Source organism: Gordonia sp. NPDC003425 (assembly GCF_053588635.1).
The window spans coordinates 1-57,671 of the sequence record NZ_JBSFQI010000006.1; the positions used below are offsets into that span (position 1 = coordinate 1).

The 57,671-nt window shown below is 65.5% G+C and carries 49 protein-coding genes and 2 pseudogenes (1 of these 51 running past the window's edge); 28 read left to right on the forward strand and 23 right to left on the reverse strand.

Features of this window, described 5'->3' with window-relative positions; translation table 11 throughout:
- Positions 1 to 576: 576 nt before the first annotated feature.
- Complete coding sequence (locus tag ACWDTD_RS09045) at positions 577 to 1,332, reverse strand: YfbU family protein (protein ID WP_449746766.1); 756 nt, start codon at positions 1,330 to 1,332, stop codon at positions 577 to 579.
- 405 nt (positions 1,333 to 1,737) lie between these two features.
- Positions 1,738 to 2,490 (reverse strand): Smr/MutS family protein, encoded by a 753-nt coding sequence (locus tag ACWDTD_RS09050; RefSeq protein WP_449746767.1) that lies wholly within the window; start codon positions 2,488 to 2,490, stop codon positions 1,738 to 1,740.
- A gap of 872 nt (positions 2,491 to 3,362) precedes the next feature.
- Between ACWDTD_RS09050 and ACWDTD_RS09055 the strand changes: the two genes are divergently transcribed.
- The 3 genes and pseudogenes from ACWDTD_RS09055 (at position 3,363) to clpB (ending at position 11,839) form a co-directional block, all read left to right on the forward strand.
- Positions 3,363 to 6,575, forward strand: a complete 3,213-nt coding sequence (locus ACWDTD_RS09055) for a type ISP restriction/modification enzyme (RefSeq protein WP_449746768.1) — start codon at positions 3,363 to 3,365, stop codon at positions 6,573 to 6,575.
- Between the two features lie 970 nt (positions 6,576 to 7,545).
- A pseudogene (locus tag ACWDTD_RS09060) lies at positions 7,546 to 9,050 on the forward strand (IS1634 family transposase).
- Between the two features lie 236 nt (positions 9,051 to 9,286).
- On the forward strand, positions 9,287 to 11,839 hold the full coding sequence (gene clpB / locus ACWDTD_RS09065) for an ATP-dependent chaperone ClpB (protein WP_449746769.1): 2,553 nt from the start codon (positions 9,287 to 9,289) through the stop codon (positions 11,837 to 11,839).
- 87 nt (positions 11,840 to 11,926) lie between these two features.
- Here the strand turns inward: clpB and sigK are convergent, their stop codons facing one another.
- Together sigK and ACWDTD_RS09075 are read right to left on the reverse strand one after the other, a co-directional pair.
- Positions 11,927 to 12,490 carry an ECF RNA polymerase sigma factor SigK gene (gene sigK, locus ACWDTD_RS09070; RefSeq protein ID WP_449746770.1) on the reverse strand — a complete coding sequence of 188 codons (564 nt, stop codon included), beginning with the start codon at positions 12,488 to 12,490 and terminating at the stop codon, positions 11,927 to 11,929.
- Between the two features lie 165 nt (positions 12,491 to 12,655).
- The gene (locus tag ACWDTD_RS09075; RefSeq protein ID WP_449746771.1) at positions 12,656 to 14,293 is read right to left on the reverse strand and encodes a dihydroxyacetone kinase family protein; all 1,638 of its coding nucleotides are present in this window, start codon (positions 14,291 to 14,293) and stop codon (positions 12,656 to 12,658) included.
- Between the two features lie 32 nt (positions 14,294 to 14,325).
- Between ACWDTD_RS09075 and ACWDTD_RS09080 the strand changes: the two genes are divergently transcribed.
- Positions 14,326 to 15,324 (forward strand): zinc-binding alcohol dehydrogenase family protein, encoded by a 999-nt coding sequence (locus ACWDTD_RS09080; RefSeq protein WP_449746772.1) that lies wholly within the window; start codon positions 14,326 to 14,328, stop codon positions 15,322 to 15,324.
- 292 nt (positions 15,325 to 15,616) lie between these two features.
- Here ACWDTD_RS09080 and ACWDTD_RS09085 read toward each other — a convergent pair whose 3' ends face one another.
- Entirely contained in the window at positions 15,617 to 16,231 is a 615-nt protein-coding gene (locus tag ACWDTD_RS09085) for a DNA-3-methyladenine glycosylase I (RefSeq protein ID WP_449746773.1), read from the reverse strand.
- Between the two features lie 94 nt (positions 16,232 to 16,325).
- Between ACWDTD_RS09085 and ACWDTD_RS09090 the strand changes: the two genes are divergently transcribed.
- Positions 16,326 to 16,736 (forward strand): PPOX class F420-dependent oxidoreductase, encoded by a 411-nt coding sequence (locus ACWDTD_RS09090; protein ID WP_449746774.1) that lies wholly within the window; start codon positions 16,326 to 16,328, stop codon positions 16,734 to 16,736.
- On the opposite strand, the gene ACWDTD_RS09095 is transcribed toward ACWDTD_RS09090, so the two are convergent.
- Positions 16,733 to 17,257 carry a DUF6611 family protein gene (locus ACWDTD_RS09095; protein ID WP_449746775.1) on the reverse strand — a complete coding sequence of 175 codons (525 nt, stop codon included), beginning with the start codon at positions 17,255 to 17,257 and terminating at the stop codon, positions 16,733 to 16,735. The two genes, ACWDTD_RS09090 and ACWDTD_RS09095, sit on opposite strands and share 4 nt — an antisense overlap.
- 235 nt (positions 17,258 to 17,492) lie before the next feature.
- On the opposite strand from ACWDTD_RS09095, the gene ACWDTD_RS09100 reads away from it, so the two are divergent.
- The 8 genes from ACWDTD_RS09100 to ACWDTD_RS09135 all read left to right on the forward strand — a co-directional run bounded on the left by ACWDTD_RS09100 (position 17,493) and on the right by ACWDTD_RS09135 (position 28,794).
- Entirely contained in the window at positions 17,493 to 18,761 is a 1,269-nt protein-coding gene (locus ACWDTD_RS09100; protein ID WP_449746776.1) for a DUF222 domain-containing protein, read from the forward strand.
- 330 nt (positions 18,762 to 19,091) lie between these two features.
- The gene (kdpF, locus tag ACWDTD_RS09105) at positions 19,092 to 19,190 is read left to right on the forward strand and encodes a K(+)-transporting ATPase subunit F (RefSeq protein WP_449746777.1); all 99 of its coding nucleotides are present in this window, start codon (positions 19,092 to 19,094) and stop codon (positions 19,188 to 19,190) included.
- Positions 19,191 to 19,246: 56 nt separating this feature from the next.
- Positions 19,247 to 21,034, forward strand: coding sequence for a potassium-transporting ATPase subunit KdpA (gene kdpA / locus ACWDTD_RS09110; protein ID WP_449746993.1), 1,788 nt, complete (start codon positions 19,247 to 19,249; stop codon positions 21,032 to 21,034).
- Positions 21,031 to 23,169: a potassium-transporting ATPase subunit KdpB gene (gene kdpB, locus ACWDTD_RS09115; protein ID WP_449746778.1), complete on the forward strand. Its 2,139-nt coding sequence runs from the start codon at positions 21,031 to 21,033 to the stop codon at positions 23,167 to 23,169. The genes kdpA and kdpB overlap by 4 nt, the downstream gene beginning before the upstream one ends.
- A 4-nt stretch (positions 23,170 to 23,173) precedes the next feature.
- Complete coding sequence (locus ACWDTD_RS09120) at positions 23,174 to 23,797, forward strand: potassium-transporting ATPase subunit C (protein ID WP_449746779.1); 624 nt, start codon at positions 23,174 to 23,176, stop codon at positions 23,795 to 23,797.
- Positions 23,798 to 23,807: 10 nt separating this feature from the next.
- A complete protein-coding gene (locus ACWDTD_RS09125) occupies positions 23,808 to 26,384 on the forward strand; it encodes a DUF4118 domain-containing protein (protein WP_449746780.1) in 2,577 nt (858 codons plus the stop codon).
- Positions 26,381 to 27,076: a response regulator gene (locus ACWDTD_RS09130; RefSeq protein ID WP_449746781.1), complete on the forward strand. Its 696-nt coding sequence runs from the start codon at positions 26,381 to 26,383 to the stop codon at positions 27,074 to 27,076. Before ACWDTD_RS09125 ends, ACWDTD_RS09130 begins: the two co-directional genes overlap by 4 nt.
- Before the next feature lie 383 nt (positions 27,077 to 27,459).
- Positions 27,460 to 28,794, forward strand: coding sequence for an MFS transporter (locus ACWDTD_RS09135; protein WP_449746994.1), 1,335 nt, complete (start codon positions 27,460 to 27,462; stop codon positions 28,792 to 28,794).
- A 119-nt stretch (positions 28,795 to 28,913) separates the two neighbouring features.
- Here the strand turns inward: ACWDTD_RS09135 and ACWDTD_RS09140 are convergent, their stop codons facing one another.
- Genes ACWDTD_RS09140 through ACWDTD_RS09150 form a run of 3 tightly spaced genes read right to left on the reverse strand, consistent with a single transcriptional unit; the run spans position 28,914 to position 32,525 of the window.
- Positions 28,914 to 30,083 (reverse strand): M20 family metallopeptidase, encoded by a 1,170-nt coding sequence (locus ACWDTD_RS09140; RefSeq protein ID WP_449746782.1) that lies wholly within the window; start codon positions 30,081 to 30,083, stop codon positions 28,914 to 28,916.
- Positions 30,080 to 31,324, reverse strand: a complete 1,245-nt coding sequence (locus ACWDTD_RS09145; RefSeq protein ID WP_449746783.1) for an aminotransferase-like domain-containing protein — start codon at positions 31,322 to 31,324, stop codon at positions 30,080 to 30,082. The genes ACWDTD_RS09140 and ACWDTD_RS09145 overlap by 4 nt, the downstream gene beginning before the upstream one ends.
- A 7-nt stretch (positions 31,325 to 31,331) precedes the next feature.
- Entirely contained in the window at positions 31,332 to 32,525 is a 1,194-nt protein-coding gene (locus ACWDTD_RS09150) for a M24 family metallopeptidase (protein ID WP_449746784.1), read from the reverse strand.
- Between the two features lie 240 nt (positions 32,526 to 32,765).
- Here ACWDTD_RS09150 and ACWDTD_RS09155 point away from each other — a divergent pair, with 240 nt between their 5' ends.
- The 5 genes from ACWDTD_RS09155 (at position 32,766) to ACWDTD_RS09175 (ending at position 36,336) form a co-directional block, all read left to right on the forward strand.
- Complete coding sequence (locus ACWDTD_RS09155) at positions 32,766 to 33,785, forward strand: D-2-hydroxyacid dehydrogenase (RefSeq protein ID WP_449746785.1); 1,020 nt, start codon at positions 32,766 to 32,768, stop codon at positions 33,783 to 33,785.
- 25 nt (positions 33,786 to 33,810) lie between these two features.
- Positions 33,811 to 34,677, forward strand: a complete 867-nt coding sequence (locus ACWDTD_RS09160; protein ID WP_449746786.1) for a hypothetical protein — start codon at positions 33,811 to 33,813, stop codon at positions 34,675 to 34,677.
- Positions 34,678 to 34,716: 39 nt separating this feature from the next.
- Positions 34,717 to 35,298 carry an orotate phosphoribosyltransferase gene (gene pyrE, locus ACWDTD_RS09165; RefSeq protein WP_449746787.1) on the forward strand — a complete coding sequence of 194 codons (582 nt, stop codon included), beginning with the start codon at positions 34,717 to 34,719 and terminating at the stop codon, positions 35,296 to 35,298.
- 3 nt (positions 35,299 to 35,301) lie between these two features.
- Positions 35,302 to 35,982: a TrmH family RNA methyltransferase gene (locus ACWDTD_RS09170; RefSeq protein ID WP_449746788.1), complete on the forward strand. Its 681-nt coding sequence runs from the start codon at positions 35,302 to 35,304 to the stop codon at positions 35,980 to 35,982.
- Positions 35,983 to 36,108: 126 nt separating this feature from the next.
- Positions 36,109 to 36,336: a zinc ribbon domain-containing protein gene (locus tag ACWDTD_RS09175; protein ID WP_449746789.1), complete on the forward strand. Its 228-nt coding sequence runs from the start codon at positions 36,109 to 36,111 to the stop codon at positions 36,334 to 36,336.
- A gap of 69 nt (positions 36,337 to 36,405) precedes the next feature.
- On the opposite strand, the gene ACWDTD_RS09180 is transcribed toward ACWDTD_RS09175, so the two are convergent.
- From ACWDTD_RS09180 to ACWDTD_RS09195, 4 genes and pseudogenes are all read right to left on the reverse strand, one after another.
- Positions 36,406 to 37,233: a maleylpyruvate isomerase family mycothiol-dependent enzyme gene (locus ACWDTD_RS09180; RefSeq protein ID WP_449746790.1), complete on the reverse strand. Its 828-nt coding sequence runs from the start codon at positions 37,231 to 37,233 to the stop codon at positions 36,406 to 36,408.
- Positions 37,136 to 37,953: pseudogene (locus ACWDTD_RS09185) on the reverse strand (fumarylacetoacetate hydrolase family protein). The gene ACWDTD_RS09180 and the pseudogene ACWDTD_RS09185 overlap by 98 nt, the downstream one beginning before the upstream one ends.
- A gap of 3 nt (positions 37,954 to 37,956) precedes the next feature.
- Entirely contained in the window at positions 37,957 to 38,994 is a 1,038-nt protein-coding gene (locus tag ACWDTD_RS09190; protein ID WP_449746995.1) for a cupin domain-containing protein, read from the reverse strand.
- A gap of 159 nt (positions 38,995 to 39,153) precedes the next feature.
- Entirely contained in the window at positions 39,154 to 40,005 is an 852-nt protein-coding gene (locus ACWDTD_RS09195) for an IclR family transcriptional regulator (RefSeq protein WP_449746996.1), read from the reverse strand.
- 13 nt (positions 40,006 to 40,018) lie between these two features.
- Here ACWDTD_RS09195 and ACWDTD_RS09200 point away from each other — a divergent pair, with 13 nt between their 5' ends.
- Together ACWDTD_RS09200 and ACWDTD_RS09205 are read left to right on the forward strand one after the other, a co-directional pair.
- Positions 40,019 to 41,278 (forward strand): MFS transporter, encoded by a 1,260-nt coding sequence (locus ACWDTD_RS09200; protein WP_449746791.1) that lies wholly within the window; start codon positions 40,019 to 40,021, stop codon positions 41,276 to 41,278.
- A gap of 49 nt (positions 41,279 to 41,327) precedes the next feature.
- Positions 41,328 to 42,545: an FAD-dependent monooxygenase gene (locus tag ACWDTD_RS09205; protein ID WP_449746997.1), complete on the forward strand. Its 1,218-nt coding sequence runs from the start codon at positions 41,328 to 41,330 to the stop codon at positions 42,543 to 42,545.
- 22 nt (positions 42,546 to 42,567) lie between these two features.
- Here the strand turns inward: ACWDTD_RS09205 and ACWDTD_RS09210 are convergent, their stop codons facing one another.
- Together ACWDTD_RS09210 and ACWDTD_RS09215 are read right to left on the reverse strand one after the other, a co-directional pair.
- On the reverse strand, positions 42,568 to 43,257 hold the full coding sequence (locus ACWDTD_RS09210) for a DedA family protein (RefSeq protein WP_449746792.1): 690 nt from the start codon (positions 43,255 to 43,257) through the stop codon (positions 42,568 to 42,570).
- Between the two features lie 76 nt (positions 43,258 to 43,333).
- Positions 43,334 to 44,041, reverse strand: a complete 708-nt coding sequence (locus ACWDTD_RS09215) for a VTT domain-containing protein (RefSeq protein ID WP_449746793.1) — start codon at positions 44,039 to 44,041, stop codon at positions 43,334 to 43,336.
- A gap of 155 nt (positions 44,042 to 44,196) precedes the next feature.
- Here ACWDTD_RS09215 and fbaA point away from each other — a divergent pair, with 155 nt between their 5' ends.
- Complete coding sequence (gene fbaA, locus ACWDTD_RS09220) at positions 44,197 to 45,231, forward strand: class II fructose-bisphosphate aldolase (RefSeq protein WP_449746794.1); 1,035 nt, start codon at positions 44,197 to 44,199, stop codon at positions 45,229 to 45,231.
- Between the two features lie 55 nt (positions 45,232 to 45,286).
- Here the strand turns inward: fbaA and ACWDTD_RS09225 are convergent, their stop codons facing one another.
- The gene (locus ACWDTD_RS09225) at positions 45,287 to 45,694 is read right to left on the reverse strand and encodes a hypothetical protein (RefSeq protein WP_449746795.1); all 408 of its coding nucleotides are present in this window, start codon (positions 45,692 to 45,694) and stop codon (positions 45,287 to 45,289) included.
- Positions 45,691 to 47,607: an Rv0361 family membrane protein gene (locus ACWDTD_RS09230; RefSeq protein WP_449746796.1), complete on the reverse strand. Its 1,917-nt coding sequence runs from the start codon at positions 47,605 to 47,607 to the stop codon at positions 45,691 to 45,693. Before ACWDTD_RS09230 ends, ACWDTD_RS09225 begins: the two co-directional genes overlap by 4 nt.
- A gap of 13 nt (positions 47,608 to 47,620) precedes the next feature.
- Here ACWDTD_RS09230 and ACWDTD_RS09235 point away from each other — a divergent pair, with 13 nt between their 5' ends.
- The 5 genes from ACWDTD_RS09235 (at position 47,621) to ACWDTD_RS09255 (ending at position 51,680) form a co-directional block, all read left to right on the forward strand.
- Positions 47,621 to 47,929 (forward strand): hypothetical protein, encoded by a 309-nt coding sequence (locus ACWDTD_RS09235; RefSeq protein WP_449746797.1) that lies wholly within the window; start codon positions 47,621 to 47,623, stop codon positions 47,927 to 47,929.
- A 231-nt stretch (positions 47,930 to 48,160) separates the two neighbouring features.
- Positions 48,161 to 48,610 (forward strand): DUF3151 domain-containing protein, encoded by a 450-nt coding sequence (locus ACWDTD_RS09240; protein WP_449746798.1) that lies wholly within the window; start codon positions 48,161 to 48,163, stop codon positions 48,608 to 48,610.
- A complete protein-coding gene (locus ACWDTD_RS09245; protein WP_449746799.1) occupies positions 48,607 to 49,722 on the forward strand; it encodes an FUSC family protein in 1,116 nt (371 codons plus the stop codon). The genes ACWDTD_RS09240 and ACWDTD_RS09245 overlap by 4 nt, the downstream gene beginning before the upstream one ends.
- Positions 49,723 to 49,904: 182 nt before the next feature.
- Positions 49,905 to 50,819, forward strand: coding sequence for a cation diffusion facilitator family transporter (locus ACWDTD_RS09250; protein WP_449746800.1), 915 nt, complete (start codon positions 49,905 to 49,907; stop codon positions 50,817 to 50,819).
- Positions 50,820 to 50,879: 60 nt separating this feature from the next.
- Positions 50,880 to 51,680: a polysaccharide deacetylase family protein gene (locus tag ACWDTD_RS09255; RefSeq protein ID WP_449746801.1), complete on the forward strand. Its 801-nt coding sequence runs from the start codon at positions 50,880 to 50,882 to the stop codon at positions 51,678 to 51,680.
- Between the two features lie 15 nt (positions 51,681 to 51,695).
- On the opposite strand, the gene ACWDTD_RS09260 is transcribed toward ACWDTD_RS09255, so the two are convergent.
- Complete coding sequence (locus tag ACWDTD_RS09260; protein WP_449746802.1) at positions 51,696 to 52,550, reverse strand: site-2 protease family protein; 855 nt, start codon at positions 52,548 to 52,550, stop codon at positions 51,696 to 51,698.
- Entirely contained in the window at positions 52,547 to 53,206 is a 660-nt protein-coding gene (locus ACWDTD_RS09265; RefSeq protein WP_449746803.1) for a hypothetical protein, read from the reverse strand. Before ACWDTD_RS09265 ends, ACWDTD_RS09260 begins: the two co-directional genes overlap by 4 nt.
- Positions 53,207 to 53,304: 98 nt before the next feature.
- On the opposite strand from ACWDTD_RS09265, the gene ACWDTD_RS09270 reads away from it, so the two are divergent.
- Entirely contained in the window at positions 53,305 to 54,591 is a 1,287-nt protein-coding gene (locus ACWDTD_RS09270) for an adenylosuccinate synthase (RefSeq protein WP_449746804.1), read from the forward strand.
- A 60-nt stretch (positions 54,592 to 54,651) separates the two neighbouring features.
- Here ACWDTD_RS09270 and ACWDTD_RS09275 read toward each other — a convergent pair whose 3' ends face one another.
- The gene (locus tag ACWDTD_RS09275; protein ID WP_449746805.1) at positions 54,652 to 54,819 is read right to left on the reverse strand and encodes a hypothetical protein; all 168 of its coding nucleotides are present in this window, start codon (positions 54,817 to 54,819) and stop codon (positions 54,652 to 54,654) included.
- Between ACWDTD_RS09275 and ACWDTD_RS09280 the strand changes: the two genes are divergently transcribed.
- Positions 54,812 to 56,155, forward strand: coding sequence for an NAD-dependent succinate-semialdehyde dehydrogenase (locus ACWDTD_RS09280; RefSeq protein WP_449746806.1), 1,344 nt, complete (start codon positions 54,812 to 54,814; stop codon positions 56,153 to 56,155). The two genes, ACWDTD_RS09275 and ACWDTD_RS09280, sit on opposite strands and share 8 nt — an antisense overlap.
- A gap of 31 nt (positions 56,156 to 56,186) precedes the next feature.
- Here the strand turns inward: ACWDTD_RS09280 and ACWDTD_RS09285 are convergent, their stop codons facing one another.
- The 3 genes in view from ACWDTD_RS09285 to ACWDTD_RS09295 are tightly spaced (at most 11 nt apart) and all read right to left on the reverse strand, a layout consistent with a single transcriptional unit that may run on beyond the window.
- Positions 56,187 to 56,570: a nuclear transport factor 2 family protein gene (locus ACWDTD_RS09285; protein ID WP_449746807.1), complete on the reverse strand. Its 384-nt coding sequence runs from the start codon at positions 56,568 to 56,570 to the stop codon at positions 56,187 to 56,189.
- A gap of 11 nt (positions 56,571 to 56,581) precedes the next feature.
- Entirely contained in the window at positions 56,582 to 57,568 is a 987-nt protein-coding gene (gene speB, locus ACWDTD_RS09290) for an agmatinase (RefSeq protein ID WP_449746808.1), read from the reverse strand.
- A 1-nt stretch (position 57,569) separates the two neighbouring features.
- Positions 57,570 to 57,671: the 3' portion of a purine-cytosine permease family protein gene (locus ACWDTD_RS09295; RefSeq protein ID WP_449746809.1), read on the reverse strand. 1,464 nt of this gene lie beyond the right edge of the window; 102 of the gene's 1,566 nt are visible here — the last part of the coding sequence; its start codon lies beyond the right edge, outside the window; it ends in the stop codon at positions 57,570 to 57,572.

Genomic DNA, 57,671 nt, shown 5'->3' on the forward strand with positions numbered 1-57,671 from the left:
CCAGCGCTGCAACGCTGACTTGATCAAGTGACTACCAGGATCATATTTACGGGAAGGCACGCCCTCCCTGATCCACAGGTCTTGATCATTCCTCGAAGCCCAAGGCTGGACGGTGAAAACAAACAGCGCCACGACTCTGCGGCTCGTTCCGCCGAACCGTAAGAACGTCGTTCACACGCTCAGTAAGCGCGGTCCTCGCACCACTCGTGAACAGTTACGAGAGTTCGTGACGAAGCTGCGGGCCGACGGATTGCGAGTCAATAGTGCGATCAGGTTCGCCCCTGATGCATCGCCGCTCTGAGTGAGGCATGCCTCCCTGCGAGCCTGTCCGTGACGGCCAATAGCCACACAGGGAGGCGACGCTCAAACTCGGGCTCTACCGAGAGCACCCATGCGGGCCGCCGCGCCTCAGCCGCGTCTGGTGCAGGACGTACGCTCGTCAGCATCGCGCGTCTGAGCCCCGCCACCTGGGCGGTAAGTAAACTTCCCGTCCTGCGCCTTCCCGACGAGCATAGTGTATCGACGCTAGCTCCTGATTCAGAATGCCGGTCACCTACCGCGGTGTCGGCTGGTCGTTCACCGGTTCGAAGGGTGAATCCGAGCTGCGGCAATCTGCTGGAGTTCGTCGCTGGACAACAGGTAGCCATCGCGGCGAAACCCTCGGCCGCGGCTGTCCATGATGCGACGGTGTTCGGCGAGCATTCGCATGTATGTGTCGAGCACCCGGTGGTGAGAGTTTCCGTCGTCGTTGCGGTCCAGTTGGTCCCGTAGCTCCTCCCATCGTCCATCGCTCATGAGATGCTCCACGTAGCGGGCCATGTGGCCTTCGAGCCCGTCGTTGTGATCGAAGCCCTCGAACTCCAACTCGTAGCTCAGTTCTTCACTAACGACGGTTCCCTCCTCGCCGAGCCGCTTGATGCTAAACGTGATCGCGCGAAACATGTCGAGGATGTCCAGAACGCGGCCGCAATCGCGTTTCGACAGTTCGGTGCTGAACCCGGCAACTTCCTGCCAGTATTCGCCGGCGAAGCCCGACTCGATCACTCGTGCCCGCTTTAGCTGGTAGTCCCTATCTCCATCATCGTCGTTGGCGCCTTCGGGTAGCACACGAGCAAGAATTCGATGGAGCATCGATAACACTTGGCGGTCTGCGATCCGCATAGTCTCTGGTGCCGGTTCGTCGCCGTGCTCCACCCTCCGCTCGTATACGGGGACTATTGCCTCCATGACCAGATCGCGGACGTATTCGCTGACCGTCACTCCGGCGGCGTCTGCTAGTTCCTTCAGCTGATCGCGGATCCGATCCTCTACGCGGATATTCAGGACAGCCATGCCAAGCCTTCCGTAGTTAGGTATGACAAAATCGTCGCACTGTCATACGACATTACACGTGACGATCACCCTAGCACCCAAACGGGGCGCTCTCCGAGCAGGTGTTGACCGCCGCCGCTGAGGATGGAGGAGCCTTGGGTGGGTGCCGGAGTGGATCGCTTCGCGGAGAAGGCATGTGTAGATGTGCGCTTTGGAAATGCCGAACTCGTGTGCGATTTCTGCGACGAGTACGCCTTCATCGGAATAGTGCGCTCTCAGCAGGTCGCCGGGGATTGACTTGAAGTCCCGCCCAGCCTTTCCGGCTCGGGATTCCTGCAAGCGCGCAAGCGTTTCCGAATCGTGGAGACAGCGCGTCCAGCGCCACCGACAACCTCGTTCGGGCGCAGGTTATGAGGTAGTCGCCGGTTACGTGCTGTTGAGACACCGCCTCAGGGGCTTCGTATCTTCGGTGAGGCCCGTCGCTGTCGCCTGGGCGTCAGCGAACGGGGCAAATCTCATGGGTCTGATTGCTGACCACGCACCATCGCTGCTGCGCCCCAGGGGGTTACCAGGTGCCACGTCCGGCTGCGAACCCGAATGTCCGGTAGAAAGGCTGTGTGTAACGAGCAATTGGCCACCGAGCTTGGCCACCGAGCGTGCTCTATCCAGTCGTAAGCGACCGCGAGATTGCTGCAATTTCGAATAAGAATTGGCGGTTTCCATGTTCGGTGTTACATATTTTGGCCCGTGTACTGGCCTTCGGCCATGGCGACGGCGATGTCCTCGCGTTGGCGTGCGAGGATGAGCAAAACACTCGAGCTCAGCCACCGCGCCGAGCATCGTCACGAGTAGCTGACTTACGGGCGAGTCCTCGTCGGTGAAGGTCAATCGAGGTGCTCGAGGCTCTCTGGGTGCGCCGGGAACCGGGTCGTGTTGCCCGTACATGTCGACGATCACCAGGGCTTGGTCGCCGATGACTGCGACCACCACGCCCGGGGCGTTCAGATCGATCACCCGCACCCGGTCGCCGACAAAATAAAACCTTGCCTCCGAGTTCTGGGACCCCGAATGCCACTCGGGCACATCCACGCCGGCATCCCACAGCTCACGTTCATGCCGCAGCAGATCGTGGGTCCGCTCCCAGAATCCGGGCGGTGCGTCGGGAATCGGATCGGCCATCTGCTGACCCTACGTCACCGTCGTCACGGTCTGTCTTTCCAGCTAGAGCGGGACTGCGCATCGGCCCAGAGCACGATGAGTTTCCTGAATAGCCTCGTGCGCACGAAGCGTTGCGATGTCTGACGACTCCAACGTCCCCGAAGTGGGCGCGAGCTGCGCGTTCCTCGAGCCCGTGTGTCGAGGGGGCGCGCAGCTTCTCCGCGTCGACGGGTGATGCGCACTGTCGCGGACCTGCCCTTCGCTGCAGCCTCGTGCCCTCATGTGCGGACTTGAGACTCCTGGGTTTCGCACCGGACCACTTTTCGCCTGGATGCAGCGTTTCTCGAGTCGGCCAGCAGACCTCCGTGGGGCGCGGGCGGCTGGATACTCGGCCGCGGTAGCGTCATGTGAGATCCAGAGCCGCACCGGATTATCTAAACCAATCTCGACCCCGCATCACCTGCGGTTCCCGATGGGGTTATGCGCACCACAGGCGTATCCACGGCTTGGTCAGGTCTTCCCCAACTGTCTCCGCCCGTCCAGTCGGCGAGTGTCTTGTGGCGACCCGTCGACGCCGAAGGCGCCCATCCAGCGGAGGTCGTAGATCTTGGCTCTACGGCAGACGAGTCTGGCGCGTCATCCAGCGTAACTGCGATTGCGAGCTACCCGAGGGGCTCGTAGCGGCCACTGCGACGAACCAAGCCGTAGAGGCACCGGAGATGCTCGCGCCAGAGCGGCGATGTCCCGAAGCGCTGGAACCGACTCGGTCGGCTGCAATGGCCATGTTTGGTGATCGGAGCCGTTCGTATCGGCGCAGAAACACGGGCATTCCTCACAGTGCTTCGAACCCCAACGCTAGTGTCGTGAACTGAAGTCATTGAGAGGATGTGTTGGTGGACGTAGCATCGGTGTCCGAATATATCGACGAAGTTCGATCGCAGTTGGTCAGTGGCCATGCCAAGGAACACGCCTACCGGCCCGCACATCAACGTTTGATGCGCGGATTCGACGACGTCGAGGCGATCAACGATCCTGCACGGAGCGCGCATGGAGCGCCGGACTTCATCTTCCAGCGCAAGAGCAATCGCGACATAATCTTGGGTTACGCCGAGGCGAAAGACATCGTCGGCATCGACCTAGACAAGGTCGAGGAATCCGAGCAGATGCACCGGTATGCGGGATACCAGAACCTCTATCTAACTGACTACCTCGAGTTCCGCTTCTTCCGTGATGGCGAGAAGTACAAGACGATCAGCATCGGGCAGGTAGTCAACGGTGTCCTCGTGCCCGCCCCAGAAGAATATCAACGCCTGATAGATGAGCTTCAGGCATTCCTGGAGCTACCACCTCAGAAGATTTCGAGCGGTAAGCGCTTGGCTGAGATCATGGGCGCGAAGACACGACGCATCCGTGACGATATCATTTCGTTCTTTAGCGAGAGCCCAAGCAAAAACGCGGAACTAGTCAAGATCTACGACTTGATGCGGAAGATGCTCGTCCACGACCTGGACCACTCTCGGTTCGCCGATATGTATGCCCAGACACTCGTTTACGGCCTATTTGTGGCGCGTTACAATGATACAACCCCTGAGACGTTTAACCGCGAGGAAGCTCGCAGTTTGGTTCCGAAGACCAACCCGTTCCTGCGACGATTCTTTGACCACATCGTAGGCCCAGACTTCGATGAGCGGTTGGGACGAGCGGTCGACGAACTCTGCGACGTGTTTCGAGTAAGCGATGTTCGGTCTCTAGTGCATCGGCATTTGCACGGATCCAAGGGGAGCTTGGATCGAGATCCGATCATCCATTTCTATGAGGACTACCTCGATGCCTACGACTCTGAGCTTCGCAGGGCGATGGGGGCGTACTACACCCCGTTGCCTGTTGCACGATTTATCGTGCGGCATGTCGACGGACTACTGAAACGGGAGTTCGGCGTCCGCAGGGGGCTCGCCGACTCATCGAAAATCAAATACAAGGTCAACGATGGCCAGGTTCGGAAGTTCAAAGATCCAAAGACAAGGCGAACGAAGACCGTCGTCGGCCAAGAGATGGACATGCACCGGGTCCAAATACTTGATCCAGCAGTTGGAACCGCGACCTTCCTCAACGAGATTATAGAGTTCGTCTATCAGGGCTTCAAGGGCAGCCAGCAAGGGCGTTGGCCGACATACGTCAACGAAGACTTGGTGCCGAGACTGAACGGTTTCGAGTTCATGATGGCCCCCTACACGATCGCACATCTAAAACTCGGTATGACGCTTGAAGAATCTGGCGTAGACACGCTCACAGATCGGCTACATGTGTACTTGACGAATACCCTCGAGGAGGGGATAAAGCACCAGCCTGATCTGTTCAGTTTTGGACTTGCGGATGCCGTCACCGAGGAGTCGCGGCAAGCGAACATCATTAAGAGCGACCGTCCTGTGCTCGTAGTGGTTGGGAATCCGCCGTACTCCGCACTGAGTAGTAATGACACGACCTATGCCAACAGCCTGGTCTCAAAGTACAAATTCGAACCAGGAGGCATCACCAAGCTTCAGGAACGTAAGCACTGGCTCCACGACGACTACCTGAAGTTTATCGCCTTCGCCGAGGATCTCATCGCTCGCAATGGCGAGGGGATCGTCGCAATGATCACCAACCACGGATACCTACACAACAAGACAACTCGTGGCGTCCGCTGGCACCTCGCGAAGACCTTCGACAAAATATATGCCCTCGACCTTCACGGAAACGTGAAGCGCAAGGAGATTAGTCCGGACGGCTCAAAGGACGAAAACGTCTTCAACATCCAGCAGGGCGTTTCTATTCTATTCGCGATCAAGCACAAAGAAGGAAGTGACGGTCTCGCCGAGGTTTTCAGTGCCGATCTGTTTGGCACGAGGGTAAAAAAGTTTGAGCATCTTAACCGAGACGCGATCGATTGGGAACCAGTCAAACTTGACAAAGAGTCGGTCAGGTTCACTCAAGTTGACACCACTGGAAAAGACGTCTACGACAAAGGTGTCAGTTTGAGGGACTTATTCATCGTGTCTAACTCGAGTATAGTGACTGCGCGAGACAAACTCGTGGTGGACTACGACGCCGACTCGTTACGCGATCGGATTGAAGCATTCGCTGATCCGGATCGTACCGATGATGAAGTGAGAGCGGCGCTATTCCCGACTCGTCGGCAGCGCAAGTACCCGCCGGGCGACACCCGAGGCTGGAAGCTAAATAATGCGCGGAAAGAGGTACGCAAGGACGACATCACTTCAAACATTCAACCTCTGGCATATAGGCCGTTCGACACGCGATATATTTACTACACGAGAACTATGGTCGACTGGCCTCGCATGGATGTAATGAAGCACATGACTGCTGGGCAAAATATCGGTCTCGTATATCGTCGTCAGATGCCAGAAGGTAAGTCCGCCAACTACTTCTTCATCACTGACAGCATCATCTCGGATGGTTTCATCAAGTCAGACAATAAGGGGAGTGAGACACTCGCGCCGCTCTACTTGTTCCACGAAGGGGCACCGCGTAGCTCAAACATGCGCGTGGAGAATGTGAAACACTTGCTCAAGAATGTGGACTCCGAGACCAGTCACGAGGACGTGCTTGACTACATCTATGGCGTAATGCACTCTCCTATCTACCGATCAAAATTCCAGGCACTACTCAAAGACGATTTCCCCGTCATTCCAGTGGCAGCCGATGAGGATGAATTCGAAGTATTTCGAGTCGCGGGCGCGAAGCTTCGTGGGTTACATCTTATGAGCGATCCGTCAGTTGAGGACTACATAACGAGCTACCCGGTAGTCGGCAGTGACACCGTCGATCGCTATGAGCTCATGGGTAACGATGTTTGGATCAACGACACCCAGTACTTTGGCGGTGTAGCCCCCGAGGTGTGGGAGTTTGAGATCGGCGCCTACGCGCCTGCGCAAAAGTGGTTAGAGCAACGTAAGCGACGGCGGCTTAGTAGCGAGGGCCTCGATCAATACCAGCGGATTATTAAGGTGCTGAGCGAGACTATAGGCGTGATGGAGGAGTTGTCAGAGTTCCCAGCCTCATGGGCAGGCGGGGCCGACGTGCTCGACGGCGGAAACGAGGAGTAAGAATTCCGCAGTTCTCGGCGGCCTTGGCACGTAGTCACACCAATTCCGCGTGCTCATCAGCGCTGAGAGTGATCACCATCCGGCGGAGCTACCCCGCCCCTAGGTTGAGCGCTCCAACGTGAAGGGCTCCGACATTGCGTCCCTGGAAAACTCTCTGCGTACTTTGCGGCATAACAACGCCGGTGCGCTGTTATGATCTCACCGTGGAGTGCGCCGACCATGACATCACTGATCGCGATGCGCTGATGGAGGTTTCGCGCTCAAGTTACTACGCGTGGTTGGGTCGTCAGCTACGTGATGAAACTCTCGGCGCGGCGGCATTGCCCGGGGTCTCAAAGTCAAGACCTTGACTCGTTGGGAGAGGTCGCGACGCTCCTACAAGTTTCCTCCCTGTTGCCTGCAGAAACGTGGTGCGTCCGTCTCGGGAATACAATGGCAAGATCAGGGACTCGAAGGCATCAGCCCTCCGCAGCTTGCGGGTCAACACGATTGTGGTCACGGGCGGCTATGTTCCCGTCAGACCGGGAGGGGCGAGACTTCTATCAAGGCTGTCTTGATTCTGTCTGGCCCTTCGATATCGCATAGCTGACGTGCGGTGAGAGATGGCTACCTATATGCGGCCGAGATTAGCGCTCGCGGCGCGTGTTGGGCTGGTTGCTGGCCGATCACACGCGTACTGGACTCGTCGAGGCCGCCGTAGATCCGCTTGGTTACATACGAAGTCCGTCGTACAGGCTCTTCGAAGTTGGCCGGGCATCGCTAGCAGCGGAATTGCTAAATGTTGGCCCGCTGGGCGCGGGTGCAGTGGAATCGTATCCGGCGGCGTGAGTTTTCGGTGTTACGGAACCCGCAGGCGACCTGACTTTTATCACCGAATCGGACATAGTAGACGCGTAGCGCGCTGACCTGGGGTGTTGTGTGGCTGGGCGGGTGGATTTGCGCACTAAGTGGGGTCTCGTAGGCTACGTTCGTGGCGTATGTACGGACGGTGAAGACCGCTTCGGGAGCGACAGCGGTGCAGATCGTGCACTCGTCACGACGAGGTGCCCGCGATATTGAACATCTTGGCTCGGCGCATGATGAGGCTGCGATCGTGGCGTTGAAAGCTGTAGCTGCGCGACGGATCGCAGGTGATCAGGAGGCCCTTGATCTGGGTGTGGGTGTATCGCCGGGCGGTACCGGCGCGCCGCTGCCGATCACCTCGTCGCGGATGAGTCACCTCTGCGACAGCGTGGCCGGGGTGTATGACGAACTCGGCTTTCAGACGGCGACCGGCGGTGAACAGGTATTTCGGGATCTCGTGATCGTACGGATCATCGAACCGACCAGCAAACTGGACTCGTTGCGGGTCTTGGCCGAGGCCGGGATCGAGACCGCGTCCTATCCCACCCTGAATCGGCGTCTGCCGATCTATGCCACGGCCGGGTGGCGTCAAGACTTGGCGGCCGCGTGCGCCGCCCATGCTGGTCTGGGGCCGGCCACGTTGTGTCTCTATGATGTGACGACCCTGTACTTCGAGACTGACAAGGCGGATGGGTTCCGCGAACCCGGATTCTCCAAAGGGCGCCGTCTTGAACCGCAGGTCACTGTCGAGTTACTCACCGACGCAACAGGATTCCCGTTGATGATGGAAGCTTTCGAGGGGAACAAGGCCGAGACGTTGACGATGATGCCCACCCTGACCGCGTTCATGACCGCTCACAAGCTGACCGATGTGACGGTGGTGGCCGATGCCGGGATGATCTCGGCGGCGAACATGAAAGCCATCGAGGATGCCGGGTTGTCGTTCATTCTGGGTGAGAAGATCCCCAGCGTCCTGTACCAGATTCAGAAGTGGCACAGGAACAATCCGAATTCCACACCCACTGACGGGTTGACCTTGACGCAGCCGCTGCCGGCGAACTCCAAGACCAGCTACCGCCGTCACCGGGTGGTGTACTACCGCTACAGTGCCGATCGGGCTCGCCGCAGCATCGGCGGTATCAACGAGCAGATCGCCAAAGCCGAGAAGGCGGTGGAAGGCAAGATCCCGGTCAAACGCAATCGGTTCGTCAAGCTCGAGGGCGGTGACCGAACTGTCAACCGGGAGCTAGAAATCAAGGCTCGCACCCTGGTGGGTGGAAGGCCTATGTCACTAATATCGACTCTCCGACAACCGATTTCGTGATCGGCTCGTATCACCAACTGTGGCGGATCGAGAAGAGTTTTCGGATGTCAAAGTCCGACCTGGCCGCCCGACCTATCTTCGCGCGCAAGGAAGATTCGATCCGTGCCCACCTCAGCGTCGTGTTCGCAGCCCTTGCAGTGACGCGCATTATCGAAGCCCGTACCGGGTGGTCGATCAAGAAGTTCGTCACCACCGCCCGCCGCTACCGCACCATCACCATCCAGGCCGGACAACAGACCTTGACCGCCGCCGACCCACTACCCGAGGATCTCCAGGCCGCGATCAACGCAGTCGCCGGTACGCACTAATTGATAAAGTCAGGTTTCAACATTTGTCGATCACACGTGGACGAGCGTCTCAACATCTCAACATCAGCGTCCCGAGTCTCAACACTCGTCTGCCGGAGCAAACGTAGAGTGACTCAAGTCACAAATACCCTTTAAACCTGAGCGGAATGCACTCAACTCTGCGTGCGTTGCACACTCTGATTGGCCATAATTGAGCCATACAGACTTAAGAACACGTAGAGAAAGGTGCACACGAAGTGGACAGCTTCACCCCCACCACCAAGACCCAGCAGGCGCTGAGTGCTGCGGTGCAGGCGGCGGCCGCTGCTGGCAACCCCGACGTGCGTCCCGCCCACATCCTGGTTGCGCTGCTCGATCAGTCCGACGGCATCGCATCGCCGCTGCTCAAGGCGGTCGGAGTCGATCCGTCGAGCATTCGCGCGCAGGCCCAGGCGATGGTCGATCGGGCGCCCACGGTGTCGAGCTCCAGCGCCCAGCCGCAGCTTTCCCGCGAATCGATCGCGGCGGTCAGCGCTGCCCAGCAACTTGCCACCGAACTGAACGACGAGTACGTCTCCACCGAGCATCTGGTGGTCGGCCTGGCCACCGGCGATTCCGATGTGGCCAAGCTCCTGCACAACGCCGGCGCTACCCCGCAGGCCCTGCGGGAGGCGTTTGTTGCCGTCCGCGGCAGCGCGCGGGTCACCTCCGAGGACCCCGAATCCACCTATCAGGCTTTGGAGAAGTACTCCACCGATCTGACCAAGGCGGCCCGCGAGGGCAAGCTCGACCCGGTGATCGGCCGTGACGCAGAGATCCGCCGCGTGGTGCAGGTGCTCAGCCGTCGGACCAAGAACAACCCGGTGCTCATCGGCGAACCCGGTGTCGGCAAGACCGCCATCGTCGAAGGCCTCGCCCAGCGCGTCGTCGACGGTGATGTGCCCGAATCGTTGCGCAACAAGACGGTCGTCTCCCTGGACCTCGGCTCGATGGTGGCAGGCGCCAAGTACCGCGGCGAGTTCGAGGAGCGGCTCAAGGCCGTCCTCGACGAGATCAAGGGCTCTGCTGGACAGATCATCACCTTCATCGACGAGCTGCACACCATCGTGGGTGCCGGCGCCACCGGCGATTCCGCCATGGACGCGGGCAACATGATCAAGCCGATGCTCGCGCGCGGCGAACTGCGACTCGTGGGTGCCACCACCCTGGAGGAGTACCGCCAGTACATCGAGAAGGACGCCGCCCTGGAGCGTCGTTTCCAGCAGGTGTACGTCGGTGAGCCGAGCGTCGAAGACGCCATCGGCATTCTGCGTGGCCTCAAGGAGCGCTACGAGGTGCACCACGGTGTGCGCATCACGGACTCCGCATTGGTCGCTGCTGCAACGCTTTCCGACCGCTACATCACCTCGCGCTTCTTGCCCGACAAGGCCATCGACCTCGTCGACGAGGCCGCATCGCGGCTGCGGATGGAGATCGACTCGCGCCCCGAGGAGATCGACGCCGTCGAGCGAGTGGTCCGTCGGCTCGAGGTCGAGGAACTCGCCTTGGAGAAGGAGACCGACGCAGCGTCGAAGGACCGCTTGGACAAGCTGCGCCAAGAACTCGCCGACGAGAAAGAGAAGCTCAACGAGCTCTCCGCCCGTTGGCAGAGCGAGAAGACCGCCATCGACGCGGTGCGCGACGTCAAGGAGGAGCTCGAACTGCTCCGCGGCGAGGCCGATCGCGCTGAGCGCGACGGAGACCTCGGTCGGGCCGCCGAACTGCGGTACGGCAAGATCCCGGGCCTGGAAAAGGACCTGGAGGCCGCGATCGAGAAGACCGGCACCGATCCCGACCAGGACGTGATGCTGCAGGAGGAGGTGGGTCCCGACGATGTCGCACAGGTGGTGTCGGCATGGACGGGCATCCCCGCGGGCAAGATGCTCGAGGGGGAAACCGCCAAGCTGCTGCGCATGGAAGACGAACTCGGCCACCGGGTCATCGGTCAGAAAGAGGCCGTGGTGGCAGTGTCCGACGCGGTGCGTCGAGCACGTGCCGGTGTGGCCGACCCGAACCGGCCGCTGGGTTCGTTCCTGTTTCTCGGTCCCACCGGTGTGGGCAAGACGGAGCTGGCCAAGGCGCTGGCGGAGTTCCTGTTCGACGACGAGCGCGCGATGGTGCGCATCGACATGAGTGAGTACGGCGAAAAGCATGCCGTGGCACGGCTTGTCGGTGCTCCTCCCGGATACGTCGGCTACGAGCAGGGCGGACAGCTCACCGAGGCGGTGCGGCGTCGTCCGTACACGGTGGTGCTGTTCGACGAGGTCGAGAAGGCCCATCCCGACGTGTTCGACATCCTGTTGCAGGTGCTCGACGAGGGACGCCTGACCGACGGGCAGGGACGCACCGTCGACTTCCGCAACACCATCCTGATCCTCACCTCCAACCTCGGTTCCGGTGGCGATCGCGACCAGGTGATGGCGGCAGTGCGCGCGGCGTTCAAGCCGGAGTTCATCAACCGTCTCGACGACGTGGTGATCTTCGAGGCGCTGAGCCCGGAGGAACTCGTCTCCATCGTCGACATCCAGCTCAACCAACTGCAGAAGCGGCTGGCCCAGCGTCGCCTGGAGCTACAGGTGACACCCAAGGCCAAGGAATGGCTGGCCGAGCGTGGTTTCGACCCGCTGTACGGCGCACGCCCGCTGCGGCGGCTGGTGCAGCAGGCCATCGGCGATCAGCTCGCCAAGGCGCTGCTGGCCGGCGACATCCGCGACGGCGACGTGGTGCCGGTCAACGTGTCGGCCGACGGGGAGTCGCTGGTTCTCGGCTGACGCCGATGACCGTATGAGCAGTCGAAAGGCTCTGCCCTCACCGGGCAGAGCCTTTCGTCGCATCACCTGTCTATTGGGAGCGGCTGCTCAGGCCGCGGGGGCCACGTGCGGCTCGAGGCGCTTGAGCGCCTGCCGGATGCGTGACTTCACCGTCGGCAGTGCGATGCCGAGTTCGTCGGCCACCTCTCGGTAGGTGAGGCCGCGGAAGTACGCCAGCTCGATCGCCTCGCGTTGCAGCTCGGTGAGCCGGTCGAGCACCGACCTGACCTCCCGCACCGTCTCTCGTCGTTCGGCCGATTCGATCACCACGTCGTGCTCTACGCGGCTCAGCTGTTCGGCGTTGGTGTAGGCGAGAGTCCTACGGCGCGAGGCGGATTCGGCGCGTACGCGGTCCACCGACCTGCGGTGTGTGAGGGTCATCAGCCAGCCGAGTACGGTCCCCGATTCTGGTCGGTAACCATCGGCGGAGCGCCATACGTTGAGGTAGACCTCCTGCGTGGTCTCCTCGCTGAGCCCGGGATCGCGCAGGATGCGCAGCGCCATGCCGTAAACGCGGTGACTGGTGAGGTCATAGAAGCGGGCGAAGGCCGCCGCGTCGCCTTGTCCGATGCGGTCTACGAGTGCAGCGAGTTCGTCAACGGAATCCACCATCATCACTCCCTCACGTGCTGACCCCCGTGCACCGAACCTAGTGCGTGGCGCCGACCGGGCGCCCGGGTCACGGAGCAATTGCGATGAAACCGCAATCCACGTCACGGTGCGATAACGGTGGTTGGGCGGTGCGGTGAATCGGAGGTGTCCGCCAAGTGTGACCGATCAGTCGGCGGTGTCGGCGGCGGCACGATACAGCCAGGAAACCACGAGTGCGCCGGGATCGACTACGCCTCTGGCATTTTCGCCCACATAGCTTGCCCGGCCCTTGGTGGCGGTGGTGTCTCGTGTCGCCTCGGCACCGGACTCCGCACTCTCGGCGACATCGGACAACGATCCGCCTTCCCCAAGGGTGTCGGACGCCGGTGAGAGCGCGTCGACCAGCGTTTTGTCGCCCACCTCGGCGCCACCGAGTGTTTGGATCTCGTGGAGCGCCGACGCCGATCCGTCGCGCAGCGCGGCGGTGAAATCGTCCTCGTCGGCAAACTCCTGCGCGAGATGGCGGAACAGCACGCCGAAGATGGCGCCCGACGTGCCGCCGGCGCGCACCAGATACGACGTGCTGATCGCCTTGAGAACGTCGGCGTGCGATCCGCGCAGCGGAAGGTCGAAGTGCCCCAGCGCCGCCTCCATGTTGGTGCCGAAATCGCCGTCGCCGGCCTTCTGATCGAGTTCGGTGAGGTCGTCGATCGATTCCTGCACCCGCTTCACGAACGTGGTGAGCCAGGCGTTCTCGTCGCCGCTGTCGGCGGCGTCGTCGGGCTGGGCAAAGGAGGTGTCGACGATTTTGGCGGGGCTGCGGGCCGGTGCCGCTGCCCAGCCGGGAGCGCCGGTGGGGGCGTCGAAGAGTTCGAGGAGCTCGTCGTCGGTGCGCAGGAGCGTGATCGACACGCCGGTCATGTCGAGGGCGGTGATGAAGGTGCCCACCATCGGGCGGGCCACGGTGATGCCGCGGCGGTCGAGGTCGGCGAGCGCCTCACCGAAGACCAGGTCGAGTTCGAGCGGATGCGCCGAACCCAGCCCGTTGACCAGGCAGATCACCTGCTCGTCGCGTACCAGCGAGAGCGAATCGACGATGGGGTCGATCATCCGGTTGACCAGTTCGCGTGCTCCCACCTTGGTGGCCTGCTCCACCCCGGCCTCACCGTGGATGCCCACACCGAACGCCATCTCGTCGTCGTCGAGCTCGAACGTGGGTGCGTCGGCGCCGGGGATGGTGCAGGCGTGATAGGCCACGGCATAGCTGCGCGCGTTGTCGACGGCGCGGCGCCCGATCTCGGCCACCGCGGCGAGGTCGTCGCCGCGGGCCGCGGCCGCGCCGCACACCTTCTCGACCAGGATCGTGGCCCCGGTGCCACGACGACCGGGACCCGAATCAGATTCTGTCGCAACGTCATCGGCGACGACCACCGAGTCGGTCTCGATCTCGTCGGCGAGCAGATGGCGTGCGATGCGGAAGTTCATCACGTCGCCGGTGTAGTTCTTCACCACGTGAAGTACGCCGGCGCCGCGATCAGCCCACTTCGTCGCGCCGACGATCTGCAGCGCGTTGGGCGAGGTGAACACCAGGCCCGGGCAGGCGGCGTCGAGCATGCCCGACCCGATCATGCTCGAATGCATGGGCTCGTGTCCGGACCCGCCGCCGGAGATCACCGCCACATGCTGGTGGTCGCCGCGATCGCGTCGGTGGAGGAAGCCGGGGTCGTTTTGCCAGCCGATGTCGGGGTGTGCGGCCACGAAGCCGCGGAGCGAGTCGGAGATGAAGGTGGACGGTGAATTGAGGATGTAGCCGTGGACGCTCACCCCTCTACGGTAGCCCCGAGTAGCGTCGGGCTATGGCCGTTACCTCCGCGATAGCCGCGTCAGTGCCGGGTCCGGTGGATGCCGACACCTCCTTCGTCGAGATCGACCTCGACCTCGGTGAGCCCGGCCCGCACGACCTGCTCGTCGAGGTGCGTGCGGTGTCGGTGAACCCGGTCGACGTGAAACAGCGCGCGTCGTTCGATCCGGCGGAGGCGCCCAAGGTGCTCGGCTTCGATTCCGCGGGAGTGGTTGTCGCCGTGGGTGCCGACGTCGAACGGTTCGCGGTGGGTGACGAGGTGTACTACGCCGGTGTCATCAACCGCTCGGGCAGCAACGCGCGCTTGCAGCTCGTCGATGAACACATCGTCGGACGCAAACCGGAGAACCTCTCGTTCGCCGAGGCGGCTGCGCTGCCATTGACGAGCCTGACGGCGTGGGAGTCGTTGTTCGAGAAGCTGCGGGTGAACAGGGTGGAGGAGGAGACGCTGCTGGTTGTCGGCGGTGCGGGTGGGGTGGGCTCGATGGTGATCCAGCTGGCGCGGGCGCTGACCGAACTCACCGTGATCGCCACCGCGTCGCGGCCGGAGTCTCTTGAGTGGGCGCGGCACATGGGTGCGCACTATGTGGTGTCTCCGCGCGAAATGCGTGGTGCTGTACCGGGAATCGTGCCGGAAGGCGTCGAGTACGTGTTCTCGCCGCATTCGGCCGGGAATGTGGACACCTATGCCGAGATCATGCGGGTGCACGGTCAGGTGGTGGCCATCGACGAACCCAAGGGCCTCGACACGTTGCCGTTCAAGCAGAAGAGTCAGAGCTGGCATTGGGAATTGATGTTCAGCAAGCCGCTGTTCTTGCCCCACGACGACTCGCAGCATCGGATTCTCGCTGAGGTGGCCGCACTGGTGGAGGCCGGCCGCGTACGCACCACCGTCAACCGGGTGTTCGACGGCATCACGGTGGAGAACCTGCGGGCCGCGCATCGGCTGTCGGAATCGGGGGAGGCGGTCGGCAAGATCGTGCTGGCCCGCTGAGCCGGGTGCCGAGCGGCGTCACGGTGGTTTCGACAAGCTCAACCAGCGGGTGGGGCGCTCAACCGGCGGGGGTTTCGACAGGCTCAACCAGCGGTGGGGCGTTCGACCGGCGGGTGGGGCGCTCGACCGGCGGTGGTTTCGACAAGCTCAACCAGCGGGGGCGCTCAACCAGCGGGGCGCTCAACCAGCGGGTGGGGGTTTCGACAAGCTCAACCAGCGGGGGCGCTCGACCGGCGGTGGTTTCGACAGGCTCAACCAGCGGGCGGGGCGCTCAAGCAGCGGGTGGGGGCGCTCAACCGGTGGTGGTCGCTCGGCTGGCGTGGTACTCGTCGATCGCTGCGGCGACCTGTGGGCGGATCGCACAGTCGGGGGCGTGATCGTTCACCAAACCGGCCGCCTGCATCATGGCGAACATCGTCGTGGGACCGACGAAACGCCAGCCGCGCTTCTTCAGATCTTTGGACAGTGCAACCGATTCCGGTGATGTCGTCATACTTCCCGGCATATGGTCGGGTGCGGGCGCGTAACGCCAGAAGTAGTCTTCCAGCGAACCCTCGGCGTCGATGAGGTCGACGGCTCGGCGGGCGTTGTTGATGGTGGCCTCGATCTTCCCGCGATGCCGGATGATCCCGGCGTCGCCGAGCAGTCGTTCGACGTCACGCTCACTGAAGCGAGCCACCTTCTCGATGTCGAAGCCGTGGAACGCAGCGCGGAAATTGTCGCGCTTGTTCAAGATGGTCCGCCAACTGAGTCCGGACTGAAACCCTTCCAGACACACACGTTCGAACAGAGCGATGTCGCCGGTGAGGGGGAATCCCCATTCCGTGTCGTGGTAGGTGGTTTCCGGTTCCGCTGCGGCCCACCGACAACGCCTGACGCCGTCGTCGCCGACAACCACGTCCGACATTGCACCCTCCTCGATCTGTGCTTGCACGGTATCGCGCGAGTCCGACACCCGAGACCGCGGCATACCCGACGACGGTGATCGACCACTCCGTAGGATGAGTGCCGTGACCTCCGAGAAGCCGTTCGACGCCGCCACCGACGCGAAGTATGTGCAACTCACCACCTTCCGCAAGGACGGTACGCCGGTGGCATCGCCGCTGTGGGCGGCCGTCGACGGCAACCGACTGCTGATGTGGACCGTCACCGACTCGTGGAAGGTCAAACGCATCCGCCGCAACCCGCGCGTGATCGTGCAGGCGTGCGATGCGCGAGGCACCAAGGTCGACGGCGCGGCAGTGGACGGCACTGCGGAGATACTCGACGCCGACGGCACCGCGCATGTGCGCGATGTGATCGCCAAGAAATACGGCGTCCTCGGTTGGGTGGCGATCAAGGGCAGCCTGCTGCGGCGCGGTAAGTCCGGCACCGTGGGCATCGCCATCAGCCCCGCTGCCGATCAGTATTAGAGGCTGGCGCGTCGACGCGTCGGTGTGCTCGCTGGGATCTGCGCGTAACACTGCGACCAGATCATTTCATGCTCGACGGGTGTGATCTGACCGGCGTCGAGCGCTTTGTCGGCGTCGCGAAGACGTTGGGCGAGAACACAGATGAGACGCCGTCGGGTAATCGCAGTGGTGTCGGCGCCATGTCCGGTCCACGATTCGAGCACGTGTATTCGGGTGCGGCAGGCATGCGTTCGACGGCCCACCCCGAACACCGCGACGGCCCCCGCTATGGCCCCGACGGCCACCCCGGCGGCGGCATGGACATCGCACACACTCGCCGCGTACAGCGATGCACACACCGCTATCAGCACCACGGCCGGCAGCCATCGCCACAGTCGTAGCCACCTGCGCTGCTGCGAGTTGGTGCCGGGTGGGTAGATCGCGATGCGGTGGCACACCCAATGCCGCGCATACCCCACCTGCACATAACCCCATCGAGCCTCGCCTGACACCGCCGGTTGAGGCTGCACTGCATCATCCATGCATATCGGTCTAAGCGCGCCGGTCGTCGGCAACAAGAATGCTGACGGCTTCTGAACGCCGCGACGGTGAATCTTGACGCCTTGTTGACGTCGGAGGCCGGAGATTGGCACTCGTTGTGTGACGTCTGTTCACCACAGTTCGCTTCAGTTCACCTGTGGGACGAGTTATCCACAGGAATCCTGACCTGCAAGAACCCCCTTGTCATCGAACACGTGTGCGAGTACCGTGATCGGTATGACCGAGTTGGGGGACCACCTTTCACTGACCGTCGTGGCCGAGGTGCTTCGCGCACTGACCGTCGCCGACGATGCGACCGGACGCCAGGTGTACGACGTCGTTGAGGTGTTGATCGCGCTCCGTAACCTTGTCGATCACCAGCTGGCCATGCACGTGGCCTCCCTCGACCGGCTCGGCGTGGCCAAGGCGCATGGCCGCTGCACCCGCGAACTGTTGATCGTGATGGGATTGGCACCGGTGGTGGCCCAGCGACTGCTGCGCATCGCTGCTGTACAGGACTCGGCCGGTGCCGTGATGGGGCATGCCGCCGACGGCGCGATTTCGGCCGAACATGTCGACGCCATTGTGCGCGGGGTTCGTCATGTCGACCAACGCATACCGCAAACCCTAGATGCGGAGGCGCGTAAGCGCGTAGTGAATGATCTTCTCGCCCAACATTTCTCCGGTGCCACCCCCGCAGAGATCGCCGACCGCGCCCATACGCTGGGCAATGAGCTCGCCGCCGACTCCGACGACGGGCTACCTGCGGCCGAGAACAGGGCGATCAACACGCTCACCTTGACCAGGCAGGAGGGTCGGGTGCAGATTCGCGGCGACCTCGACACCGTCGTCGGCGAGAAATTGTGGACCGCGGTCGACGCCCACGCCACGCCTCGCCCGCAGCCCGACGGGTCCCGCGACCCGCGCTCGCCTGACCGGCGTCGCGCCGACGCGCTGGAAACGATCCTGGATCTCGCCGCTACAGGTGGTTCGGGTGGGGTGATGGTGGCGGGCGCGCCGCGCACCCAGATCGCGTTGACGCTGCCCGCCGATACCCCCGCCCTGTCGTCGTTGCAGTTCCTCGGGTCAGTCACCGAGAGCACCGCCAAGAAGCTCGGCTGCGATGCCTCGATCACCGTGATGATCGTCGACGGTGAACAAGTACCGCTGGCGGTCGGTCGGGAGAAACGCCTGTTCACCGCGTCGCAGCGGAAAGCGTTGGTGTGCCGGGACACGGGCTGCATCAAATGTGGCGCACCGGCGTCGTGGACGCAGGCCCACCACATCGTGCATTGGGCCGACGGCGGTGACACTGACGTCGACAACGGATGCCTTTTGTGCCCGTCGTGCCACGACGACATCCACCACGGCGGCTGGGAGGTCGTCATGGGATTCGACCACCACCCCTGGTTGCGCCCGCCGGCCGCCGTGGATCCCCGCCGCGACCTCATTCCCGCCTACCGCCGACGCCGCATGCACATCGCCGACCTACCCGCCGCCGCCTGACCCCACACGGCTTTCGCGGAGCACCTTCGTGCACCCGACCGCTCGGGACCGCACACGTTGTTTGACAACTCCATAGTGTGAGCGCCGCCCGTGCGGTCCACCGCCAAGGCGCCGTCAACAATCCGAGTGGCCACGTATGGATCTCGTTAAGAGGTCTTTTCGCGGCTCTCCGGTGGGTCGCATGATGTGGTGCGCCGATCGCGATCCCTGCTGATCGGCCTTGACGACGAGGAGTTGAGAAGTGGGCGACGTCCTGTACGTGCTCGCCGTGATCATCGGCTTCGCGGTGTGCGTCCTGGTGGTCCGGGGCGTGGACGCGAGGTGCGGTCGATGAGTGCTGACGCAGTGGTGAACGTGATCCTGCTTGTGCTCGCGGCCGGGGTCGCGGTGTACCTCATGGTTGCGCTGATCCGTCCGGAGAAGTTCTGATGTTGGAGAGGATGTCCTGAGTGACTTCATCATTGGCGGCCACCGCGCAAGTGGCGATGGTGGTGGTGGTTCTGGCGGTGGCCTACGTCCCGTTGGGGGACTACATGGCCAGGGTGTACCGCAGCGACCGTGATCTCGCCGCAGAACGGGTGCTGTACCGGTTCGCGCGGATCGATCCGCGTCGAGAACAGACGTGGCTCGGCTATGCACTGGCGGTACTTGCCTTTTCGTTCGTGTCGGTCATGGCGCTGTACCTGCTGCAACGGATTCAGGGAGTCCTGCCGTGGTCGGACGGCAGGCCGGGCGTCAACCCGGCCACCGCGTTCAACACCGCGGTGTCGTTCGTCACCAACACCAATTGGCAGTCGTATTCGCCCGAGATGGTGATGAGCAACCTCACTCAGATGATGGGGTTGGCGGTGCAGAACTTTGTCTCGGCGGCGGTTGGCATGGCAGTGGCCGTGGCCCTCATCCGTGGAATCGTTAATCGGCGAGGCAACGGCCAGATAGGGAACTTCTGGGTCGATCTGACACGCGGCTGTGTGCGAATCCTGTTGCCGCTGAGCCTGTTGGCAGCGCTCATTCTGCTCACGCAGGGCGTTGTGCAGTCGTGGCACAGCGGGTTCGGCTTCTCGACCTTGAACGGCGATCAAGCCCGCAGCGTGGTGGGACCCTTCGCGTCCCAGGAGGCGATCAAGGAGCTCGGCACCAATGGTGGCGGCACCTTGTCGGCGAACTCCGCTCATCCCTTCTCCAATCCGACGCCGCTGAGCAACATCGTGGAGATCACTGCGCTGCTGCTGATTCCGGTGTGCCTCACCCGTACCTACGGCACCCTCGTGGGAGATCGTCGGCAAGGTGTGACACTGCTCGGTGTCATGGCCGCGATCTGGGGCTCGGTTCTCGCCATCACCTGGTGGTTTGAGGCGCACACCAACGGGATCGCAGCGCAGGCAGCGGGCGCCATGATGGAGGGCAAAGAGCAGCGATTCGGCATTCCGGCCTCGGTGCTGTTCGCGGTGTCGACCACCGGAACATCCACGGGTGCGGTTGATTCCGCCCATGACAGTTTCTCCGCCGGCGGCGGTGGAGCACTGATCTGGAACATCCTGCTCGGTGAGATCGCGCCCGGTGGTGTGGGTTCCGGACTCTACGGCATCCTCATGCTCGCCGTCGTGACCGTGTTCGTCGGCGGACTGCTGGTGGGACGCTCACCGGAGTTCCTCGGCAAGAAGATCGGGCAGCAGGAGATCACCATGGCTGCGCTGTACGTGCTGGTGATGCCTGCCCTGGTTCTCATCGGTGCCGGCATCAGCGTTGCCCTCGGTTCCACTCTCGACGCCCAGGGCAACGGTGGCGCGCCGGGGACCCCGGGATCGATCCACGGCTTTTCCGAGGTGCTCTACGCGTACACCTCGGCCGCCAACAACAACGGCAGCGCCTTCGGCGGACTCACCGTCACCTCCGACTGGTTCCAGCTGTCGCTGGGAGTGGCGATGCTGCTCGGGCGTTTGCTCCCGATCGTGTTCGTGCTGGCACTCGCCGGACTGCTCGCGCGGCAACGACCACGTGGCGCGGGCCGTGTGGCGGTCGCAGGCAACGAGCCGGAACTCGTTGCGGCTGGGGTCTCGACAAGCTCGACCAGCGGGGAGCGCTCGACCGGCGGGGAGCGCTCGACCGGCGCGGGCACCACGACGGTCGCCGTGTCCGAGGCCGACGCATCCACACTGCCCACCCACGGCGTCCTGTTCGGCACGCTTCTTCTCGGGACGATCCTGCTCGTCGCCGGACTCACCTTCTTCCCGGCCATGGCGCTGGGACCCATCGCGGAGGCTCTTCTGTGAGTGTCAACACCATCGATCACCAACCCACACAGTCGGTTTCGCAGCCGGAACACGACGAGGCGCACGACCTGGTCTCGCGTGGCTCCTTCGACCCGCGGCAACTGCTCACCGCGGTGCCGCAGGCAGTACGGAAGCTGACACCGCGTGCGCAGGCACGCAACCCGGTCATGTTCGTCGTGTACCTGGGTTCGGTCGTCACCACCGTGCTGGCGATCTGGCAGCCGTCATGGTTCGCGTGGCTCATCGCGGCCTGGCTGTGGTTCACCGTGCTGTTCGCCAACCTCGCCGAGGCCGTCGCCGAGGGCCGTGGCCGCGCACAGGCCGACAGCCTGCGAAAAGTGAAGCGCGACACCATGGCCCGTCGCCAAACGGACGGGGGTTCGGTCGAACAGGTGCCCGGTGCCGAACTGAAGGTCGGCGACCTCATCGTGGTGGAGGCAGGCGAAGTGATCGCGGGCGACGGCGACGTCGTCGACGGCATCGCCACCGTGGACGAGTCGGCCATCACCGGTGAATCCGCCCCGGTGGTACGCGAATCCGGGGGCGACCGCTGCGCGGTGACCGGCGGAACCGTCGTGCTCTCCGACCGGATCGTCGTCAAGATCACGGCGGCACCCGGGGAAACCTTCGTCGACCGCATGATCTCCCTCGTCGAAGGTGCGGCTCGCAAGAAGACTCCCAACGAGATCGCCCTCGACATCCTGCTGGCAAGCCTCACCGTGATCTTTCTGCTCGCCGTGGTGGCGGTGGGACCGATGCAGCAGTACGCAGGCCAGTCACCGGACCCGATCAAGCTGATCGCACTGCTGGTCTGCCTGATCCCCACCACCATCGGCGCGCTGCTCAGTTCGATCGGCATCGCGGGAATGGATCGGCTGGTGCAGCGCAACGTGCTGGCCATGTCGGGGCGGGCGGTGGAGGCCGCCGGCGACATCGACACACTACTGCTGGACAAGACGGGCACCATCACCTTCGGCAACCGGCGCGCCACCGAGATCTATCCGGCCCCCGGCACATCGACCGCGGAGCTCGCCGAGGTTGCCTACCGCTGCAGTCTGGCCGACGACACTCCCGAAGGTCGCAGCATCGTCGACCTGTGCCTCGGCGACCACGACGTGACGCCCGTCGCGGCCGCACGCGGAAATGGGCCGCAACCCGATCACGAGGTGGTGCCGTTCACCGCCGAGACACGGATGAGTGGAGTGGACCTGTATCCGTCCGGCGGGGGAGTGGTCCGTTACCGGAAGGGCGCGGCCGATGCGGTGGCCCGATGGGTGAACGGACTCGACGGAACCATCCCGTCGCAGGTGACCGATCGGGTGGCCGACATCTCGACGGCAGGTGCCACTCCTCTGGTCGTCGCCGTGTACGACGAGAGCGAGGGCGTAGCGCCACGAATCCTCGGGGTGATCCAGCTCTCCGACGTGGTGAAACCGGGGATGGCCGACCGGTTCGCGCAGCTGCGGCAGATGGGTATCCGTACCGTCATGGTGACCGGGGACAACCCGCTGACGGCACGGGCCATTGCCGACGAGGCCGGTGTGGACGACTTCGTCGCCGAGGCGACGCCCGAGGACAAACTGACCCTGATCCGGGCCGAGCAGTCCGGCGGGCGGCTGGTGGCCATGACCGGCGACGGCACCAACGACGCTCCGGCCCTCGCGCAGGCCGACGTCGGGGTGGCGATGAACTCGGGGACCTCGGCGGCCAAGGAGGCCGGCAACATGGTGGACCTCGACTCGGATCCGACGAAACTGATCGACGTCGTGGCCATCGGCAAGCAACTGCTGATCACCCGCGGTGCGCTGACCACCTTTTCGCTGGCCAACGACCTCGCGAAGTACTTTGCGATCCTGCCCGCGATGTTCGTGTCCATCTACCCGCAACTCGACGCCCTGAACATCATGCGCCTGCATTCCGCGCAGTCGGCGATCGTCTCGGCGGTGGTGTTCAACGCCCTCATCATCATCGCGTTGATCCCGTTGTCGCTGCGCGGGGTGCGATACCGGCCGAGTTCGGCGTCACGCCTGCTGGGCCGCAATCTGCTCGTCTACGGCGTCGGCGGTGTGGTGACCCCGTTCATCGGTATCTGGCTCATCGACCTCGTCGTCCGCTTCATCCCGGGAATGGGGTAATCACATGAACACGATCGTCTCCGGATTCGCGCGGCAGTGCGCCGCGGCCTTCGCGGTCCTCGTCGCACTCACCGTCGTGCTCGGTGTCGCCTACCCCGCCGTGGTGTGGGCGGCGTCCCGATTCGACAGCCACTCCGCAGAAGGGTCGCAGGTCACCGACGCGCGCGGCTGCAGCGCGGGTTCCACGTTGATCGGCCTGGACCCGCACACTGCCGCAGGTGAGCCCGACTCGTTCCTGCATGCACGCGTGCTGGGGTCGGCCGACGATCCGATGGCGCCCGGCGACCCGTCCGCCTCGGCCGCCAGCAACCAGGGCCCCAACAGCGAATTGCTGGCGCACAACGTCGAGGCACGTCGGGCCATCATCGCGGCCCGCGAGAACGTGGCTCCCGCCGCGGTGCCCGTGGACGCCGTCACCGGGTCCGGGTCGGGCCTGGACCCGCAGATCAGCCCCGCGTACGCGGCCATCCAGATCCCCCGGATCGCACGCAACAGTGGACGCACCGAAGCGCAGATCCGGGCCGTGATCGACGAGCACACCGAAGGCCGGCAATGGGGATTCCTCGGTCAGCCTCGGGTGGACGTGCTCGCCGTCAACCTGGCTCTGGGCCACACCGTGTGTCGATAGACTCGGCTGCATGGGCTCGGATACGGACACCCGGGGAAGGCTGGAGGTCTTCCTCGGGTGCGCGCCCGGAGTGGGTAAGACCTACGAAATGCTGTCGCAGGCAAGGGGTCTGATCGACGAGGGCGTCGACGTGGTGATCGCCGTCGTGGAATCGCACGGGCGTTCGGCCACTGCCGCGCTGACCGACGGAATCGAGCAGGTTCCCCGTCGACCCGTCGAGTACCGGGGCGCTGTGCTCGAAGAGATGGATCTCGACGCCGTCCTGGCGCGTCGGCCACGCGTCGCCCTCGTGGACGAGCTCGCGCACACCAACGCGCCCGGGTCGCGGAATGGCAAGCGCTGGCAGGACATCGAGGATTTGCGTGATGCCGGTATCGACGTGCTGACGACGGTGAACATCCAGCACCTCGAGAGCCTCAACGACGTCGTCGCACAGATCACCGGGGTGATCCAGCGCGAGACCGTGCCGGATTCGGTGGTCCGCGCAGCAGACCAGATCGAACTCGTGGACATCGATCCGCAGGCGCTGCGCCAACGTCTCAGTGCCGGCAAGGTGTACCCGACGGGGCGCATCGACGGCGCGCTGAGCAACTACTTCCGGCAAGGCAACCTCACCGCACTTCGTGAGCTGGCTCTGCTCTGGCTCGCCGACCGCGTCGACGACACGCTGGCCGACTACCGCGCCACACACGCGATCACCGAGACGTGGGAAGCACGTGAACGAGTGGTGGTGGCGATCACCGGTGGACCGGAGTCGGCGACCCTGATGCGACGCGCGAGCCGGATAGCGTCGCGGTCGAGTGCCGAACTCGTGGTGGTGCACGTGGTCCGCGGCGACGGGCTGGCCGGCGACCCCGCAGCCGACATGGCCCGACTACATGACCTGGCAGCAGGATTCGGTGCTCGTATCCACACGGTGGTCGGCGACGACATCCCGTCGACGCTGCTCGATTTCGCCCGTGGCGTCAACGCCACCCAACTGGTGCTCGGAACATCCCGCCGCCCGAGATGGCAGCGACTCTTCGACGAAGGGGTCGGCGCCGCGGTGGTCAGCCGCAGCGGCAAGATCGACGTCCATATGGTGACGCACGAGGAGACGCGGCGACGCAACCGCCTCGACATCCGCGACACGCGTTTTCATCGGCCGCTGAGTTGGGCGGCGGCCGTCGTGGTGCCGGTGGTGATGACCAGTGTGTTGGCCCTGTTGGACCGGTGGCTCGGGTTCGCGTCGGAGACCGCGCTCTACTTCGTCACGGTGCTGGCGGTGTCGCTACTCGGTGGCGTGGGGCCCGCGGCACTCTCGGCATTGGTGAGCGGACTGCTGCTCAACTACTTCTTCACCGACCCACGATTCACCTTCACGATCGCCGAACCCGACAACCTCATCACCCTCCTGGTGATGTTCGTCATCGCGATAGCGGTTGCCGCGCTGGTTGATTCGGCATCCAACCGGCGACGGCAGGCGCGGCTGGCCACCCGTGACGCAGAGCTGCTGGCGCTGTTCTCCGACACCGTGCTCGGCGGCGCCGACGTCGCCGGACTCCTCGACCGCGTGTGTGAGACCTACGACCAGACGGCCGTCTCGATTGTGCAGCGCGCCATGGGTTCTGCTCCGCAGCTGGCGGCGTCGGTGGGCGACGATCCACCGGTGCGAGCCGATGGTGCCGACACCGTCTGCCCGATACCGGGCGGAGAGTACGAATTACTGTTGCGCGGACCGAAACTCGGCGGGCGTGACCGTCGCGTGCTGACGTCGGTGGCGATGCAGGCCGCGGGCGCGGTGCAGCGGCAACGGCTCGAACGTGAGGCGGCAGATGCGCGGGCGCTCGCGAAGACCGATGAGATGCGGCGAGCGTTGCTCTCGGCGGTGAGTCATGACCTGCGCACCCCGCTCGCCGGCGCCAAGGCCGCGGTGTCGAGTCTGCGCAGCGACGAGGTGACGTTTGGGCCCGAAGACACCGCGGAACTGCTCGCCACCATTGAGGAGTCGATCGATCAGCTCTCCGCGCTGGTCGGCAACCTGCTGGATTCGTCGCGGCTGGCCGCCGGTGCCGTGCGGCCGCGACTGGTGCGGACCTATCTGGTGGAGGTGGCGCACCGCGCCACCGCGGCGGTGACCCGGCTGGAGGCCACCGCACCCGAGGTCACATTCGTCTTCGACGAGATGTGGGCGTTCACCGACGGGGGGCTGCTCGAACGGGTGCTGGCCAACCTCATCGACAACGCGATCCACCACGGCGGCGGCCGCGTCGAGGTGCACGTGGCACGCGATGCGTCCGATGTCGAGGATCAACGTTGCGTGATCCGGGTGATCGATCACGGCGCGGGCATTCCCGTCGAGCGCCGGGCGGAGGTGTTCGGCGCCTTTGTCCAGGGTGGTGACCGCAACGGGTCCGATGGTGGTGTGGGCCTGGGGCTTTCGGTTGCCGCGGGCTTCGTGTCCGCGCTCGGCGGGGCCCTCGGCGTCGAGGAGACCTCGGGGGGTGGCACCACAATGGTGATCTCGCTGCCCATGGAGCCATCGCCGGACTCTGCGGCGCTGCTTGACTCGAGGTCGGAGACGGTGCACGGCGAGGTGGCACCGTGAGCGACAAGACGCGGGTACTGGTGGTCGACGACGAACCACAGTTGTTACGTGCGTTGCGGATCAATCTCGCCGCCCGTGGTTTCGCGGTGACGACGGCGTCGACCGGAGCGGGCGCCCTCATGGCCGCTGCCAAGGAGAATCCGCAGGTGGTGGTGCTCGACCTGGGCCTGCCGGACATCGACGGTTTCACCGTGCTGGAGGGGCTGCGCGGCTGGACGAACGTGCCGGTCATCGTGCTGTCGGCGCGCGGGGAGTCGGTGGACAAGGTGGCCGCCCTCGACGCGGGTGCCGACGACTACGTGACCAAACCCTTTGGCATGGACGAGTTCATCGCGCGCCTGCGCGCGGCGGTCCGACGAGGTGTGGCCGCGCCCGACGCGGTCGAGGCGCCGATGGTGGACGCCGGGGCGTTCCGCGTCGACCTGAGCACCAAGCAGGTCACTCGCCACGGCACACCGGTGCACCTGACACCCACCGAGTGGGGAATCCTGGAATTGCTGGTACGCAATGAGGGAAAGCTGGTGGCGCAGCGCGATATTCTCGCCGCGGTGTGGGGTCCCACGTACCTCAACCAAACCAATTATCTCCGTGTGTATCTGGCGAGTCTGCGGCGCAAACTCGAAGACGACCCGGCCCATCCGGAGCATCTGCTCACCGAGGCGGGTATGGGGTATCGCTTCGTGCGTACCTGACCGCGGTCGAGCGGATTCGCTCACCAGGAAAGTTGCCTACTGCAAGCAACAGCGGTAGTTTCGACCGTTGTTGACAAGTAAACCGAGGTCGGCGTCGGTGCCGACCTCGGAGTCAGTTGCGGACCTGCGGTAGGCGGTGGACGGTATCGCCTGTCAGGTGCGGCACCGATCGTCGCGTCGGTGCGTCAGACGTCGAGCGAGCGTCGAAGATCCCAGGAGTGACCGAACAGCCGCAGGCGTACCCGGTTTCACCAGATTTCGCTGAACGAGGGATGTAGCACACGGCCCTTGTGACCCCACGGCACGCGATGCTCCCCCTTTTTCCGACCGTTCACTGAGAGGTAGGCATGAGTGAGAATCCGGATTCCGGTACGCCGGACCGAATGCATGACGAGAACTCCACAGATGATTCGACGTTGCGCAAGGCGATTGCGGCGTCCGCGATCGGCAACGCGACGGAGTGGTACGACTACGGCGTTTACGCTGCGACGGCCACATATCTCACCACCGCATTCTTCCCCGGTGAGCTGGGCAGTCTGGGAACGATGCTCGGATTCGCCATCTCGTTCATCCTGCGTCCCGTCGGCGGCTTCATCTGGGGTCCGATCGGTGACCGGATCGGCCGAAAGTCCGTGCTGGCTCTGACGATCGTGCTGATCGCGGGTGCAACAGCACTGATCGGCGTACTCCCCACCCACGCGGTGGCAGGGGTCTGGGCCCCGGTACTACTGATCCTGTTGCGCGTTGTCCAGGGCTTCTCGACGGGAGGCGAGTACGGCGGCGCGGCCACCTTCATGGCCGAGCACGCCCCCGACAACAAGCGCGGAAAGTACGGCAGTTTCCTCGAATTCGGCACGCTGGCCGGGTTCGTCATGGGATCGGCCATCGTTTTGGGACTCGACCTGCTTCTTTCCGACGAGGCCATGCAGTCGTGGGGTTGGCGACTGCCCTTCTTCGTCGCATTGCCCCTCGGCCTTGTCGGCTTGTACCTCAGGACCCAGGTCGGCGAGTCGCCGGTGTTCGAAGAACTCGAGGACGAGCACAAGCTCGAGAAGTCGCCGGGGCAGGAGATCGTCGATCTGGTCCGCGAGTACTGGCAGCCGGTGCTGATCATGTTCGGCATGGTCATCGCACTCAACGTGGTGAATTACACGCTGCTGGCCTATCAACCGACGTATCTCGAGTCCACCATCGGCATGAGCACGGACACCTCGACTGCGGTGATCCTCATCGGCGAGTTGGTGATGATGCTGGTGATTCCGTTCTTCGGCGCGTTGTCGGATCGCACCGGGCGAAAACCACTGTGGTGGGCGTCGCTCATCGGCCTCTTCGTGCTGGCGCTGCCGATGTACTGGATGATGGGTCAGGGATTCGCCCTCGCGATCATCGGGTTCGTCGTGCTGGGCCTGTTCTACATTCCGCAGCTGGCGACGATCTCGGCGACGTTCCCCGCGATGTTCCCGACGCAGGTGCGGTATGCGGGTTTCGCGATCTCCTACAACGTGGCCACCGCCGCATTCGGTGGTACGGCTCCGCTGGTGAACGACGCGGTGGTCAAGGCCAGTGGTTGGAACCTGTTTCCCGCGCTGTACATGATGATCGCCTGTGCCATCGGCATGGTGGCGTTGGTGTTCCTGAAGGAAACCGCCGGAGTGTCGATCCGCGGGACCGGGGTGCCGAGCAAGGAGCGCGATCTCGAGATGGCACGCGCAGCCTAGGGCACGCTCGACTCGATTGTGGGCACGCTCGACTCGGATGTGGGCACGCTCGACTCGGTTGTGGGCACGCTCGGCGCGGTTGTGGGCACGCTCGGCGCGGTTGTGGGCACGCTCGACGGTCAGCCGAGCAGGCGTAACGCCATGTGGGTGTAGGCACGCGCGGCGGTCACCAGGTCGGCGATGGCCACCGACTCGTCGGGTTGGTGCGCGTCGGCGTTGATGTCGCCCGGGCCCAGCACGATCGCGGGCACACCGAGATCGCGACTGATGAACCCACCGTCGCATGCGGCTGTCCAACCTCCCACCGAGACAGGGTGATCGAGCGCGGCCAGCGCGTCGGAGGCGGTGGTGACGAGCGAATGTGCTGCGGCGGTGGAGAATCCGGGCATCTCCATGGTGACGCGCACCTGCACTCCGATGCCGTCGGAGTCGATGCCGGCCGCCGAGATTCGCTCACGCAGGTCGTCGGCGATCCGGTGAGCGTCCTCGGTCGGTAGCAAACGGCGGTCGATACCCAGCGAGCACATCGGTGCCACTACCGAGATCCCTTGTCCGCCAATGATTGTGCCCACATTCCAGGTTCCGGTACCGAGGAGCGGATCCGGGGCGAGATCGAGACGAGCCTGGTCGGCGCGGATCAGTTCGATGATCGCGGCAGCAGCCATGATCGCGCTGCGCCCGTCGGACGGTCGTCCGGAATGCGCTGCGCGGCCGGTGATGTCGATCTCCAGATACGATGCGCCACGGCAGCCGCGGACAACCTGCAGGTTGGTGGGTTCGGCGACGACGCAGCCGAGGAACTCTGTGTCGATCGGGCCGCCGATGAGATCGCGAACGCCGGAGCCGTGTTCTTCCTCGTCGACCGTGCACACCAGTTGCACAGGCCCCGACAGTCCACCCGGCGCCGACGCGAGCGCCGACATCGCGGCGACGACCGCGGCCAGCCCACCCTTCATGTCGGTGGCGCCGCGACCGTAGAGTCGGCCGTCGGCGCGTCGCACCCGGTAGGGGTCGCCGGTCCAGCCCGGTCCGGCGGGCACCACGTCGGAGTGACCGAGGAACATCAGGCCGGGGCCATCGCCGCCGGGCAGTGTGGCCGTCAGGTTCGGCCGTCCGGGCGCGACCTCCCATGTGGTGACCACGAACCCGGCTTCGCGGCAGGCCTCCTCGAGCACCGACACGGCGGCGGCCTCGGTGCCGCCGGGATTCTCGCTCGGGGCCTCGATCAGCGACGTGGTGAGCGCCGTTATCTCCTCGGCCGAGATGTGCGCGAATGCCGGGGTGGTCACCCTGACATCTTTGCGCAGCTCTCCGCGAGGCGCCGAACGCCCTCGTCGATCCGGTCGGGGGTGCTCGAGGCAAAGCACAACCGCATGGCGTTGCGGAAGCGGCCGGTGGGCGAGAGCGCAGACCCGGGGATGAACGCGACACCGTCGGCGAGCGCCACGTCGAACAATTCACGGGTGTCGATGCCGGCGAGGTCGCCGTCGAGCGTCACCCAGAGGAAGAAGCCGCCCTCGGGGTCGGTGGCACGCACCTGATCGCCGAAGTGGCGGGCAAGTGCGTCGCGCATCGCTTGCTTGCGTGTGCGGTAGAGCGTCCGTAGACCGCGCAGGTGCTCATCGAGGCCCCCGCGGGAGATGTACTCGGCGACGATGTGCTGGTTGGGGACGTTGGTGCAGGTGTCCATCGCCTGTTTGCCGTTGATCAGCAACTGTCGCAACGAGGGGTCGGCGTCGACCCAGCCGACCCGCCATCCCGGTGCCAGGATCTTGGAGAACGTGCGCACCGAGAAGACCAGCGGATCGGCCGGGCTCAGTGTCTGGAAGGTGGGGATGTCGGCGCCGGCGAATCGCAGCAGACCGTAGGGGTCGTCGTCGATGATGACCGAGCCCCACTGGTGGGCGAGCCGCAGTAGTTCGCGGCGCCGTTCCTCGCTGAGGGTGACGCCGGACGGGTTCTGGAAGGTCGGGATGGTGTAGATCGCCTTCGGGGTGCGGCGGGCGCGGGTGACGAGTTGTTCGAGGGTGTCGACCTGCATGCCGTCCTCGTCGACGGGGACCTCGAGGAGTTGCGCGCCGTAGGACAGCGCCGTGGCGCTGCCATTGGTGTAGGTGGGGGATTCGACCACGACGAGGTCGCCCGGGTCGATGAAGAGCTTGCCGGCAAGGTCGAGTCCCTGCATGCCGCCGGTGGTGATCACCAGGCGGTCGTGTGTCGAGGGGTCGGGGGTGGTGGCCAGGTAGTCGACGAGCAGTTGCAGCAGGCGTGGTTCACCCTCGGTGGCGCCGTAGGTGAACGACGAATTGTCGAGGATTTCGCCGGCGATCCGGCGGAACTCGTCGGCCGGTACCGCCTCGTCGGCAGGCGAACCCATTGCGAAACGCACGATGTCGTGTGTCTGCGACGCGAGCAGCGACGTCGACGAGTCGATCATCGAGCCGACGAGATCCTTGGCTCGTCCGGCGAGCGGCAATGTGGGCGCGCCGCGGCGCAGGTCGTGTAGGGACTCATGGGTGTCGGCGGTCATCGTCGGCTCACTTCCGGATCAGGTCACGCGGGAAGGTGGTGAAGGTCTCCACCCCGCTGGGGCTGACGCGCACCGACTCCGAGAGTTCGAAGCCGTAGTCGTCCATCCACATACCGCAGATGATGTGAAAGGTCATGTTGGTCTCCAGGATCGTTTCGTCTTCGGTGCGGACGCTGATGGTGCGTTCGCCCCAGTCGGGTGGATAGCCGATTCCGATGGAATAGCCGAGCCGGGAAGGCTTTTCGAGACCGTACTTTGCCAGCGTCCAATTCCAGGTGGAGGCGAGTTCGCGGGTGGCCACACCGGGGCGGATCGCGCTGAGCACGTTGTCGAGTCCTTCGGCGGTGGCCTTTGCGACATAGTCGAGATCCTTGGTCGGGGTACCGAGCGCGACGGTGCGGGCCAGTGGTGTGTGGTACCGATTGTGTGCTCCCGCCAACTCCACCACCACCGCCTCGCCGTCGGCGAAAGTGCCCTGATGCCAGGTGAGATGCGGGGTATCGGCGGCGGCGCCGGTGGGCAGCAGGGGCACGATCGCGGGATAGTCGCCCCCGAACTCGTCGGTTCCGGTGATCTGCGCCATCGAGATCGCTGCAGCGGCATCGCATTGCCGCACACCGACATCGATGGTGTCGACGGCTGCTCGCATCGCTTCGGAGCACACCATGCCGGCCTGTCGCATGAGTTGGATCTCGGCGTCGGATTTCACCGACCGCACCCAGTTGACCAGTTCGAAGTTGTCGACGAGCTTCCACTCCGGGATGGCGTTGAACAATGCGCGATATGCTTTGGGGGAGAAGAAATGCGAGTCCATCTCCAACCCCACCGACCCGGCCCGTGAGGCGGGTGCGATGAGATGACGTTGTCGAAGCGCCCACGCCACCCAGTCGAAGGGATGAACATGCGGTCGGTGGACGTAGTTCTCCGGGTAGCCGACGATCTGCTCGGCCGGAAGCCACGAGGTGCGGTGCGCCCCATGGGCATCCATCTCACGAGCGAAGAACACCATGTGACCCTCGATCGGCACGAACAGCATCTGCGGGGTGTAGAACGACCACGCGTTGTACCCGATCAGGTAGAAGATGTTCGCCGGATCGGTGACGATGATCGCCGAAAGTCCCTGCAGGTCCATCCTTTCGCGAACACGGGTGAGCCGCTGTTGGTATTCGCTGTCGGTGAACAGTTGCGCGCCGAGGTACACCTACCGTCTCCTCGCCTGGGGGTTTCGGGCGGATGTCACCATCGGCGGGAGGCGGGAAGAGGATCGGCGACGGTCACGTGTCCACCGTGGGGGCGGATGGTCGGATTGTCAATCGGGGCGGATTGTGGGCACGCTCGACGGAAGTCTGGGCACGCTCGACGCGGTTGTGGGCACGCTCGACGGAAGTCTGGGCACGCTCGACTGGGATGTGGGCACGCTCGAGGGGTTACCGTGGGCGTCATGTTCCCCGACGACGCGGCGCCCGATCGGCCCGTGCTGGTGCTGCTCGAGTCGCCCGGGGCTCCGCCGCCGTACAACCTCGCCGAGATCGAGACGCTTGCCCGGGTGCGGCGGGCCACGGCCACCGACCTGCCGTCGGCGTTACCGGGCGCCGACATCCTGGTCCTCTGGGACTTCTTCTCCCGGGCACTGCGCGACAACTGGGGCCCGGCCACGCAGACGCTTCGCTGGGTGCATGTGTGCGCCGCCGGGGTGGATGCACTGCTGTTCGACGAACTGGCCGAATCCGACGTGGTGGTGACCAATGCGCGCGGCGTCTTCGACGTCCCGATCGCCGAGTTCGTGCTGGCATCGATCCTCGCCCGGGACAAGAAGCTGGCCGACTCCCGACGTTCACAGGCGGTACGCGAGTGGCACCACCGGGAGACCATCCGCACGCAGCACACCTCGGCCCTGGTGATCGGGACCGGGGGCATCGGGCGGGCGATCGCGCGGATACTGCGGGCGGTGGGAATCCGGGTCACCGGCGTCGGCCGTGTGGCCCGTGAACACGATCCCGACTTCGGCACCGTTCATCCGAGCGCCGATCTCGCGGCGCACGTGGGCCGGTTCGACAACATCGTCGCGGCAGCCCCCTTGACGGCGCAGACCGACGGGCTGATCGACGCGACGGTGCTGGCCGCGATGGCACCGCACGCCCACCTGATCAACGTCGGCCGCGGTCGCCTCGTCGACGAGAACGCACTGGTCGATGCGCTCCGGAGCGGTCGCGTCGGCCACGCCTCGCTCGACGTGTTCGCCACCGAACCACTCGCCGCCGACAGCCCGCTCTGGGGCCTGGACAACGTCGCGATCTCCGCGCACATGAGCGGCGACGTGGTGGGCTGGCGCGACGAACTGGCCGACCAGCTGCTCGGCAACCTGCGCATATACCGACGCACTCCACCCGGTGATCTGCCCGCGGCACTGCACAACGTGGTGGACAAACGACGCGGCTATGTCGTGCAGAGCACACCGTGAGTGCCCTGAAGTAGGCTGTAGCGCGATGACCATCGTCTATTTCGTGATCGCAGCCCTCGCGCTCGCCGGCGCGGTGGCCCTCCTGTGGCTCGATCGTAAGCGTTCTTCCGAGCAACGGCACCAGCGCGCGGTGTGGGGCGACACCCACGATTTCAAGTTCCGCAGCTCGGACACCAAGCTGCGCAAGGCCTTTCACCGCGCGACGATGAACGTTCCGGAGAGCGTCGAGGCGCGCGATGTGGCATACGGGCATTTCGGCGGGGCCGAGGCGGTGGTGTTCGACCTCGCAGAGACGGGCACCGTGATCGCGGTACGGCGTTCGTCGCCGTCGAAGGTCATCGTCGACCTGCGCCACGAGGACGTCCTGGCCCCCGCGGAGGACGACGTGGAGTTGCTCGGCGCGATGGGGCCGCGCGTCATGTTCTCGAACAACCTCGACGTGGCACGTCGGGTCTGCGACCGACGGATGGTGGCCCTGGCCAACAACGCGCCCGCCTACATCGAAGTGCTGTGGAACGAGGGCAACTGGGCGCTCGGCTCGATGCCGCTGACCGAGGACCCCACCGAACTCGACACCGGCCTGGAAGTGGTGCGACGGTTCGCCGACCTGCTACGGGTGTTGCCGCCGGTCCGTGACCCGCAGGATTCGCCCGACCCGCGCGACCCGCACGGCCCGATCCGCGCCGAGCTGGCCGACGAGAAGACCGAATCGATGCGTGACAAGAACCGCCGCGCCGCGCGTGCCGAGGCACCTGCACGCGACAGCAGCCCGCGTGAAACCACCTCGACCGGACGCGGGATGAGTCCGATGCCGGTGCGGCGCGGCTCGCGAACCTCGCCGCCGGACGAGACCCAGCCGCCCGAGCGACCCAACCGCCACCGCCGCGACTAGTCACGTGCGGCCGATGCACGATGTGAGAGAGAGCCGACCGTGACCTCGTCAACACCTTCCGCACCGTCCACCCCGCCTGCGGTGAATCCCGACGACCGCGCCGCCCTTGCGCGCCTGGTCGCCGAGTTGTCGGTGGTGCACGGACGGGTGACGCTGTCGTCGGGCCGCGAAGCCGATTACTACGTCGACCTGCGCCGGGCCACACTGCATCACGAGGCCTCCCCGCTGATCGGTCGCCTCATGCGTGAGCTCACGTTCGACTGGGCCTACACCTCTGTCGGCGGTCTCACCCTGGGCGCCGACCCGGTGGCCACCGCGATCATGCACGCACCCGGCCGGCCCATCGACGCGTTCGTGGTGCGCAAGGCGGCGAAGGCGCACGGTATGCAGCGCCGTGTGGAGGGTCCCGACATCGCCGGCAAGACCGTGCTCATCGTCGAGGACACCAGTACCACCGGCGGGTCACCGTCGACCGCGGTCGAGGCGGCACGCGAGGCCGGCGCCACCGTGGTGGGGGTGGCCACCGTGGTGGACCGGGCCACCGGCGCCGACGAGGTCATCGGCAAACTCGGCGTTCCCTACCGCTCGCTGCTCGGGCTCGCCGACATCGGGCTCGCCTGAGCCGTGACGATCGACGGCCCGGAGGACTCCGGTCCCGGCCCGACGGAATGGCAGGCCGGTGCACCGGTGGGAGTGGGGCCGTGGGCCGACGAGCACGACGGTCCGCCGCCGGACGATCCGCGCTACGACCCGACGCTGCTCGCCGAGGGTGACACCCGCAACGTGGTGGACGCCTACCGGTACTGGACGCGTGAGGCGATCGTCGCCGACATCGATGCCCGCCGGCATCCGTTTCACGTCGCCATCGAGAACTTCGCGCACGACGCCAACATCGGCACCGTGGTGCGCACGGCCAATGCGTTCGCGGCCGCCGCGGTACACATTGTGGGACGGCGTCGATGGAATCGCCGCGGCGCCATGGTCACCGACCGCTATCAGCATCTCGAACACCACGAGGACGTGGACGCGTTGATCGCTTGGGCGAGGGACCGGGGACTGGCGGTGGTGGCCGTCGACAACACCCCGGGCGCACAGCGCCTCGAGTCCGCCGACCTGCCGCGTGCCTGTGTGCTGCTTTTCGGTCAGGAAGGCCCCGGCGTGAGCGCCGATGCCCAGGCCCGTGCCGACCTGACCGTGTCGATCGCACAATTCGGGTCCACTCGCAGCATCAACGCCGGGGTGGCGGCGGGCATCGCCATGCATGCGTGGATTCGGCAGCATGCCGATCTCGGCGCAGCCTGGTAGGTGCGACAACGAGTCCTAGGACCCTGGCATATGCGTCACCAGCGGCGAAACGTCGAAGATGAACACGTCGGAACAGGGGAGAGGGTGATATCTGTGGTCACGCGCTGTGAGAGCTGCGGCCTACCGGTGCACTCGTACAGGTACTGCGCGTATTGCACCGACGCCAACGGCGACCTGATGGACTTCGACGACCGGCTGACATCGATGACGGAGGAATGGCAGGCCGAGCACGGCCACCTCACCGTGGAGGACGCTCGGCAGGCCGCCCGGGAGTACATGGCCTCGATGCCGGCCTGGCGCAACCATCCGCGGGTCGTGGGAGTGCGCCGTCAGCCCTCCTCGGATCAGGCCTGATCGGTCGACGTCGGTGGTTCGGTGGTCGCCGGTGAGACGGCCACGTCGCACAACCACGTCAGACGGCGGTCATAGCCAGCGCGGAGCGGCGAGATCGGTGACCGAGTTCGCTCGCCCGGCCATCCATGCCACGACGTCGGCCAATGAACCCTCGACAATGCTGCGGGTGCCTGCGACGTCGGGGTCCAGCTCAATCGTCGCGTCCGGCGTGACCAGTCGGATCTCGCCACCCGTGCCGGACCGTCGCCATGCGCTCACGATGTCGGAACGCAGATCGAGCAGGACCGGCTCACCGAAATCGGCGAAGCTGACACCGTTGTCGAGGTCGACCGAGTGAATCCAGACCTCGCGGCTGCGCATCCAGATCACCTCCGATACAGGGACTGTGCGGCCCTGGGCAGTACGCACCTGGGCATTCCACCGGTCTGCGGGCAACGACCGCCACGCCTCATCGAGCCGGGCCGCCGTGTGATCGACCAAACTGCGTAGCGCCTGCGCCGGTAACGTCGAACCGTTCTCGATCTCACTGTTGCGCTGCTCTGCAGAGGAATACATGGGTGATTCGGTGCCTGAGGCCGCCCACGACATCAGATTGCACAGTGCCGCAGCGTTGTAGCCGACGTGTGCCACCAGGTGAGCGCGCGACCACTCCGCCAGAAGGGACGGTTCGCGGAGTTCGTCGTCGGTCAGTCTGGCCAGGTTCTGCACGAATACGCCGGTGCCCTTGCGCGCCAACGACATCTGTTCGTCGCGAGAGAGCTGGTGAAATCCGGTGTCGGCGGCGCACATCGTGCCCACGCTACTTGACAACGGTCTTGTTCCGAACAGAGCCCAGACCGCCGATGGTGACTTCGACGATCTGACCGTCACCGATGTAGCGGGCGGGTGTGCGGGCATGACCGACACCACCGGTGGTACCGGTATCACCACGTCGCCGGGATGCAGGGTGACGATGTGCGAGATGTACTCGACGAGTTGGGCCGGCGTGAACACGAGGTCGTCGGTGGACGATTCCTGCATCACCTCGCCGTCCAGCCGGGTTTCGATGCGGCTGCCGAGTTGGTAGTCGGTGTCGAGCCAGGGGCCGAATCCGCTGGTCTTCTCGAAGTTCTTGCCCTGATCCCATTGCAGCGTGCGGTACTGATAGTCGCGCATGGTGTAGTCGTTGATCACCGAATAGCCCGCTATGTGGTCGGCGGCCGTCGCGGCGTCCACCTGATAGGCCTCTGCGCCGATGACGAACGCCAGTTCGGCTTCCCAATCAAGCTGTCCGGCAGCATATTCCGGAACGATCACGTCGTCGTACGGACCGGTGAGCGCGTCGGCGACCTTCAGGAACAGGGTGGGGAATTCCGGCAGCTCGCGTCCCATTTCCTTGATGTGCGACGCGTAGTTGAGTCCGACGCAGAACATCTTGCCGGGCGCGGGGACCACCGGGGCATAGTCGAGATCGTCGACGGCGATCACGTCGCCCGCGGCTGATTCGGCGATCTCGCGCCAATCAGTCTGGGCGAGAAGAGTGCCGACGTCTGAGTAGCCGTCGATCACGGTGGCGGCGGTGTCGTCGACGCGTGCGGCTACGGTGCGGCCGGCGAGGCGGATGGTGGAAATTCTCATGTTTCAGGCTCCCTGGATTCGTTGGACGTGAGTGCGGTCGAAGTGCAGACGCTCCATGATCGGGGCGTCGGAGAAGGTGAACAGATCGATTCCGGAGTCGGACGCCACCGACCACGGCACCCACGACGGGATGACGACGAGGTCGCCGGTGGCCAAAGCCGAGGTCTCGTCGCCGAGCCGGATCTCACCGGCGCCGTCGAAGACCTGGAAGACGGTGGAACCGACGTCGCGGCGGACGGTGGTCTCGGTGCCCGCACGCAGGCGGTGGAACTCGGCTCGGACGGTGGGCATCACGTCGCCACCGGTGGTCGGGTTGGTGTAGCGCACCGCGGCGTGACCCGGCTCGACTGTCGATGCGAAGCCCTCGGACTCCAGTGAGAGTTGTTCGCGAAGTGCGGCATCGGTGTATTCCCACCGGTAGCAGGCGATCGGCGAGCTGGTCTTGGCGTCGATCCCGACCAGTGGACGAAGACCCGGGTGAGCCCAGAGACGTTCGGAGCGCGAGATGTTGGGCGTCGATAGGTCGGTGACACCGTCGGATCCGTATTCGAAGAAGCCGGTGTCGGCGTAGAAGCTGAACGGGATGTCGAGGCCGTCGATCCATGCCATCGGCTGATCGGTCTCGTTGTGATGTCCGTGGAAGTTCCAGCCGGGGGTCAGCAGGAAGTCTCCGCGGCGCATGGCCACCGGATCGCCGTTGACGACCGTCCACACGCCCTCACCCTCGACCACAAAACGAAAGGCGTTCTGGCTGTGGCGATGCTCGGGCGCGGTCTCGCGCGGACCGAGGTACTGGATGGCGGCCCACAGTGTGGGGCTGACGTAGGGCCGACCGCCGAGTCCGGGATTGGCCAGCGCGATGGCGCGACGTTCGCCGCCGCGACCCACCGGCACGAGGTCGCCGGCCTGTTGGGCGAGCGGCAGCAGGTCGGACCACCGCCACACGAAAGGCACGGCCTGCGGATTCGGCGACATGGGCATGAGGTCGCCGATCTGGGTCCACAACGGCGTGAGGTGGTTGGCCTCGAATGCTGCGTACATGGCGTCGAGTGCCGCGTCATCGTCGCCGGTGGACTCGGTCGTCGCCGGAGTGATGGTGCTCGTCATCGCTTTCTCCCTGTGCTGTGTGATGAATCACTGTCGTCGACGCTAGAACCGGGGCCGTCGATATCACGACAAGTTTCTGCACAGCGGAAAAGTTCAGGGCTCGATGTCGGCGACGTCGATCTCGATCTCGCGAACGCACCGCCGGATGTGGCCGATGATGTGACCGCGGGCGTGTTGTTCGTATCGGTTGACCGGAACCGCCACGGTCACCGCGCCCAGGTCGAGTCGCCGTCCGTTGTGGATGACCACGCCGAATGCGCACACCCCGTCCTCGGACAGTTCGACGTTGAGCCCCACGCCGGCCTCCCGGACGCGGGTCAACTCGTCGCGGAACCGGGCGAACTCGTCGGCTGTCAGGCGCGGATCGGAATCGTCTGCGACCTCGGATGCTTCATTCGGCTCCAGATCATTTGGCCTCAGATAGAGCTGAGCGAGTGTGGTCTCGTCGAGGTCGGCGAGCAGTGCGCGACCCCCCGCCGTCCGATGGGCGTCGAGAACCTGACCCTGGCGGTCGCCGACACGCAGCATGCTCGACGATTCCGACGTGTAGAGAAATCGGGCCTGGGTGCCCACGCGGATGACCAGGTTGGTGGTCTCGCCGGTGAGCGCGGCCAGCGCGTCGATATGCGGTCGCGCGCGGTCGGTGAGATCACGGGTCCATCCGTGGCGCGCCGGACCTGCGCCCATCGCGGGACCCGGGTGATAGACCCGATGCTCGTCCTGGACGGCGAAACCCCGATAGACCAGCATTGCGAGCAGTCGGTGCGCGGTGGAATTGGCGACACCGAGTTCGTGCGCGGCGTCGGAGAGGCGCAAGGTGCCGCCGTCGCGGAGCAACTCGAGCAGGCGCAGTGCGTTGTCGACCGAGGCGATGGTGTACGACGGACGCTCGATCCTTCTTTTCTGCACAGAAGAACTATATTGGTAACCCTGTGTGGTGGCCATCACTCTTGCGTTCATGACTGATTCACAACACACAATCGGCGGAGCGCAGGGCGCGCTGCACCGTCATGGGCTCACGGATCGCCGCGCGGCGATCACGGTCGTCATCTGCTGGCTCTTCGTGGTCTTCGACGGATACGACCTCATCGTCTACGGCAACGTCATCGGCAGCCTGCAGAAGGAATGGGGCATCAGCGCCTCCACCGCCGGCACCCTCGGTAGCCTTGCCTTCCTCGGAATGATGGTCGGCGCGATACTGGCCGGACGACTCTCTGATCACGTCGGTAGGCGTCGCGCCATCATCGGTTGCGCGGTCGTGCTCTCGGTCTTCACCGCGGCCTGCGCATTCGCCACGGGCCCGACGACCTTCGGTATCCTGCGATTCCTGGCGGGACTCGGCTTGGGTGGACTGGTTCCGACGTCGAATGCGCTTGCCGCCGAACTTGTTCCGGACAAATGGCGGGCACCGGTCGCGACGATGATGATGTCGGGTGTCCCGCTGGGCGGGTCGGCCGCGGCACTGATCGGCATCGGCGTGATCCCGCAGTGGGGCTGGCGGCCGATGTTCCTGTTCGCGCTGGTGCCGTTGGCTGTGCTGGTCCCGTTGGCGCTCAGGTTCTTTCCCGATGCGCGGGTGGTGGCCGCCACATCGACGTCGGCGGGATTCCGGGTGTTGCTCGGCAGCCGGTATCGGGTGGTCAGCATCTTGTTCGCGCTGGCAACCGTCTTCACACTGTTGGCCTGGTACGGGCTGGGGACGTGGTTACCCAAACTGATGCAGTCCACCGGCGCCAACCTCGGCAGCGCTTTGACCTTCGCCCTCGCACTCAACCTGGGCGCCGTCGCCGGATCGGTGATCACGGCGTTCGCCGGCGCCCGTTACGGCGCGATCCGGACCGCGATCATCGCCGCACTCATTGCCGGTGGCGCCCTTCTGTTCCTGTTGGCGTCGCCCACGGTTGGCGTCACCTACCTGATCTTCGTACTCGCCGGAGTCGGTACCCACGGCACACAATGCCTGATCATCGCAGCTGTTGCGTCGAGTTACCCGAGCCACCTGCGCGGTACCGCGCTCGGCTGGGCGCTGGGCGTCGGGCGCATCGGCGCGGTGGCCGCGCCCCAGCTGGGTGGCTGGCTGATCGCCGCCGGACTGGGCGCGTCGTCGAACTTCGTGATGTTCGCCCTGAGTGCGCTGATCGCGGCCGGTTTCCTCGTGGGGGTCGCCAAGGTGATGCGCCCGAGCACGGTCGCCGAACCCTTGCTGGCTGCGGCCTGAGCATCGAATCAACCTCATCAACAACACGTTTCACCACGATCGGAGAATCATCATGGCACTGTCGAACTCACGGATACTCGTCGCAGGTGGCGGTATCGGAGGTGCGGCCGCAGCACTGGCGCTGGCGCGAAAAGGAGCGTCGGTCACGCTCTATGAACGGGCATCGGAATTCGGAGAGGTCGGCGCCGGCCTACAGATCGGCCCGCACGGTGCCCGCATACTGGCGTCGTGGGGGATACTCGACGATGCGCTCGCCCGCGGCGTGGTGCCCGGAAACCTCGTTTTCCGCGACGCCATCACCACTGAGGAGTTGACCCGCGTCGATCTCGGCAGAGACTTTCAAGCCCGCTACGGCGGACCGTATTTCGTCATCCATCGCAGCGACCTACATGCGTTGCTGATCGAGGCGGCGCGGGCGGCGGGAGCCGAATTGCTCACCGGACAGACCGTCGAGGACGTGATCAGCACCGGCGATGGCGCCGAACTCATCACCGCTGACGGCATGGTGCACGCCTGCGACGTCGTGCTGGCCATGGACGGCATCAAATCCCGGTTGCGCACCAAGCTTTCCGACGACGAGCCGGTAGCGTCGGGTTATGTGGCCTACCGGGGCACATTCCCCATCTCCGAAGTGCCCGACGCTGCGGCGATCACCGATGTGGTCGGCTACATCGGACCGCGCTGCCACTTCATCCAGTACCCGCTGCGCGGTGGGGCGATGCTCAACCAGGTGGCCGTCTTCGAATCGCCCGGCTACCTCGCGGGTCACGAGAATTGGGGTGGCCCAGAAGAACTCGCACATGCCTACGATCACTGCCACGCAACCGTACGGACCGCTACCGACCATCTGTGGCGCGACCGCTGGTGGCCGATGTATGACCGCAATCCCATCGACAACTGGGTCGACGGTCGGATGATCCTGCTCGGCGACGCCGCCCACCCGCCGCTGCAATACCTGGCGTCGGGTGCGGTGATGGCCATCGAGGACGCAAAGTGCATCGCCGACTACGCCGAAGCCGAACTCGCCGTCGGTGGTCGGGATGCCTGGGATCGGACGTTGGCCGCGGTCAATGCCGAACGCGCACCGCGCTGCAACCGCATCCTCACCACCGGGCGGATGTGGGGTGAACTCTGGCATCTCGACGGTGCCGGACGGATCGTGCGCAACGAACTATTCAAGACGCGCGACACGTCGAGCTACAAGTACACCGATTGGCTGTGGGGCTACTCGAGTGAGCGTGCCCCGGTCGCTGCGCTGGCCGGATGACGTGACCCCCAGACGCCTGGGGTCAGGCGGCGGTGTCGGGAGCGGCGCGCTTGGCGGCGCGTCGCCGGCGATACCACTCGGCGAACATCGGGGCCACCGAGAGCACCACGATGAGGATGAAGATCGGTTCGATGAGTTTCTGCACGATCTCGAAGCCGCCCAGCCAGTATCCGAGCAGCGTGACGCCGACTCCCCAGACGATCGCGCCGGCCACGTTGTAGATGGCGAAGACCACCCAGTTCATGCGGGCGGCGCCGGCCACGATGGGTGCCAGGGTGCGCACGATGGGCACGAACCGGGCCAGGAAGATGGTGATCGGACCGTGGCGGTCGAAGAATTCGTGTGCCTCGGTGAGGTAGCGCTGTTTGAGGAAGCGGGCGTCGGGGCGGAACATCTCGGTGCCGACGAACCGGCCGATCCAGTATCCGATCTGGCCGCCGATGATCGCGGCGATCGGGATGAAGACGAGGAGTTGCCACAGCGAGGCGAACTTGTCGATACCGTCCTTGCCCCCGGCGGCCACCACCATGCCGGCCACGAACAGCAGCGAGTCGCCGGGCAACACCGGGAACAACACGCCCGACTCGATCAGGATCACCAGCAGCAGGCCCCAGAACGCCCAGGCGCCGAACCAGCTGAGGACGTTGATGGGGTCGAGGATGCCCGGCAGGGCCACGGTGGTGGTGCTTTGGGCGAGCACGGAGCTGATCACGGGTCACCAGGCTACGCGTGCAGGCGCCCCGGCAGCCATGCGGTGGCTGTGAGAACGCTGAGGCCGCGGACGGCGATCAGGCGACGGGCTCTTCGCTGACGGGTTCTTCGGTGACGGGGCGGCGCGACCGGAGGAACCGTTTGACCACCTCGGAAATGATCGGCAGCACCGAGACGAAGACGATGAGCAAGAAGATGTAGTCGACGTTGTCGCGGATGAAGTCGATCTGCCCGAGGAAGAAGCCGAGAAGGGTGACCCCGGCTCCCCACACGACGGCCCCGACCACGTTGTAGACGACGAACACCGAGTAGCGCATGTTGGCGGCACCGGCGACCAACGGCGCGTAGGTGCGCACGATGGGCACGAATCGCGCCAGGAAGATGGTGATGGGGCCGTGTTTCTCGAAGAACTCGTGGGCTTCGACGATGTAGCGCTCCTTGAGTACCTTCGCGTCCGGCCTGAACAGTGAATATCCCGCCCGTTTACCGATCCAGTACCCCACCTGGTCGCCGAGGAACGCGGCGATGGGAATGGTCACGAGCAGCACCCACAGCGGTGCGAACGGTTCGATCTCGGCCGACTTCGCCGCCACGATCAGGCCCGCGGTGAACAGCAGTGAATCACCGGGGAGCAGCGGGAACAGCAGACCGGATTCGATGAACACCACCAGCAGCAGGCCCGCCAGAATCCACGTGCCGAAGGAGTTCAGCAGGTTGACCGGGTCGAGGAATCCGGGCAGCAACGCGAGGTTTGTCGTATTTGCGGCGATCGCGAAGTCTGTCACGGGGACCCAGGATAGCGGTAGTGCCTGATTGCTTCCTGTGACGACAGGCCGAAGTGGGGACGCCGTGTGGTGGGCAGGCGTGGGCGGCACTTGCCATACTGAGGAGGAGTGAGCGGCTCGCAGAGGGCCGACCCTTTACCGGTTGGAGGACTGAAGTGCCCATAGCAACCCCTGAGAAGTACGCCGAGATGTTCGAGAAGGCGAAAGCGGGGGGCTATGCATTCCCCGCGATCAACTGCACCTCGTCGTCGACGATCAACGCCGCGATCAAAGGTTTCGCCGACGCCGGCAGTGACGGCATCATCCAGTTCTCCACCGGCGGTGCCGAATTCGGATCCGGCCTGGGCGTGAAGGACATGGTGACCGGTGCCGTCGCGTTGGCCGAGTTCGCCCATGTGGTGGCCGCCAAGTACGACGTCACCATCGCGCTGCACACCGACCACTGCCCCAAGGACAAGCTCGACACCTACGTACGCCCGCTGATCGCGGTCAGCCAGGAACGCGTCGACGCCGGCAAGGACCCGCTGTTCCAGTCGCACATGTGGGACGGCAGCGCCGTACCGATCGACGAGAACCTCGAGATCGCCAAGGACCTGCTCGCGAAGACCGCGGCCGCCAAGATCATCCTGGAGATCGAGATCGGCGTGGTCGGCGGTGAAGAGGACGGCGTCGAGGCCGAGATCGACGACAAGCTGTTCACCACCCCCGAGGATTTCGAGAAGACCCTTGATGCGCTCGGTATCGGCGACAAGGGCATCTACCTGCTGGCCGCGACGTTCGGCAACGTCCACGGCGTCTACAAGCCGGGCAACGTGAAGCTGCGCCCGGACGTGCTCAACACCGGCCAGGAGGTGGCGGTGAAGAAGCTCGGACTCCCCGAGGGTTCCAAGCCGTTCAACTTCGTCTTCCACGGCGGGTCGGGCTCGCTCAAGAGCGAGATCGAGGAGGCGCTGAGCTACGGCGTGGTGAAGATGAACGTCGACACCGACACCCAGTACGCCTACACCCGACCGGTGGCCGGGCACATGTTCTCCAACTACGACGGTGTGCTGAAGATCGACGGTGACGTGGGCAACAAGAAGGCCTACGACCCGCGTGTGTGGTCGAAGAAGGCCGAGGCGAACATGAGCGAACGCGTCGTCGAGGCGTGCACCGACCTCAAGTCGGTGGGCAAGTCGATCAGCGCCTGATTCGTTCCGGCCGGCCGGGTGGATGCCCGGCCGGCCGCGCGCGGGTTTTTGGGGCTCAGAGTGTGAGCAGACCCAGCAGCACGATGAGCGCGAGGGCGATCATCGCCGCGGCGGCGACCATGACCGCCGGGTCGATGCGGTGCCGTTGTGATTTCGACGCCGGTCGTGCGCGACGCGCGGAGTGCGCGGCCGGTGTGCTGACGTCCGCGGGCGTGGCGGCGCGAGGCGCTCGTTCGGGCACGAAGTACCCCTCGTGATGCGCTGGATTCGGCCGTGCCCGTCGGGGGTGCGCGTGAGCGATCTGAGTGGGGGGAGCCTGGGGATGGGGAATGTGGGCGTCGAGGGGTTGGGTCGGCGCCGTCGCGGCGTCGTCGCCGATCACCCAGCCGCCCGGCCGTGCTCCGGCGCGTGGCTCGTATCCGTATCCGCCCATGCTGTCGCCCGACCCCGACCCGCGCGTCACTGCGGCGTGCAGACCTTCCAGCTGTCGCCGACCTTCTGCAGGTTGATGGTCACCGTCTGCGCGTTGTCGGGTTTGCTGGTCTGATAGGCGACCACCTCGACCACCGCACGTGAGCCGTCGTCGGTCACCTTGGCCGCCTTGACGTCGCCGGTGCGGACGAGTTCGTTGCGTGCCTTCTGCGACGCGTAGATCTTCTGGAAATCGGCGTCGTTGACATTGGTGTAGAACTGGTTCTCCTGCCCGCACGTGATGGAACGCAGGGTGGACAGATCGCCTGTGTACAGGGCCGAGGAGAACTCCTGGGCGGCGCTTGCCGCCTGGTCGGCGGGTGCCTCCGGGCGAGCGTTCAGATAGGCCCATACGCCGCCGACCACAGCCGCCACCACCACGATCAGCGCGCCGACCGCGGCCAGGATCTTCTTGCCACGTCCGCCACCGGCCGTCTTCGTGGTGGTGCCCGTGGCCGACGGGATGACCTGTGGTTTGTGCGGCGTGGTGGACCAGCCCTGGGTGGCCGCGCGGCCCGGCGCTGCGGTTTCAGGTGCTCCGGTCTCTGGTGCCGCGGCAGCGATGGCCTCGGTGGGGGCCTCCGACGCGTCAGCGGATTCCGCGGTGGGCTCGTCGGTGGTGGGCTCGTCGGTGACGGCCTCGTCGGTGGTGGACTCGTCGGCGGTGGACTCGGAGGTGACGGCCTCGTCGGCGGTGACTGCCTCGTCGGCGGCAGCGACTGTCTCGGTTTCGGGCGCCTCGTCCTCGACGGTCTCGGTTTCGGGCGCCTCGCCTGGCTCGCTCTCGTCGACAGGTGCGTCCTCGTGCGTTCCCGTCTCGTCGGCCGCTGTCTCGTCGGCCGCTGTCTCGTCGGCCGCTGTCTCGTCGACGGCTGCCTCGTCGGTCGCTTGCTCCTCGGGCTCCGCCTCGGCAGATTCCGCCCCGTCGGATTCCGCCTCCGCAGGTTCCGCCCCGTCGGATTCCGCCTCGTCGGATTCCGCTACGTCACCAGGTGCTTCGGTCTCTGCCGCCTCGTCGGATTCGCTGGTGGCGGTATCGGTTTCGCCGTTGTCCGCACCCTCGTCGGACTCGGTGTCGGGTTGGGCTGTCCCAGCCGGCGCGGCCGCTACCTCTTCGTCCCTGGCTTCTTCGTCCCCAGCCTGCTCGTCCCCGGCCTGCCCATCCCCGGCCTGCTCGTCGACAACCTGCTCATCCGCGGTGTGGTCATCGTCGGCCAGTGCGGCTCCGGCGACCGCGGCCCCTGCCACCGCCGCTCCCGCCACCGCCGCTCCGGCGACCGCCGCCGACCCGCCGGTCTCGTCGTCGGTCTCCGAGTCGGTGACTTCTGTCTCGTCGACTTCTGTCTCGTCGGCCTCGGGTGCTTCCTCGCCGGTCTCGGTGGTTTCCTCGGTGGTTTCTGCCTGAGTGTCCGGTGTCTCGGCCGCCTCGGCGGGTTCTTCTTCCTCAGGGGCCTCGCCGTCGGCGCTGCCACTGTCGGTTTCGGTGCCGCCCGTGATGTCGACCTCGTCGAGATCGGGCATGTCGGAGGTGTCGGGGAGGTCCGAGCGCGGAATCACCGTGGTCTCTTCGGAACTCGGCGACGCCGTGCCCGACACCCGCGGACCGGCGGCGTGCGCGTCGTCCTGCTCGGGGGCCTCGGCTTCCTCGTCGGTCCGGGCTGCGTCCCGGGAGCCTGCGATCGGATCGATGTTGTCGAGGTCGTCCAACTCGCCGACATCGGGCAGTTCGTCGCGACGGATCACCTTTGTCGCGGAGTCGATGCCTCGGCCTCCCCGGGGCGTGGGTGCCTTCGGGGTGCCGGCGGAACCGTCGCCTGTCGGGGCTTCCACGATGGTGCCCTCGGCGCCGCGCTCATCCACCTGCGAGTCATCCTCCACGGACTGTCCGTCTCCCCCTGCGCGCACGCTGTCGGTCGTAATGGCCCCGGCTTCGGTCGAGCCGGTCCCCGTCGAACTCGTTTCCGCCGAACTGTCATCCACCGATGTGTTCGGCCCGCCGTCCGCGGCCGGGATCGGCGCCGTCGGCGGCGTGCTGAACGGCGTCGTCGGAGTGTCGCCCCCCGAGCCGGTGCTCTGCCCGTTAGGCTGCGGTGGCTTCACCGGTCGCGGCGACGGCGCTGCGGGCGCGGGACGGCGTGCGCTGCTCGTCTCCTCCCGACGTTCGGCGGCGAACTTCCGCAGACGCGAAAAGGCCTTGGTGACGGCCGACTTTCCGTCGCCGGACTGAGGCATCGCCGATCACCCGCTCTCGTAAGACGTCGTGGAATGTCGCGACATCCCGGCAGGGCAGCGTCGCGATCGAGTGCGCCATTCACCCTAGCGAACCAAGTGTGGGGGCAGCACCCGAGCAGACTACCCGCCGCGGCGCGCGCACGGGAACCGGCCGTGACGTCATCGGCGCAGCCGCAAGCGCGGTCAACCGATGCCTGCGCGTCACGGTCGATGCTTGAATGGAGCGATGACTTCTTTCGGTGATCTCCTCGGCCCGCAACCGGTTCTGCTGACCGGCGACGACGACGCCGAGTCGGACCTGCTCAACGGTGCGGTGCCCGCGCAGGTGGCCGCCGCCCACCCGACCGCCTCGATCGCGTGGGCGTACCTCGCGGAGGGCGCCCTGGACGGGGCGGGCTCCGCCGATACCGGCGGCGTCCATGTCGGTCGGGTGATCGAGGCGTACTCGTATGCGCGGACCGGCTACCACCGGGGCCTGGACCAGTTGCGCCGACACGGCTGGAAGGGATTCGGGCCGGTCCCGTGGAGTCACGAACCCAACCGCGGATTCCTGCGCTGCGTCGGTGCACTCGCACGTGCCGCGAACGCCATCGGCGAGGAGGACGAGTACCTGCGCTGTCTCGACCTGCTGAACGACAGCGACCCGACCGCGGCGGCGGAGCTCGGGCTGGTGTGAGCAACCGGCTGCGTTCGGCGGCGAGCCGGCGGGTGAACTCGCTGCCGCCCCCGCTGCGGACGCGGGTGCGGCGGCTGTATCTCTCGCTGGTCCCCATCGTGCAGTGCTCGCTGGCCGCGGGTTCGGCGTGGTGGATCGCCACCGAGGTCTTCGGCCACAAGCAACCGTTCTTCGCGCCGATCGCTGCCGTGATCTCGCTCGGACTGTCGCTGTCCCAGCGGTGGCGGCGGGCGGTGGAACTGGTGGGTGGCGTCACCATCGGTATCGCGGTCGGCGATCTGCTGGTCTCCCAGATCGGCACCGGCACGTGGCAGATCGTGGTGGTGGTCGCGATGGCCATGGTGGTGGCGGTGTTCCTCGACGACGGCCCGCTGATCCCGATGCAGGCGGCGTCGTCGGCGGTTCTGGTGGCGACGCTGCTCCCCCCGGGCGGGGTGGCCGGCTATCACCGCGCCATCGATGCGCTGATCGGCGGGGTGATCGGACTCGTGGTGGGCGCGCTCCTTCCGGTCAACCCGGCTTCGCGGGGCCGCCGCGACGCCGCGGGTGTCCTCGCGACCATCCGGGACGCGGCCCGCGACCTGGCCGACGGTCTGCGCGAGGGCGACGAGGAGACGGTGCTGCGGGCACTGGAAACCGCCCGGGGAACCCAGGCCGCGATCAACACGATGCGCTCGGACATGCGTGGTGGTCGCGAGATCAGCAACATCTCACCGCTGTATTGGCGTCAACGGATGCGGTTGCAGCGGCTCTCGGCCACGGCCGACCCGATCGACAACGCCGTCCGTAATTTCCGGATCGTGGCGCGCCGCGCGCTGGCGATCACCCAGCGCGGAGAGCGTCTGCGCCCGGAGCTGGTGGAGATCATCGACGACCTCGCCGGGGCATTCGAGATCCTCCGCGAGATGATGCTCGCCGATCCCGGCGAGTCCCCGGACCAGGCCGACGCGGCCCGGGTGCTGCGCACTGTTGCCCGTAAGGCCCGCAAGGAACTCGCCGAGCACAGCGACCTCAGCGAGACTGCCTTGCTCGCCGAGACGCGCTCACTGCTCGTCGACCTGCTCATGGTCGCGGGGCTGCGGCGTTCGTCGGCGGTGGCGACGCTGCGCTGAGCGTCATCCTCGAGAGAACGCGTGACGAGTTGGTAGACGCGGCGGCTGTACCGACCGCGTCTACCAACACCGACCGCGTCTACCAACATCGCCCGCGTCTACCAACACTGCCCGTTTGTCGGCATATTAGGCTGACCTAACCCTTGCAATACATGCGATTTTGCGCATAGATTGGCTGTGCCATGGGTAGCTCGCATTCACACACGCACTCGCACACCACGGCGTCGGCATCCAACCGCCGGATCTGGCCGATGGCCGTGGCCGTCGGCATCATCGGCGCCTACTTCGTGGTGGAACTCGGCGTCGGAATCATGGTCAACTCGCTCGCGCTCATCGCCGACGCCGGCCACATGCTCACCGATGTGGTGGCGCTGCTGATGGGTCTGGTGGCGCTGTTGCTGGCCAAGCACGGATCGGCCACCGACGCCCGCAGCTTCGGGTGGCATCGCGCCGAGGTGTTCACCGCCGTCGCCAACGCCGTCCTGCTCATCGGCGTGGCGGCGTTCGTCCTCGTCGAAGCGGTCAAGCGGATCGGCAACGATCCCGAGGTGCCCGGTCTCACGCTCATCGTCGTCGCACTCGTCGGCCTCGCGGTGAACGTCGCCATGATGCTGCTGCTGCGCGCGGACTCCAAGGAATCGATCGCGGTGCGCGGCGCCTACATGGAGGTCCTCGCCGACGCCGTCGGCAGCATCGGGGTGCTGATCGCCGGCGTGGTGACGCTCACCACGGGGTGGGGGTATGCCGACGTGGTGGTGGCCGTGTTGATCGCCCTGTGGGTGGTGCCGCGCGCGTTGCGGCTCGCCCGCGACGCCCTGCGCATCCTCAACCAACAGGCACCCGAGGGTGTGGACATCGAGGCCCTGCGGCGCGATCTCGCCGACATCCCGCTCGTCGACGACGTGCACGACCTCCATGTGTGGACCCTGACCACCGGCATGGACGTGGCCACCGTGCACCTGGGCAGCGCGTGCCCCAACGAGCGGGTACTCCCGCTGGCACGCACGGTGCTCGAGAGTTACGGACTGCGCCACGCCACGATTCAGGTGGATCCGAGCGACGAACAGAGCCGCTGCCGCGACGACCTGACCTGGTGACATGACGCGGCCCCGGGCCGCGCTCTGCCGATCGACGTCGCATGCGTTACCTTTCCTGCTGTGAAACGTCGGGGGTTTCTCAGCGCGCTGGCCGCCGGTACCGTCGTCGCAGTCGCCGGATGCAGTGCGGCGCAGGGGGATGCGTCCGCGCCGTCGGCATTGCCGTCGAACAATCCGATGTCTCCGCGACCGGCATCAACAGCCCCCACCTCGGGCCTGCTGCCACCGGACGTGCTGCGAAAGATCCCGCGACCGGCGGGCGCGCTCACGTCGCTGCCCGGGACCGGACGCCACATCGCCCTGACCGTCGACGACGGCGCGAACTCCGAGGTGGTGGGCGCCTACATCCGGTTCGCCCGCGACACCGGTGCGCGGTTCACCTTCTTCGTCACCAGCTCGTTCTCGTCGTGGACCGACCACAAGGCGGCACTGCGCCCGCTGGTGGAATCCGGACAGATCGCACTCGGCAATCACACGTTCAGCCACCCGCAACTCACCGCGTTGAGTCCGTCGGGCGTCGCCGAAGAGCTCAACCAGTGTAAAACGTTCCTGCGCAACACCTTCGGGGTCGACGGCACGCCCTTCTACCGGCCGCCCTACGGCTACACCAACGACACCGTCGACGCGGTGGCCGCCGACCTGGGCTACACCAGCCCGACGCTCTGGTACGGATCACTCTCGGATTCGGGACTCATCACCGAGCGCTACCTGCTGACGTGCGCGCGACGCTTCTTCCACCCGCAGACCATCATCATCGGGCACGCCAACCACCCGCCGGTCACCCACGTGTACCCGCAGCTCGTCGAGATCATCAAGCAGCGCCGACTCAACATGGTGACGCTGCACGACTACTTCGTCTGAGCCGAGACCCTCAGCTCAGCTGGTACGCCAGAACATGAACACGTTCCATCCCTGGATGGCCAGCGCCGACGGCACCCCGGAGAGCTCGAACAGCCAGCGGATCAGGTCGAAGAAGGCGGCATTGAGCTGCGGGATGAACAGCAGGGCGAACACGATGAGGAAACCGTACGGCGCGATCTTCGTCGCGCTCTGCCGCACGTCGGGCGCCAGGTACGGCTCGATGGCCCCGTACCCGTCGAAGCCCGGCATGGGGATCAGATTCAGCACAGCGGCGGTGATCTGCAGGAACGCCAGCATCGCCAGCGCCGCCCACAGGTTCACGCCGTCGACGGCGAGCACCAGTCCCGACAGCGGACCCGAGCCGAGCGGAATGTACACCTGCGGGTCGATGATGCGGATGGTCATCAGGATGAGCGCCCCCAGCAGGATGTTCATCGCCGGACCGGCGAGCGAGACAAGCGTGCGTTGCCCGCGGGTCATTCCGCGTTCGTCGAGGTAGACCGCACCGCCCGGAAAACCGATGCCGCCGAGCAGGATGATGAGAATCGGCAGGCCGAGCGAGAGCCCGGGGTGCGTATAGCGCAACGGGTTGAGGGTCAGATAGCCGCGCAACTCGGCCGTGCGGTCGCCGAAACGGAACGCGGTGACGGCGTGCGCGAATTCGTGCAGGCACAGCGACACCAGCCAGCCCGCGATGACCAGCAGCAACGTCCCGGCGATCGACGTCGCGTTGCGTCCCGGGGCCGAACCGAAGCACAGCCATCCACCGAACGCCGTGAGGGCGAGCAGAATCAGGAACGGCAGACCCTGCCCGATCGTCTTGACGATGCCCGAGCCCGACGGTGCGCGTCCCGCGAACGACGCCGTCATGGGCACACCAGCTTCAGATCCACGTGATGACGATAGAACGTGGACCGCTTGACCACCCGTCGGGTCACGATGCCCTCCCGTTCGACCAGTAGGTTGCTGCCGCCGGTCTGCGCCGCGCGGCCGTGATGCCAACGTCCGGGGCGAAGGCGGCGTTCCACCCTCGCCCGCAGACCCGGTTCGGCACGAGTGGGTTCGATCAGCACGCCGCGCACCTCACCGCGGAAGAGGCGGTCGTTGTCGACATAGGTTTCGCCGTGCAGCTGCGCGCCGTCGGCGCCGAGATGGCGGGCGCTGCCCACCAGCACGGTGGCCGCGTCATCGCGGATCAGCGGGAACGATGTGGCGATGCCCTCGACGGCGAGTCGCTCGGCGGCAGCGCCGTGGGGCAGTCCGTAGACACGTGTGGCCGCCGAAGGGTTCGCCGGGGCGTAGGCCACCTCGACGTCGAGCCGCTCGGCGACCATCAACGCGGCGATCACCGCCGCGAGGAATGCGTCCGGGTGCGCCACCGCGTCGTCGACCGCCACCACCACCCGCCGCGTCGCGTCGTCGTCGAGGAGACGACCGATCCGCATGCGCACCGACTTCGGGTCGGGAACAGCGGCGCCGTCGCCGGTGGAGGCGACCGATGCCGAGGTGATGACTGCGGGAGACACGCCGACAGGGTAGCCGTGGCCGACACGCCGATGAGGAACCAGGCGGTCCAGCAAGTAGGGTAGTTGCGTCAAGGCGCGCCAACAAAGGAGTCTCTGCCATGGCCGCGATCGTGCTGATCGGTGCTCAGTGGGGCGACGAGGGCAAGGGCAAGGCGACAGATCTGCTCGGCGGGAAACTGCAGTGGGTGGTCCGCTACCAGGGCGGCAACAACGCCGGTCACACCGTCGTGCTCCCCAACGGTGAGCAGTTCGCGCTGCACCTGATCCCCTCGGGCATCCTCACCCCGGGAGTCCGCAATGTGATCGGCAACGGCGTCGTGGTCGACCCGGGCGTGCTGCTCACCGAACTCGGCGGCCTCGAGGACCGCGACGTCGACACCGCGGGGCTGCTCATCTCGGCCGACGCCCACCTGCTCATGCCGTATCACGTGGCCATCGACAAGGTGACCGAACGCTTCCTGGGTAACAAGAAGATCGGCACGACCGGACGCGGCATCGGCCCCTGCTACCAGGACAAGATCGCCCGCGTCGGGGTGCGGGTGGCCGACGTGCTCGACGAGAAGATCTTCGCGCAGAAGGTGGAGGCCGCCCTCGAACTCAAGAACCAGATCCTGGTGAAGATCTACAACCGCCGCGCGCTCGAGCCCGCGCAGGTGGTCGACGAGGTACTCGCCCAGGCCGAGGGGTTCAAGCACCGCATCGCCGACACCCGTTTGCTGCTCAACGAGGCGCTCGAACGCGGTGAGACCGTGCTGCTCGAAGGGTCGCAGGGCACCCTGCTCGACGTCGACCACGGCACGTATCCCTATGTGACGTCGTCGAATCCGACCGCGGGCGGGGCCGCGGTGGGTGCCGGCATCGGACCCAACAAGATCACCACGGTGCTCGGCATCCTCAAGGCCTACACCACGCGGGTGGGGTCCGGGCCGTTCCCCACCGAGCTGTTCGACGAATGGGGTGCCTACCTCGCCAAGACCGGCGGCGAGGTGGGGGTGACCACCGGGCGTGCGCGACGCTGCGGCTGGTTCGACGCCGTGATCGCCCGATACGCGACACGCGTCAACGGCATCACCGACTACTTCCTCACCAAGCTCGACGTGCTCTCCAGCGTGGAGCGGGTGCCGATCTGCGTGGCCTACGAGGTGGACGGGGAGCGGGTCGACGACATGCCGATGACCCAGACCGGGTTCCATCACGCCACACCGGTGTATGAGTACATGCCGGGCTGGTGGGAGGACATCTCCGGATGCCGCACCTTCGACGAACTCCCGCAGACCGCGCAGGACTACGTGCTGCGCCTCGAGGAACTGTCCGGCGCGCACATCTCGTGCATCGGCGTCGGCCCGGGGCGTGATCAGACGATTGTTCGCCGGGCCATCGTCTGAGGTTTCGACTCGGCGCCACCCATTGCGGAATCAGTTGTGCCGATCGGTCTCGATCGCCGATTAACGCAGCGATATCGCCAACACCTCGCGGAATGAGTGGTCGCCCGGGTGCGACATCGCCGATTCCGCCAGCAGCTTTCCCGCCGGGCTACTACATTCGTAGACAAGGCGGCCGATCGGCCGCGCCCTGCTGTTCTCCGCGCACCCGAGGAAAGAGTCGATGAGCATCTACGCAGTCGTCGATCCCGCCACCGGCGAGGTCATCAAGGAATACCCCACCGCCACCGACGATCAGATCGAGTCCGCCATCGCCGCGGCCCACGACACGTTCATGACCTGGTCGAAGACGTCGACCGTGGCCGATCGCGCCGCTCTCATCCGCAAGGTCGCCGAATTGCACACCGAGCGCAAGGACGAACTCGCCAAGATCATCGTCCGCGAGATGGGCAAGCCCTACGACCAGTCGGTGGGCGAGGTGGAGTTCAGCGCCGCGATCTACGAGTACTACGCCGACAACGCCGAGAAGTTCCTCGCCGATGAACACATCACCCTGCTCGACGGCGAGGGGTCGGCGATCATCCGCCGCAGCGGCGTCGGAGTGCTCATCGGCATCATGCCGTGGAACTACCCCTACTATCAGGTGGCCCGCTTCGCCGGACCGAACCTGGTGCTGGGCAACACTATTGTGCTCAAGCACGCACCGCAGTGCCCCGAGTCGGCGGCCGCGCTGCAGCAGATCTTCCTCGACGCCGGCTTCCCGCCGGGTGCCTACGTCAACGTCTACGCCACCAATGAGCAGATCGCCGACTCCATCGCCGACCCGCGGGTGCAGGGCGTCTCGCTGACCGGATCCGAGCGTGCCGGTGCCGCGGTCGCCGAGGTGGCCGGGCGCAACCTCAAGAAGGTGGTGCTCGAACTCGGCGGATCGGATCCGTTCATCCTGCTGTCCACCGACGATCTCGACGCCACCGTCGCCGCCGCCGTCGACGGCCGTTTCGAGAACACCGGTCAGGCCTGCAACGCCGCCAAGCGGTTCATCGTCGACGCCGAGATCTACGACGACTTCGTCACCAAGTTCACCGAGAAGGTCAAGGCCACCGCCGACGGCCTCGCCCCGCTCTCGTCGGTGGCTGCGGCCGAACGCCTCGAAGAGCAGGTGCAGTCGGTGGTCGAGGCAGGTGCGACACTCGAGTCGGCCGGCGAACGCAAGGGCGCCTACTTCCCGCCCGGTGTGCTCACCGGTGTCGACCCCGAATGGCCCACCGCCAAGCAGGAACTCTTCGGGCCCGTGGCCACCGTGTACAAGGCCGACAGCGAGGACGCCGCGATCGCGCTGGCCAACGACACCCCGTTCGGTCTGGGCTCCTACGTCTTCACCACCGACCCCGAGCAGGCGCTGCGCGTGGCCGACAAGATCGACGCGGGCATGGTGTTCGTCAACGCCGTCGGAGCCGAGGGAGCCGAACTGCCGTTCGGCGGGGTCAAACGGTCCGGCTTCGGGCGTGAACTGGGCCGATTCGGCATCGACGAGTTCGTCAACAAGAAGCTGATCCGGATCAGCTGACGGCCGCGAGGTGACGGCTCATCGCGCGCGGTCACGCCGACAGATGCTCGTGTAGGACAACAGGTTTCGGTTGGGCCGCGAGATCGAACACCACGGTCTCCCGCTCCGACAACGCGGTGCCGTCACCCAGCGTGGTCGCAACCCGGTGGGTGACGATCGCGACGTCGCCGCGGACGAGCACGTCGCGGTCACTGCTCCGGCAGCTGGTCACCCGCCAACCGTCTGCCCGCCACCCCCGCCACAGGGTGCGGTACTGCTCGACGGTGATCGATACCTGCGCGGTGTCGGGAAAGACCAGTTGTGCGTCGGGGGCGAAACTGCCGAAGTAGGCGTGTTCGTCGTTGGCCGCGAAGACCGCGACGAGTGCGTCGAGTGCGGCCAGCGCGCGGTCGGCGGGTGTCGGGTCGGTGCTCATCGTCATCACGGTCACCGCTTTCCCGGGAAGACGGTGAGCAGCTCGTAGGCGACATGCGCCGCCGCGATCCCGGTGATCTCGGCGTGGTCGTAGGCGGGAGCCACCTCCACGATGTCGGCGCCGACAATGTCGAGGCCGGCGAGCCCGCGCAGCGTGTGCAGCAGTTCCCGCGACGTCAGGCCACCGGCCTCCGGGGTGCCGGTGCCGGGTGCGTGCGCCGGGTCGAGGATGTCGATGTCCACCGACACGTACACCGGACCGCCGGCGAGTCGTCGGCGCACCCGTTCGACGACGCGTGCGGTGCCGTCGGTCTCGTAGTCGTCGGCGCGCACCACTGCGAAACCCAGCGCCGCATCGTCGTCGAGATCGGTTGTGCTGTACAGCGGCCCGCGGATGCCCACATGCATCGACCGTTCCATGTCGATGAGCCCTTCTTCGCTCGCCCGCCGGAACGGGGTGCCGTGGGTGTAGGGCGCGCCGAAATAGGTGTCCCAGGTGTCGAGGTGTGCGTCGAAATGCAGCACCGCGATGGGCTTGCCGTGTAGGGCACGCATCGCCCGCAGCATCGGCAGGGCGATGGTGTGGTCACCGCCCAGTGCGAGCGTGGTGGCCCCGTCGGCACCCAACGCCCTCACGGCCGTGTCGATGGTCTCGATCGCCGCGGTGATGTCGAACGGATTGACGGCGAGGTCGCCGCGATCGACCACCTGCTGTGCCGCGAACGGGGAGATCCCCATCGCAGGGTTATAGGGCCGCAACAACTTCGACGATGCGCGGATGTGACCCGGCCCGAACCGTGCGCCCGGGCGGTAGCTGACGCCGGTGTCGAAGGGGATGCCCAGGATGTTGACGTCGACGCTGCTCACCTGATCGGCGCGCGGCAGCCGCGCGAAGGTCGCGGGCTCGGTGTAGCGCGGGGTCTGTGCGGCATCGACCTGCCCGACGACTCCGTCGGTGACGATGAAGGGATGGTCGAGGCCGGCGATCTCGTCGGCCATCTCAGTTCTCCCGTCCGGGTGTGGGTGTGGCCGAATTCTTCTGGGCGGCAGCCTCTTCGGCCGCAGATTCCTCTGCGGCGATCTCGGCGCGGATCTCGCCCGT

Excerpts from the sequence above, each read along its gene's own strand:
- ACWDTD_RS09045 (WP_449746766.1), bottom strand. The coding sequence starts at position 1,332 with ATGGCTGTCCTGAATATCCGCGTAGAGGATCGGATCCGCGATCAGCTG.
- ACWDTD_RS09050 (WP_449746767.1), bottom strand. The coding sequence starts at position 2,490 with ATGGCCGATCCGATTCCCGACGCACCGCCCGGATTCTGGGAGCGGACC.
- sigK (WP_449746770.1), bottom strand. The coding sequence starts at position 12,490 with ATGGTGGATTCCGTTGACGAACTCGCTGCACTCGTAGACCGCATCGGA.
- ACWDTD_RS09080 (WP_449746772.1), top strand. The coding sequence starts at position 14,326 with ATGGCCGTTACCTCCGCGATAGCCGCGTCAGTGCCGGGTCCGGTGGAT.
- ACWDTD_RS09085 (WP_449746773.1), bottom strand. The coding sequence starts at position 16,231 with ATGTCGGACGTGGTTGTCGGCGACGACGGCGTCAGGCGTTGTCGGTGG.
- ACWDTD_RS09090 (WP_449746774.1), top strand. The coding sequence starts at position 16,326 with ATGAGTGCCGTGACCTCCGAGAAGCCGTTCGACGCCGCCACCGACGCG.
- ACWDTD_RS09095 (WP_449746775.1), bottom strand. The coding sequence starts at position 17,257 with ATGGATGATGCAGTGCAGCCTCAACCGGCGGTGTCAGGCGAGGCTCGA.
- ACWDTD_RS09100 (WP_449746776.1), top strand. The coding sequence starts at position 17,493 with ATGACCGAGTTGGGGGACCACCTTTCACTGACCGTCGTGGCCGAGGTG.
- kdpF (WP_449746777.1), top strand. The coding sequence starts at position 19,092 with ATGAGTGCTGACGCAGTGGTGAACGTGATCCTGCTTGTGCTCGCGGCC.
- kdpA (WP_449746993.1), top strand. The coding sequence starts at position 19,247 with ATGGTGGTGGTGGTTCTGGCGGTGGCCTACGTCCCGTTGGGGGACTAC.
- ACWDTD_RS09120 (WP_449746779.1), top strand. The coding sequence starts at position 23,174 with ATGAACACGATCGTCTCCGGATTCGCGCGGCAGTGCGCCGCGGCCTTC.
- ACWDTD_RS09125 (WP_449746780.1), top strand. The coding sequence starts at position 23,808 with ATGGGCTCGGATACGGACACCCGGGGAAGGCTGGAGGTCTTCCTCGGG.
- ACWDTD_RS09135 (WP_449746994.1), top strand. The coding sequence starts at position 27,460 with ATGCATGACGAGAACTCCACAGATGATTCGACGTTGCGCAAGGCGATT.
- ACWDTD_RS09145 (WP_449746783.1), bottom strand. The coding sequence starts at position 31,324 with ATGACCGCCGACACCCATGAGTCCCTACACGACCTGCGCCGCGGCGCG.
- ACWDTD_RS09155 (WP_449746785.1), top strand. The coding sequence starts at position 32,766 with ATGTTCCCCGACGACGCGGCGCCCGATCGGCCCGTGCTGGTGCTGCTC.
- ACWDTD_RS09160 (WP_449746786.1), top strand. The coding sequence starts at position 33,811 with ATGACCATCGTCTATTTCGTGATCGCAGCCCTCGCGCTCGCCGGCGCG.
- ACWDTD_RS09180 (WP_449746790.1), bottom strand. The coding sequence starts at position 37,233 with ATGCCCGCACACCCGCCCGCTACATCGGTGACGGTCAGATCGTCGAAG.
- ACWDTD_RS09190 (WP_449746995.1), bottom strand. The coding sequence starts at position 38,994 with ATGTACGCAGCATTCGAGGCCAACCACCTCACGCCGTTGTGGACCCAG.
- ACWDTD_RS09195 (WP_449746996.1), bottom strand. The coding sequence starts at position 40,005 with ATGGCCACCACACAGGGTTACCAATATAGTTCTTCTGTGCAGAAAAGA.
- ACWDTD_RS09200 (WP_449746791.1), top strand. The coding sequence starts at position 40,019 with ATGACTGATTCACAACACACAATCGGCGGAGCGCAGGGCGCGCTGCAC.
- ACWDTD_RS09235 (WP_449746797.1), top strand. The coding sequence starts at position 47,621 with ATGGCCCCGGCTTCGGTCGAGCCGGTCCCCGTCGAACTCGTTTCCGCC.
- ACWDTD_RS09240 (WP_449746798.1), top strand. The coding sequence starts at position 48,161 with ATGACTTCTTTCGGTGATCTCCTCGGCCCGCAACCGGTTCTGCTGACC.
- ACWDTD_RS09250 (WP_449746800.1), top strand. The coding sequence starts at position 49,905 with ATGGGTAGCTCGCATTCACACACGCACTCGCACACCACGGCGTCGGCA.
- ACWDTD_RS09260 (WP_449746802.1), bottom strand. The coding sequence starts at position 52,550 with ATGACGGCGTCGTTCGCGGGACGCGCACCGTCGGGCTCGGGCATCGTC.
- ACWDTD_RS09270 (WP_449746804.1), top strand. The coding sequence starts at position 53,305 with ATGGCCGCGATCGTGCTGATCGGTGCTCAGTGGGGCGACGAGGGCAAG.
- ACWDTD_RS09280 (WP_449746806.1), top strand. The coding sequence starts at position 54,812 with ATGAGCATCTACGCAGTCGTCGATCCCGCCACCGGCGAGGTCATCAAG.
- ACWDTD_RS09275 (WP_449746805.1), bottom strand. The coding sequence starts at position 54,819 with ATGCTCATCGACTCTTTCCTCGGGTGCGCGGAGAACAGCAGGGCGCGG.
- ACWDTD_RS09285 (WP_449746807.1), bottom strand. The coding sequence starts at position 56,570 with ATGAGCACCGACCCGACACCCGCCGACCGCGCGCTGGCCGCACTCGAC.
- speB (WP_449746808.1), bottom strand. The coding sequence starts at position 57,568 with ATGGCCGACGAGATCGCCGGCCTCGACCATCCCTTCATCGTCACCGAC.